Origin of the sequence: Clostridium saccharobutylicum DSM 13864, assembly GCF_000473995.1 — a bacterium.
GTDB lineage: Bacteria > Bacillota > Clostridia > Clostridiales > Clostridiaceae > Clostridium > Clostridium saccharobutylicum.
In genome coordinates this window covers 70,172-127,842 of sequence record NC_022571.1, presented here as the reverse complement: position 1 = coordinate 127,842, position 57,671 = coordinate 70,172, and the positions used below count along the sequence as shown (strand labels likewise).

General features: G+C 29.1%; 49 protein-coding genes, 1 riboswitch and 2 other annotated features (2 of these 52 running past the window's edge). Of the genes, 16 read left to right on the top strand and 33 right to left on the bottom strand.

Features of this window, described 5'->3' with window-relative positions:
- The 3 genes from glmU to purR all read right to left on the bottom strand — a co-directional run.
- Positions 1-438, bottom strand: partial view of a bifunctional UDP-N-acetylglucosamine diphosphorylase/glucosamine-1-phosphate N-acetyltransferase GlmU gene (gene glmU / locus CLSA_RS00530; RefSeq protein ID WP_022743478.1) — the start only. The gene continues 930 nt to the left of window position 1, outside the view; the window shows 438 of its 1,368 coding nt (coding positions 1-438); the start codon lies at positions 436-438; its stop codon lies off the left edge, out of view.
- A 200-nt stretch (positions 439-638) separates the two neighbouring features.
- Positions 639-914 carry a septation regulator SpoVG gene (gene spoVG / locus CLSA_RS00525; RefSeq protein WP_022743477.1) on the bottom strand — a complete coding sequence of 92 codons (276 nt, stop codon included), beginning with the start codon at positions 912-914 and terminating at the stop codon, positions 639-641.
- 331 nt (positions 915-1,245) lie between these two features.
- Positions 1,246-2,061, bottom strand: coding sequence for a pur operon repressor (gene purR / locus CLSA_RS00520; protein WP_022743476.1), 816 nt, complete (start codon positions 2,059-2,061; stop codon positions 1,246-1,248).
- A 575-nt stretch (positions 2,062-2,636) separates the two neighbouring features.
- On the opposite strand from purR, the gene murC reads away from it, so the two are divergent.
- On the top strand, positions 2,637-4,016 hold the full coding sequence (gene murC, locus CLSA_RS00515) for a UDP-N-acetylmuramate--L-alanine ligase (protein ID WP_022743475.1): 1,380 nt from the start codon (positions 2,637-2,639) through the stop codon (positions 4,014-4,016).
- A gap of 399 nt (positions 4,017-4,415) precedes the next feature.
- Here murC and CLSA_RS00510 read toward each other — a convergent pair whose 3' ends face one another.
- On the bottom strand, positions 4,416-5,495 hold the full coding sequence (locus CLSA_RS00510) for a M24 family metallopeptidase (protein ID WP_022743474.1): 1,080 nt from the start codon (positions 5,493-5,495) through the stop codon (positions 4,416-4,418).
- Positions 5,496-5,638: 143 nt separating this feature from the next.
- On the opposite strand from CLSA_RS00510, the gene CLSA_RS00505 reads away from it, so the two are divergent.
- From CLSA_RS00505 to CLSA_RS00495, 3 genes are all read left to right on the top strand, one after another.
- The gene (locus CLSA_RS00505; RefSeq protein ID WP_022743473.1) at positions 5,639-6,337 is read left to right on the top strand and encodes a metallophosphoesterase family protein; all 699 of its coding nucleotides are present in this window, start codon (positions 5,639-5,641) and stop codon (positions 6,335-6,337) included.
- A 282-nt stretch (positions 6,338-6,619) separates the two neighbouring features.
- Positions 6,620-8,014: an asparagine--tRNA ligase gene (gene asnS / locus CLSA_RS00500; RefSeq protein ID WP_022743472.1), complete on the top strand. Its 1,395-nt coding sequence runs from the start codon at positions 6,620-6,622 to the stop codon at positions 8,012-8,014.
- 373 nt (positions 8,015-8,387) lie between these two features.
- Positions 8,388-9,626 carry an IS256 family transposase gene (locus CLSA_RS00495; protein ID WP_022743471.1) on the top strand — a complete coding sequence of 413 codons (1,239 nt, stop codon included), beginning with the start codon at positions 8,388-8,390 and terminating at the stop codon, positions 9,624-9,626.
- A 235-nt stretch (positions 9,627-9,861) separates the two neighbouring features.
- On the opposite strand, the gene CLSA_RS00490 is transcribed toward CLSA_RS00495, so the two are convergent.
- Positions 9,862-11,136 carry an L-cysteine desulfidase family protein gene (locus tag CLSA_RS00490; RefSeq protein WP_022743470.1) on the bottom strand — a complete coding sequence of 425 codons (1,275 nt, stop codon included), beginning with the start codon at positions 11,134-11,136 and terminating at the stop codon, positions 9,862-9,864.
- A 238-nt stretch (positions 11,137-11,374) separates the two neighbouring features.
- Here CLSA_RS00490 and CLSA_RS00485 point away from each other — a divergent pair, with 238 nt between their 5' ends.
- The 6 genes from CLSA_RS00485 to galE all read left to right on the top strand — a co-directional run bounded on the left by CLSA_RS00485 (position 11,375) and on the right by galE (position 18,374).
- Positions 11,375-12,244 carry a LysR family transcriptional regulator gene (locus CLSA_RS00485; RefSeq protein WP_022743469.1) on the top strand — a complete coding sequence of 290 codons (870 nt, stop codon included), beginning with the start codon at positions 11,375-11,377 and terminating at the stop codon, positions 12,242-12,244.
- A gap of 380 nt (positions 12,245-12,624) precedes the next feature.
- Positions 12,625-14,634: an ArnT family glycosyltransferase gene (locus CLSA_RS00480; protein ID WP_077393746.1), complete on the top strand. Its 2,010-nt coding sequence runs from the start codon at positions 12,625-12,627 to the stop codon at positions 14,632-14,634.
- A 217-nt stretch (positions 14,635-14,851) separates the two neighbouring features.
- Positions 14,852-15,826 (top strand): glycosyltransferase family 2 protein, encoded by a 975-nt coding sequence (locus CLSA_RS00475; RefSeq protein ID WP_022743467.1) that lies wholly within the window; start codon positions 14,852-14,854, stop codon positions 15,824-15,826.
- Between the two features lie 118 nt (positions 15,827-15,944).
- Positions 15,945-16,910, top strand: a complete 966-nt coding sequence (locus CLSA_RS00470; protein ID WP_022743466.1) for a glycosyltransferase family 2 protein — start codon at positions 15,945-15,947, stop codon at positions 16,908-16,910.
- 10 nt (positions 16,911-16,920) lie between these two features.
- Positions 16,921-17,325 (top strand): GtrA family protein, encoded by a 405-nt coding sequence (locus tag CLSA_RS00465; RefSeq protein WP_022743465.1) that lies wholly within the window; start codon positions 16,921-16,923, stop codon positions 17,323-17,325.
- Between the two features lie 59 nt (positions 17,326-17,384).
- Complete coding sequence (gene galE, locus CLSA_RS00460; RefSeq protein WP_022743464.1) at positions 17,385-18,374, top strand: UDP-glucose 4-epimerase GalE; 990 nt, start codon at positions 17,385-17,387, stop codon at positions 18,372-18,374.
- 476 nt (positions 18,375-18,850) lie between these two features.
- Here the strand turns inward: galE and CLSA_RS00455 are convergent, their stop codons facing one another.
- The 6 genes from CLSA_RS00455 to CLSA_RS00430 all read right to left on the bottom strand — a co-directional run bounded on the left by CLSA_RS00455 (position 18,851) and on the right by CLSA_RS00430 (position 26,990).
- Positions 18,851-19,501, bottom strand: coding sequence for a DNA-3-methyladenine glycosylase (locus CLSA_RS00455; protein WP_022743463.1), 651 nt, complete (start codon positions 19,499-19,501; stop codon positions 18,851-18,853).
- Between the two features lie 182 nt (positions 19,502-19,683).
- Positions 19,684-20,559 carry an aldose 1-epimerase family protein gene (locus tag CLSA_RS00450; protein ID WP_022743462.1) on the bottom strand — a complete coding sequence of 292 codons (876 nt, stop codon included), beginning with the start codon at positions 20,557-20,559 and terminating at the stop codon, positions 19,684-19,686.
- A 53-nt stretch (positions 20,560-20,612) separates the two neighbouring features.
- Complete coding sequence (gene nrdG, locus CLSA_RS00445) at positions 20,613-21,122, bottom strand: anaerobic ribonucleoside-triphosphate reductase activating protein (protein WP_022743461.1); 510 nt, start codon at positions 21,120-21,122, stop codon at positions 20,613-20,615.
- A 175-nt stretch (positions 21,123-21,297) separates the two neighbouring features.
- Positions 21,298-23,220 (bottom strand): aconitate hydratase, encoded by a 1,923-nt coding sequence (locus tag CLSA_RS00440; RefSeq protein WP_022743460.1) that lies wholly within the window; start codon positions 23,218-23,220, stop codon positions 21,298-21,300.
- Positions 23,221-23,305: 85 nt separating this feature from the next.
- Complete coding sequence (gene nifV, locus CLSA_RS00435) at positions 23,306-24,466, bottom strand: homocitrate synthase (RefSeq protein ID WP_022743459.1); 1,161 nt, start codon at positions 24,464-24,466, stop codon at positions 23,306-23,308.
- A gap of 415 nt (positions 24,467-24,881) precedes the next feature.
- Entirely contained in the window at positions 24,882-26,990 is a 2,109-nt protein-coding gene (locus tag CLSA_RS00430; protein WP_022743458.1) for an anaerobic ribonucleoside triphosphate reductase, read from the bottom strand.
- Positions 26,991-27,451: 461 nt separating this feature from the next.
- On the opposite strand from CLSA_RS00430, the gene CLSA_RS00425 reads away from it, so the two are divergent.
- The 3 genes from CLSA_RS00425 to thiT all read left to right on the top strand — a co-directional run bounded on the left by CLSA_RS00425 (position 27,452) and on the right by thiT (position 29,611).
- Entirely contained in the window at positions 27,452-28,300 is an 849-nt protein-coding gene (locus CLSA_RS00425) for a DegV family protein (protein ID WP_022743457.1), read from the top strand.
- 172 nt (positions 28,301-28,472) lie between these two features.
- Positions 28,473-28,679: a hypothetical protein gene (locus tag CLSA_RS00420; protein WP_041715976.1), complete on the top strand. Its 207-nt coding sequence runs from the start codon at positions 28,473-28,475 to the stop codon at positions 28,677-28,679.
- 21 nt (positions 28,680-28,700) lie between these two features.
- Positions 28,701-28,801: riboswitch (TPP riboswitch) on the top strand.
- Between the two features lie 135 nt (positions 28,802-28,936).
- On the top strand, positions 28,937-29,611 hold the full coding sequence (gene thiT / locus CLSA_RS00415) for an energy-coupled thiamine transporter ThiT (RefSeq protein WP_022743456.1): 675 nt from the start codon (positions 28,937-28,939) through the stop codon (positions 29,609-29,611).
- Positions 29,612-29,716: 105 nt separating this feature from the next.
- Here the strand turns inward: thiT and CLSA_RS00410 are convergent, their stop codons facing one another.
- The 17 genes from CLSA_RS00410 to CLSA_RS00330 all read right to left on the bottom strand — a co-directional run bounded on the left by CLSA_RS00410 (position 29,717) and on the right by CLSA_RS00330 (position 48,671).
- Positions 29,717-29,908, bottom strand: coding sequence for a ferredoxin (locus CLSA_RS00410; protein WP_022743455.1), 192 nt, complete (start codon positions 29,906-29,908; stop codon positions 29,717-29,719).
- Between the two features lie 311 nt (positions 29,909-30,219).
- Positions 30,220-31,062: an Mrp/NBP35 family ATP-binding protein gene (locus CLSA_RS00405; RefSeq protein WP_022743454.1), complete on the bottom strand. Its 843-nt coding sequence runs from the start codon at positions 31,060-31,062 to the stop codon at positions 30,220-30,222.
- Between the two features lie 20 nt (positions 31,063-31,082).
- Positions 31,083-31,913 (bottom strand): YhfM domain-containing protein, encoded by an 831-nt coding sequence (locus tag CLSA_RS00400; protein ID WP_022743453.1) that lies wholly within the window; start codon positions 31,911-31,913, stop codon positions 31,083-31,085.
- Positions 31,900-32,673: a prolipoprotein diacylglyceryl transferase gene (locus CLSA_RS00395; protein ID WP_022743452.1), complete on the bottom strand. Its 774-nt coding sequence runs from the start codon at positions 32,671-32,673 to the stop codon at positions 31,900-31,902. Before CLSA_RS00395 ends, CLSA_RS00400 begins: the two co-directional genes overlap by 14 nt.
- A 106-nt stretch (positions 32,674-32,779) precedes the next feature.
- A complete protein-coding gene (locus tag CLSA_RS00390) occupies positions 32,780-33,340 on the bottom strand; it encodes a hypothetical protein (RefSeq protein WP_022743451.1) in 561 nt (186 codons plus the stop codon).
- 12 nt (positions 33,341-33,352) lie between these two features.
- Complete coding sequence (locus CLSA_RS00385) at positions 33,353-35,254, bottom strand: hypothetical protein (RefSeq protein ID WP_022743450.1); 1,902 nt, start codon at positions 35,252-35,254, stop codon at positions 33,353-33,355.
- Between the two features lie 306 nt (positions 35,255-35,560).
- Positions 35,561-36,412: a 16S rRNA (adenine(1518)-N(6)/adenine(1519)-N(6))-dimethyltransferase RsmA gene (gene rsmA, locus CLSA_RS00380; RefSeq protein ID WP_022743449.1), complete on the bottom strand. Its 852-nt coding sequence runs from the start codon at positions 36,410-36,412 to the stop codon at positions 35,561-35,563.
- A complete protein-coding gene (gene rnmV / locus CLSA_RS00375; protein WP_022743448.1) occupies positions 36,413-36,970 on the bottom strand; it encodes a ribonuclease M5 in 558 nt (185 codons plus the stop codon).
- A 198-nt stretch (positions 36,971-37,168) separates the two neighbouring features.
- Positions 37,169-38,221: a 3D domain-containing protein gene (locus CLSA_RS00370; protein ID WP_022743447.1), complete on the bottom strand. Its 1,053-nt coding sequence runs from the start codon at positions 38,219-38,221 to the stop codon at positions 37,169-37,171.
- Between the two features lie 264 nt (positions 38,222-38,485).
- The gene (locus CLSA_RS00365) at positions 38,486-39,271 is read right to left on the bottom strand and encodes a TatD family hydrolase (RefSeq protein ID WP_022743446.1); all 786 of its coding nucleotides are present in this window, start codon (positions 39,269-39,271) and stop codon (positions 38,486-38,488) included.
- A 186-nt stretch (positions 39,272-39,457) separates the two neighbouring features.
- Entirely contained in the window at positions 39,458-41,086 is a 1,629-nt protein-coding gene (metG, locus tag CLSA_RS00360) for a methionine--tRNA ligase (RefSeq protein WP_041715973.1), read from the bottom strand.
- Positions 41,087-41,239: 153 nt separating this feature from the next.
- Positions 41,240-43,177 (bottom strand): methionine--tRNA ligase, encoded by a 1,938-nt coding sequence (gene metG, locus CLSA_RS00355; RefSeq protein ID WP_022743444.1) that lies wholly within the window; start codon positions 43,175-43,177, stop codon positions 41,240-41,242.
- A 246-nt stretch (positions 43,178-43,423) separates the two neighbouring features.
- Positions 43,424-43,669: a binding site (T-box leader), on the bottom strand.
- 138 nt (positions 43,670-43,807) lie between these two features.
- Positions 43,808-45,427, bottom strand: a complete 1,620-nt coding sequence (locus tag CLSA_RS00350) for an ABC1 kinase family protein (protein WP_022743443.1) — start codon at positions 45,425-45,427, stop codon at positions 43,808-43,810.
- An 88-nt stretch (positions 45,428-45,515) separates the two neighbouring features.
- Positions 45,516-45,851 (bottom strand): phasin family protein, encoded by a 336-nt coding sequence (locus CLSA_RS00345; RefSeq protein WP_041716417.1) that lies wholly within the window; start codon positions 45,849-45,851, stop codon positions 45,516-45,518.
- 165 nt (positions 45,852-46,016) lie between these two features.
- On the bottom strand, positions 46,017-47,261 hold the full coding sequence (locus tag CLSA_RS00340; protein WP_022743441.1) for an aminopeptidase P family protein: 1,245 nt from the start codon (positions 47,259-47,261) through the stop codon (positions 46,017-46,019).
- A gap of 96 nt (positions 47,262-47,357) precedes the next feature.
- On the bottom strand, positions 47,358-47,885 hold the full coding sequence (locus CLSA_RS00335) for a spore maturation protein (protein WP_022743440.1): 528 nt from the start codon (positions 47,883-47,885) through the stop codon (positions 47,358-47,360).
- 210 nt (positions 47,886-48,095) lie between these two features.
- Positions 48,096-48,671, bottom strand: a complete 576-nt coding sequence (locus tag CLSA_RS00330) for a nucleoside recognition domain-containing protein (RefSeq protein WP_022743439.1) — start codon at positions 48,669-48,671, stop codon at positions 48,096-48,098.
- Between the two features lie 252 nt (positions 48,672-48,923).
- Here CLSA_RS00330 and CLSA_RS00325 point away from each other — a divergent pair, with 252 nt between their 5' ends.
- Positions 48,924-49,109, top strand: a complete 186-nt coding sequence (locus CLSA_RS00325) for a hypothetical protein (protein WP_022743438.1) — start codon at positions 48,924-48,926, stop codon at positions 49,107-49,109.
- A gap of 86 nt (positions 49,110-49,195) precedes the next feature.
- Here the strand turns inward: CLSA_RS00325 and CLSA_RS00320 are convergent, their stop codons facing one another.
- From CLSA_RS00320 to ileS, 4 genes are all read right to left on the bottom strand, one after another.
- A complete protein-coding gene (locus CLSA_RS00320; protein WP_022743437.1) occupies positions 49,196-50,581 on the bottom strand; it encodes an MATE family efflux transporter in 1,386 nt (461 codons plus the stop codon).
- Positions 50,574-51,017 carry a MarR family winged helix-turn-helix transcriptional regulator gene (locus CLSA_RS00315; RefSeq protein WP_022743436.1) on the bottom strand — a complete coding sequence of 148 codons (444 nt, stop codon included), beginning with the start codon at positions 51,015-51,017 and terminating at the stop codon, positions 50,574-50,576. The genes CLSA_RS00320 and CLSA_RS00315 overlap by 8 nt, the downstream gene beginning before the upstream one ends.
- 223 nt (positions 51,018-51,240) lie before the next feature.
- Positions 51,241-52,239, bottom strand: a complete 999-nt coding sequence (locus tag CLSA_RS00310; protein WP_022743435.1) for a LacI family DNA-binding transcriptional regulator — start codon at positions 52,237-52,239, stop codon at positions 51,241-51,243.
- 266 nt (positions 52,240-52,505) lie between these two features.
- Positions 52,506-55,619 (bottom strand): isoleucine--tRNA ligase, encoded by a 3,114-nt coding sequence (gene ileS, locus CLSA_RS00305; protein ID WP_022743434.1) that lies wholly within the window; start codon positions 55,617-55,619, stop codon positions 52,506-52,508.
- Between the two features lie 70 nt (positions 55,620-55,689).
- Positions 55,690-55,938, bottom strand: a binding site (T-box leader).
- Positions 55,939-56,185: 247 nt separating this feature from the next.
- Between ileS and CLSA_RS00300 the strand changes: the two genes are divergently transcribed.
- Entirely contained in the window at positions 56,186-56,464 is a 279-nt protein-coding gene (locus CLSA_RS00300; protein ID WP_022743433.1) for a zinc-ribbon domain-containing protein, read from the top strand.
- 5 nt (positions 56,465-56,469) lie between these two features.
- Positions 56,470-56,838, top strand: a complete 369-nt coding sequence (locus CLSA_RS00295; RefSeq protein ID WP_041715970.1) for a DUF2085 domain-containing protein — start codon at positions 56,470-56,472, stop codon at positions 56,836-56,838.
- Positions 56,839-56,935: 97 nt separating this feature from the next.
- On the opposite strand, the gene CLSA_RS00290 is transcribed toward CLSA_RS00295, so the two are convergent.
- Positions 56,936-57,671, bottom strand: the 3' portion of a protein-coding gene (locus CLSA_RS00290; protein WP_022743431.1) for a sensor histidine kinase. The gene runs 563 nt beyond the window's last position; 736 of the gene's 1,299 nt are visible here — the last part of the coding sequence; its start codon lies off the right edge, out of view; the stop codon is at positions 56,936-56,938.

Genomic DNA, 57,671 nt, shown 5'->3' with positions numbered 1-57,671 from the left:
ATCTTTTCTTACAATTCTTCCATAACCAGTTGGATCATCAACGATTGCAGTTAAAATTGTTGCTGCATTTTTATTATTTATATGATCTTCAACTAATCTTTCAACTGTAGATTGTTTAATTAAAGGAGTATCTCCTGTAAAAATTGCAACTACACCTTTTTTTCCTTGTAAAAATTCTTTAGAACATTGGACTGCATGTCCTGTTCCTAATTGCTCAGCTTGAAGAGAATAAGATACGTTTCTATCTTGAGTTCTTTCCTTTACAAGCTCTGCGCCTTTTCCTATTATTACATTTATATCATCTATTCCTGAATTTCTTATTGAATCTATAACATGCTTTAACATTTCTTTTCCACATACTTTATGTAGTACCTTAGGTAAATCAGATTTTATTCTTTTACCTTGACCTGCTGCCAAAACTAGTGCACATTTATACATTATATATCACACCTCATTCATAGGTTTACTAAGCGATTTTATAAGCTTAATAATACATTTAATATTCATACTTATTAATTATATTTGAAAGCAATATTTATTTCAACCCATATAACCCCTTAATATTTTTTCGAATATTACTTATTATTTAATTAATGAAATAAGAGGAAGCTATATACTTCCTCTTATCTTTAAAATTATTAGTTGTCTGCAACTTCTTCTGAAATAGCCTTTTCGTAAGCTTCTAAAATTGCAGTTTGAATTTTTTCTCTTGCTTCTGTATTTATTGGGTGAGCTATATCCTTAAATTCTCCATCTGGTGTCTTTCTACTTGGCATAGCAATAAATAAACCCGCTTGACCTTCTATGACTTTGATATCGTGAACTACGAATTCATTATCAAATGTTACAGAAACGATTCCTTTCATTTTACCTTCTGATGCGATTTTTCTAATTCTAACGTCTGTAATTTGCATCTTACTCCACCCCTCCCAGTTGCTTATAAAAATATTTGATATTTATATAATATATAATTTCTCCATAAATTTCTAAATTCCTTTTATATTTGTTAAATTATTAGAAAATTTATTTTATTATGTAAAAATATATAAATTACTACACATTTTAATAATAAACTAATTCTAGGGCATATAAACTAAACATTAATTTAGTCCTTATACAATAATAAAAGCTATATTTATTATTATGATGATGATTTATTTATTAAAAAAATAACAAGTCCAAAATAATCTTGACAGATGGACTTGTTATTTTTTTGAAGATACCTTAAACGTTAATTATAATTAATTAAGAAAATATTTTTGAAGGTTGTATTCCTACAATTGATGATTCATCTACTTCTTTTAATTCTACAATTGAAACATATTCATCAATTAATTTCTTTTCGCTTTGTTTATTATCAACCAATACTCCAATTCCAACTAATTCACTATCAAATTCCTTTAATAAATCTTTGATTCCAACTGCAGTTCCTCCGCCCTTCATAAAATCGTCAATAAATATACATTTACTGCAATTTTTCATTGATTTCTTAGACAATGACATTTGTTGCAATCTTCCATTACTTCCTGAAACATAATTTATAGTAACTGTTGGTCCTTCCGTAACTTGGCTATCTCTTCTTGCAATGACCAATTGTACTCCTAAATTTCTAGCTACTTCATAAGCAAGGGGAATTCCCTTAGTTTCAACTGTTATTACATAATCTATATCTTTTCCTTGGAAACAAGATGAAAGCATAACCCCTGCCTTACTTATTATTTCTGGATTATACATTAAGTCTGTCATATATATTATATTTCCTGGTATTACTCTTCCCCCATCTTCTAATAAATTACATAATTCTAATGAAAATTCTTTTTTCTTATCATATCCAATTGAAGGAATGTACTTAATACCACCAGCTACCCCTGCTATAGTTTCTATTTTTCCCATACTAAGTCTTTCTAAAACTTCTCTAACAACTACTATATCTTCGCTTATAGTAGATTTAGCTGCATTTAATAATTCTGAAAATTTATTTAATCCTATTATCTTATTTGGACTTTCCAATAGTATCTTAGTTATAATCACTACTCGTTTATTTCTCGTAAACTTTTCCATTTAATCACCTACACGAATTTATTTTTATTAAATCCCTTTAATATTCATATTTTATGTCAAATCCAAATTAATATCAATGTTTTTAACTTTTTATCTATAAGTTTATGGAAAATAAACATTTTCCAATAAAATAGCATGTATTTATTTTTTTCTGTGGTTGATTCACAAAAAAATGTATATAATTATAATTACAGTGTACTACTAAAACTTTCATAAATTTAACTTTGAACTATAAATATACATTTATAGTATGAATTTATAAACATATTCCCTGATAACTTTAAATATTATTATATTATAATGCTATTTTGTTATTAGGCATAATCGTGAAAATAATTAACAAATATAATTGCATAGCTCTCGTCATACTGTGTCAGCAAATTCTACTAAATAAATACACTATTATTAAGAACCTGCTTTCCTCTCTGACAAGAACTATGTGTAGTCTTTGTTCTATTATTTTCTTTCATATGCTTATTTATTCAAATGCTGACTTTGAATTTTAGTTTTACAATTGTATAAGAATTATATAAAATTTTAATATAATTCTACTAATTAAAAAGGGGTTGATCCATTTGTCTTTCGATTTTATAAAAGATAAAGATAAAAAAGTTCATTTCATTGGTATTGGTGGTATCAGCATGAGCGGACTTGCTGCTGTTTTATTAAATAGTGGCTTTAAAGTTTCTGGTTCAGATTTTAAAGATTCTCCTATTGTTGAAAAATTAAGATCTGAAGGTGCTGAAATTTACATAGGGCACAATAAAGATAATATTAAGGATGTAGATTTAGTAGTATATACTGCTGCTATCCCTTCTGATAATCCTGAACTTTTATATGCTAAAGAAAATAATATAACATTAATGGACAGAGCTGAATTTTTAGGTCAAATTATGAAAGGTCATAAATATAATGTAGCCATTTCTGGTACTCATGGAAAAACTACATGTACATCCATGTTATCTCATATTACACTTGCTGGTAATTTAGATCCAACTATTCTAGTTGGTGGAGAATTAGATGCTATTGGTGGTAACTTTAGAATTGGTAACAGCGAATATTTCTTAACTGAAGCTTGTGAATATAAGCGTTCATTCTTAAAATTCTTCCCTTATGTCGGAATAATTTTAAATATTGATGCTGATCACTTAGATTGCTATAAAGATATCGATGAAATTGCAGATACATTTTCAAAATTCTCTAATCTCATTCCAAAAGACGGATATCTTGTAGGATATGGTGATGACGTTAGAGTAAAAAAAGTTTTATCAAATGCTGATTGTAACACTTTAAGCTACGGCTTAGGAGAAAATGTTGATGTAACTGCCAAAAACATAGTGTTCAACAAAAATGGTTGCGCTACTTTCGATGTATATAAACATGATAAAAAGTTATTTAACCTTACTCTAAATGTACCAGGTGAGCATAACATATTAAATGCTCTAGCTTCAGTATGTGTTTCACTTATATTTAATATTTCTTCTGAAGATATAATTGAGGGATTATCAAAATGCAAGGGTGCACACAAAAGATTTGAGTATAAGGGAGAAAAGAACGGTGTTACAGTAATAGATGACTATGCTCATCATCCAACTGAAATTAAAGCTACTTTAAGTACTGCAAAAAAAATACACCATAATAAAACATACTGCATCTTCCAACCACACACTTATACTAGAACTAAATCATTATTTGATGAATTTACTCATTGTTTCACAGAGACTGATGAACTTATCTTAATGGATATTTATGCTGCTCGTGAAAAAGATACTGGTTTAGTTTCATCTGACGAACTTGGCGATGCAATAAGAGCTACAGGTGTTAAATGTACTAATGTTCATTCACACGATGAAGCGCTAGAATACGTTAAATCAAAACTTCAAGACGGCGACTTACTATTAACTGTAGGTGCTGGTGATGTAGTTATTGTTGGTGAAAAATATTTAAATGAATAATTTAAAATTTAGATGCATTGCGAAGTATTAAAGTTTCGTGATGCATAATCGAAATTAGACACATATTTGTTCCATAGGACTAAGAAAATTTCGCTGGGAACATCTAAATGGAAAGTTACACCTGCTTTAGTTTGCTCCAAATATAAAGTTTGGACAGGCTAAAGTAGAACAACCTTCCATTAAGATATTTAAACAGTTTATTTTCAATGCCTATTTCACAAATATGTGTCTAATTTCTTTATTTTGATATGCTCCTTAGTATAATTAATTATTGAATGTGATTTTAATATATACATACTCTTTTAATCTTAGACTATATTCTAAATATAGTGTTGAACTGTAATAAAAAATTATAGTTATATCATGTAATTATAATTCTCAATATAAGAACTTTATTATTTATTTAATTATAGTAACCTCTTTGGATACTGAATTTAAAATTTCAGCTCCATCTTTTGTTACAAGGACTAAATCTTCTATTCTAACACCAATCTTACCTGGAAGATATATTCCTGGTTCTATTGAGAATATCATCCCTTCTTTTACCTCTTCGTGATTAATAGAACTTACATCACCTTTATCATGTATTTCCAATCCTACACTATGTCCTGTTCTATGAGTGAAATACTTTCCATATCCCTTATCATCTATATAATTTCTAGCTGCTGCATCAATTTCTGAAAATTTAACACCATCTTTCACTTTTGCGATAGCATTTAAATTTGCAGTCTTTACTATCTCATATACTTCTCTATCTTCTTTACTTGGCTCTTCTCCAAAAAACACTGTTCTTGTCATATCGGAACAATAATGATTATACACGCCCCCAATGTCAATAACTATGCTATCACCTTTTTTAAGCTTTGTATCATCATTTTCATGATGTGGATCTGCTGCATTTGCACCATATCCTATTATAGGATCAAATGAAAATCCTTGAGCTCCTTCATTTTCGTATATCTCCTGCAATAGTCTAGCATAATATTTTTCAGTACATCCTTCCTTCAACTCTCTTAAAAATATTTGCATAACTCTATCATTTATTTGAGAAGACTTTCTCATAAGTTCTTTTTCTTCTTCATCCTTAATCATTCTTAATTCATCAATTATACTAGATGAATTAACAAAACCTTTTACTGCATTAAACTCCATTAATCCTATTAAATATTGTGCAGGCCAAAATTTGTCTACACCTAAAACTTTATCTTTTTTAACTACTTTACTTAATATTTCAATTGCATTGTCATTATCTGTAAACCAAATCACTTCTATTCCTAAATCTTCTTGAAGTGGAAATAGCTTATTTATTATAAACTTGTGATTACCATCTGCATTTATATAAAGAGCTATCATTCTCTCTCCAGTTGATATCCATTTACCTGTTAAATAATAAATCGCTGCTGGTGATGTAACCACCATCTGTGATAAATTCATAGTTTGCATTTTTTCTAATACATTTGCTAATCTTTGATCTTTCATGTATGTAACCTCCATATCTGATTACTTGTTATTTATTCGAATGTTCCTAAAGAATATTATATAACTTTTCCACTTAAAATAATATTCTTAATTATATATTGGAGGTATAATATACTATGATAAATATCTGAGGAGGAATACTTATGAAAATAGCAGTAATTTCAGACATTCATGCTAATATATATGCTCTTATCAATCTTTTAGAAGATATTGATAATGAAAAAGTTGATACAATAATTTGCTTAGGAGATTTAGTTGGATATGGTCCTCATCCTAATGAAGTAATTTCAATGATTAGAAGAAGACATATTCTATGCATAAAAGGCAATTATGACAGCTCAGTTGTTGACAATGAGTACTCTTACATAAGAGAAACACCTATTAATAGTTTTTCTCTTCCTTGGACAGTCAATGAACTAAGGGAAGAAAATAGAATCTACCTTCAAAATTTACCTTCAACCTTATCTTTAAAGATATGTAATAGAAATTTTCTATTCGTGCATGGAAGTCCAAATAAAATTAATGAATATCTTTTTGAAAATGGAGATAACACTAATGAAATAATGAAATCCCTTAATGAAGATGTTCTTATTTGTGCTCACACTCATCTACCATCAACAAAAGACTTTAACGGTAAGATATATATAAATTGCGGAAGTGTAGGTAAGCCTAAAATAGGTAGACCAAATAGCACATATTGTATTTTAAATATTAATAATAAAGATGGTATGAAGGTGCAAATAAAGGAAATTCCTTATTCGTTTAACAGAATTATTAAGGATATGACTATGTTAAATTTCCCCAGCCCACTTATTGACAGTTTTCAAACAGGCTCAGAGTAGACAAGATATATAAAATATTATCAAATTAGCTACACTATTAGTCCTGCACAATATATATCTATAAACGATTGCATTGTACATGACTAAGTTGCATTCACTAAAAAAGTATTGTAAAATCTATTTAGCATTAATCGTAATAGTATACATTACAATATTACAAATTAAAAGACATATTAATATTATTTAGTTTATATATTAAATTTCAATATTTGATAATTTTGTATGTTATTCTAAATTTTTCATGCTTTATATGATTAATTATAAAAACGGAGGTCATGTACAATGGCAAAATCAAACTTAATTAGAACCCTTTACAGAAATACTGATGATTTCTTATCAAAGGAAGTAACAATATCTGGTTGGATTAGAACACTAAGAGCTTCTAATGCTTTTGGATTTATAGAAGTTAATGATGGCTCTTTCTTTAAAAATATTCAAGTAGTTATTGATGAAAAATTAGAAAATTTCAAGGAAGTAGCAAAATTACCTATAAGTTCTTCAATTTCAGTTATAGGTACACTAGTTGCTACTCCAGACTCAAAGCAACCATTTGAAATTCAAGCAAAAGAAGTTATAATTGAAGGAATGTCAAATTCTGATTATCCTCTTCAAAAGAAAAGACATACATTTGAATATTTAAGAACAATAGCTCACTTAAGACCTAGAAGTAATGCTTTCTCAGCAACTTTTAGAGTTCGTTCAGTTGCAGCTTATGCAATTCACAAATTTTTCCAAGATCAAGACTTCGTATACACACATACTCCAATAATAACTGGTAGTGACTGTGAAGGTGCTGGAGAAATGTTTAGATTAACAACTCTTGATCCTAAAACTCCTGAGTTAACTAAAGATGGCGACGTAGATTTTACTAAAGACTTCTTTGGAAAAGAAACTAATCTTACTGTTTCTGGACAATTAAATGCTGAATGCTTTGCATTGGCTTTCAGAAATATATATACATTTGGACCAACATTCAGAGCTGAAAATTCTAATACTACTAGACATGCAGCTGAATTCTGGATGATAGAACCTGAAATTGCTTTTGCAGATTTACAAGATGATATGGAACTTGCTGAAAGCATGCTTAAATATGTTATCAATTATGTTATAGAACATTGTCCTGAAGAATTAGAATTCTTTAATCAATTTGTTGATAAAGGATTATTAGAAAGATTAAATCATGTAATTTCATCAGATTTTGCTAGAGTTACTTACACAGAAGCTGTTGAAATACTACAAAAATGTGGAAAAGAATTTGATTATCCTGTATCTTGGGGCATTGATCTACAAACAGAACATGAAAGATATCTTACTGAAGAACACTTTAATAAACCTCTTTTTGTAACAGATTATCCTAAAGATATCAAAGCATTCTATATGAGAATGAACGATGATAACAAGACTGTTGCAGCTACTGACCTTTTAGTACCAGGAATAGGCGAAATAATTGGTGGTAGTCAAAGAGAAGAAAGAATTGATGTATTAAAAAATAGAATGAATGAATTAGGTCTTAATGAAGAAGATTACTGGTGGTACTTAGAATTAAGAAAATATGGAGAAACTAAACATGCAGGTTTTGGTTTAGGTTTTGAAAGATTAATCATGTACATTACTGGTATGACAAACATCAGAGACGTAATACCATTCCCTAGAACTCCAGGAACAAGCGAATTCTAAACATTAAATATTAATGTTTAATATACATTAAACCGTGTTATAGTATTATTTTCATGTTATTAATTTTTTATGATATTATTCTATAATGGGTAAAAAGAGAAGTAAAATTATTTTACTTCTCTTTTTTATGTTAAGAAAATTAATAAAAATAATAAATTAACTATATGCATTTATCTATATAAAATTATATATGTAAAAAAGCATTCACTTTAAAAGTGAATACTTAATATTTTTATAACTTATATTTAGACATATGAAAGAAAATAGGGACAGTAGATAGTTTTGTGTAAAAAACAAAACTATCTACTGTTTTTTTACATAATCAGTTGGTAGTTTTGGAATAATATACATAAAGAATAAAGGAGGAATATGTATGTCAAAACCAATTGATGATGACTTTGATTACAAAGCTGAGGTAAAGAAATGTAAGACTATCGATGATGTCATGGGTAAAAATGGTTTAATTCAAAGATTAGTTAAAGATGTGTTAGAAAATATTTTAGAAGGTGAAATGGAAGAACACCTTGGAAGAAATAAATATCAAAGAGCAGAAACTAATGATTCTACAAAAAAGAATTATCGAAATGGATATAGTACCAAAAATCTTAGAAGTTCCTTCGGTGACGTCGATTTAGACGTACCAAGAGATAGGAATGCTGAATTTGAGCCACAAATTATAAAGAAATACGAAACTGTGTGTACAGAATTAGATAAAAAGGTGATTTCTCTTTACGCAAAAGGAATGACCACAAGTGATATTCAAGCAGAAATAGAGGACTTATATGGAATAACAATATCACCTTCTATGGTATCTAGAATTACAGATAAAGTTATGGAAAGTGCTGTTGAGTGGCAAAATAGATCACTAGATAAAGTTTATCCAATAGTGTATTTGGATGCTATGTATTTCAAGGTGCGAAGCAATGGAAAGATTATGAATAAAGCTGTTTATATATGCTTAGGATACAACATGCAAGGATACAAAGAAATTTTAGGAAGTTGGGTAGATGAAGCTGAGGGTGCTAAGTTTTGGTTAAAGATATGCACTGATCTTAAAAATAGAGGCGTACGAGAAATCCTTATAGCATGTATGGACGGATTAAAGGGGTTACCAGAAGCCATTAAAACTGTATTTCCATCAGTTAACATTCAAACATGTATTGTTCACCAAATAAGAAACTCAGTTAAGTATATAGCATCAAAAGATAAGAAAGAATTTATTAAAGATTTAAAATGTGTTTATAAGGCTTCAACTGAGGAACTTGCGCTAGCGCAGCTCGATAATTTAAAGGATAAGTGGGGAGATAAATATGCTATTGTAATAGATTCGTGGTATAACAATTGGAGTCACCTATCAACATTCTTCACTTTCTCTCCTGAAATAAGAAAAATGATATATACAACTAATACGCTTGAAGGATTTAACAGACAAATACGTAAGTATACTAAATCAAGAACTGTATTTCCAACCGATGAATCTTTAAGTAAATGTGTTTATCTAGCTACTATGGAAATTATAGAAAAGTGGACTCAACCAACACCAAATTGGGGTCGTACTTTAGCAGAATTATCAATAGTATTTGAAGAACAATTAAATGATGAATTAGCTTAATAGCTTGTACTTTTTGCTAAACTTTATGTATAATATCTGATTTTTCACTAATACTATAAATGGATATAAAACATATTTTTAACATTTACTAAAAATAAAAAAATATTACTGGACCATAAAATTTCCAGTAATATTTAAATAACAAATATACTAATAACACAAAATTATCTAGAGTCCCAGAAAATAACATATCTATCCATCATGATTATTTTCTTTTATGTGCCTTATCCTTTTATTAGTCTATCATAATTTTTATAATTTCCTTATCAGTTTCCCTCATTCCTTCTCTTGCAAGTTTCCCTACATTGCATATAGTAGCTTCAACACCTTTTTTGACAATACCATCACCATCTTTAAATTGTTGCCCGTTTTTATACATGTTATATCCTAAAATTCCTGCATCTACTCCTGCTGCAATTTTAGCTGCACAAGATGCTTTTGCTCCATCGCAAACAATTCCTGAAACTATAGATAATGCATTAACAATTGTATGTGAAATCTCTTTGTATCCTCCACCATGAAGATACGCTATTCCAGCTCCACTTCCAGCACCTGCACTAATAGCACCACAATATGCAGAAAGTCTTCCTATTCCAGTCTTTTGATGTATTGTAACTAAATCTGAAAGAGCTACAGCTCTATAAAGCTTCTCTTTTGATACATTTAATTCTTTAGCATATTCAATAACCGGAAGCGAAGCTGTCATTCCTTGATTTCCACTACCAGAAAGAATAATAACTGGTAATTCACATCCATTCATTCTAGCGTCTGATCCTGCTGCTGCTTTAGCTTTTGCTCTTGTTTTAATATCTTCACCATATGTTGAAATTAAAACGCTTCCTATATTAGCACCATAATTATTTTTCAATCCCTCTTCTGCAATTCTTGAGTTATATTCAATTTGTTTTCCTATAACATCTTTTATATCTTCAATATCTACAGAATTTGCAAAATCAATAATATCTTCTATATTTAATAATTTTTTATCGCTAAGTCCTTCTTCCTTACATACTTCTGCTTCTTTTTGATAAAGTATTTCTCCATCCTTTTCAATAAGAACAATATTAGTATGATAATTTGCAATTCTTACTTTTACAACTGATTCTTTATAAAATAGATTTATCTGTATGTAAAATATAAAATTTGTATCTGCTGGAACAACTTTTATTGGACAATTAACCATTAATTCTTTCATCTTTTGCTTTTCTTCTTCCGTTACTTCTGATATAGCCTCTAATTTCTTTTCTGATTTCCCTGCTACAATACCAGCTGCAGCTGCTGCTTCTATTCCTTTTAAATTATTTGTATTTGGAACTATTACACTTTTAACATTCTTAATAATATTTCCACTGACTTCTACAACGACTTTTTCAGGCATCTTACCTAATACTTCTCTCGCTTTTGCTGACGCATATGCAACTGCAATTGGTTCTGTACATCCCATAGCTGGAACTAATTCTTCTTTTAAAATCTGAACATAATTCTTATACCTTAAATCACTTTTTTCCACTTTCTAACCCCCATCTAAGGCACAATCAAAAAATAACAAGTTCATGTGCCTAAAATATTTTTAAATATTGCTTTTATTAACTGAACAAAATAAACTTAATTATTATCAAAATCATAACGTAAATCAAATTTTTATATCTCTTGCAAAACTTTGTTTATATTCTATCATTTACATTTACATTAATAAAACAAATAATTATAATGTTTATATTAGATTTACTAATGTAAAGGAGTATTTAATGAATCAGTATTATGCATTTATTAAAATAATTGAAATTGGTAGCTTTACAAAAGCAGCAGAAGAACTTGGATATACTCAATCAGCAATAAGCCAGATGGTACGCTCATTAGAAGAAGAACTTTCTACTACACTTATTCTCCGCTCTCGAAAAGGAATCACCCTTACCCCTGATGGAGAAGAATTTCTACCTTATATTAGAAAACTATATAATTCATATAGAGAACTTATGGAAAAAAGTAAAGAAATGCAAGGGCTTCAAGGTGGTATTGTACGTATTGGAACTTTTTCAAGTGTTTCTTCAAGCTGGCTTCCTGACTTAATAAAAAACTTTAAAGAATTATATCCATCAGTAAAATTTGAACTTCAGCAAGGACAATATACAAGCATTGCCAAGTTAATTAAAGAAGGTAGTGTCGATTTCGGCTTTGTTAATCCTGATGCAGTTACTAATCTACACATAATTCCTTTAAAACGAGATGAAATGCTAGCTGTTTTACCTTATAATCATGAACTGACTAATCATAAAAAATTAACTTTAACGGAACTGTCACAGGAACCTTTTATTCTTTTAGATGAGGGACAGTTAAGTGTACCATTAAAATTTTTTGGACAAAATGATCTACATCCAAATATACAATATACTGTTTATGATGATTATACAATTATGTCCATGGTAGAAAAGGGCTTGGGAATTGCTATTTTACCAGAATCGATATTAAATAAAATGAATTATAACATTGTAAAGAAAAAAATATACCCACCTATTGTTCGTACCATCGGTATAGCCTTTAAAGATAAAAAGACATTACCAATTGCAAGCAGATATTTTATTGATTTTATTTTAAAACAATTTAATGACATTATTTAATATTTTGTTTTATCTAATCACCTTAATTAAGTTTGTTATTTCGCACCCATAAAGAGTATCTTTTATAGATGCTCTTTTTTTAATTCTTTAGTAAATTATACGGCAGTTAAATCTGTAGCTAACTTTTGAAAGTAGTAGAAACACATAATCTGCGAAGTAGATTTTCTTGTCAAGCACATGAAAAAATAGCAATTCCAAAATGCCAAGATTACTTTTTGATTGTTCCTTGCTTAAAGATTAATTAATAATCTTAAAATTCATTAAGCTTATATTCAGATTTCTGAAATAAAATAGTTTTTAAAGAACAGGGAATAATAATTAAGTTTCTCTTTTCTATTAACTACTTTAACAAGAAAGGAAAAGTATAATGACTTTGCTATATGAACATTATACATGGTGATTTTATGAAACATGAAATTTCGAATAATGATAATAAATTCTTATTATTCATCAACAAAAACTGGCATATAATAACTTTAACTTTTATAGCTATGCTATCATTTTTCTTCAATTTTTACGCTATATCTAAATACGGATACGGTAATGAATATTATGCTGCCGCTATAAAAAGTATGACTCAAAGCTTTAAGAATTTCTTCTTTTTATCTTTTGATCCATCTGGTATGGTATCTATAGATAAACCTCCTGTTGGATTTTGGATGCAGGCTATATCTGTTTTAATATTTGGTTATCACGGTTGGGCGATGTTACTGCCTCAAGCATTAGCAGGAACTGGTTCTTGCATTATGGTATACATATTGGTATCAAAATACTTCGGACGTCCATCTGGATTAATTTCTGCATTTATATTCTCATTTACTCCTTCTGTTGTAGTTGCTTCTCGTAATAATACAATTGACATGCAATTAATATTTGTACTTTTAATTGCTGCATGGTTTTTATTTAAATCTATCGAGAATGGTAAAAAACGTGACTTATTTATTGCAGGAGCACTTATTGGTTTAGGTTTTAACATAAAAATGCTTCAAGCTTATACAGTACTTCCTGCATTTGCTCTTGTATATTTGATGTTTGCAAAAGAAAAGCTAGTAAAAAAATTTATTAATGGAATAATTACTATGGTTATAGTATTAGTTATTTCCTTTGCATGGGTATTTGCTGTTGATTTATATCCTTCTGATAGCAGACCTTATGTAGATAGCTCAACTAACAATACTGTAATGGAACTTATAGTAGGGCACAATGGTCTAGAAAGAATTTATGGACAAAGTCAAGGCGGAGGTCAACAAGGTGGACATCAAGGTGATGGTCAACAAGGCAGACCTCAAGATGACGTCCAACAAGATGGACCTCAAGGCGATGGTCAACAAGGCAGGCCTCAAGGTGGCGGAATGGGAAGTGGTGAAATTGGTACTGCTTCAATTGTAAGACTTTGGACTAGTAACCTTTACGGCCAAGCTTCATGGTTATTAACTTTTGCTGCATTTTCTATCTTAATATTTATACGTAAGTTTAACATGCGTGACCTTACAGTAAAACAAAGCATGCTTACATTCTGGACTTTATGGCTTGGAACAATGTTTACATTCTTTAGCTTTGCTGGATTCTATCACAGATACTACTTATGTATGTTTGGACCTGCAATTGCTGCACTATGTGGTATTGGACTTGTAAAAATGTTTGAAGAATTCAAAAATAAAAATGGTATAAAACAATTTATACTTCCTATATCTCTTATAACAACTATTGGAATTGAAATTAAATATGTATGGACTTACTCTCAATTAAAATCATGGCTTGTTCCTATTATTGCAGTAGCAGGTGTTATATCACTTGCATTAATGATTTTAAATTATATAAGACCAAAGAAATTAATAACACTTATAATTGGAGCCTTTATGTTAATTTCAATGGGTGCTGCACCATTTTATTGGGCATTAACGCCTGTTATGTATGTGCCAAATTCAACAATGCCATATGCTGGGCCAGAACTTGCTTCTCAATCTGGTAAAGGTATGCCTCAAAGCGGTAGTTTATCAGAAAATAATAAATCTTCTAATCTTGAGCAATACCTTGTAAACAACTATAAAGAAGGTAGTTTCTTAGTTGTTTCATCAAGAGCCGATGATGTAGCTCAATTTATTATGGATACTGGTTTACCTGCTTACGCATATGGTGGATTTCTAGGTTCTGATAATTCTCTTACTGTCGACAAGCTTAAAGAGTATGTAAGTGAAGGCAAAATAACATATTTCCTTGTTTCTGGTGATGGTGGTATGGGTGGAAACTCTGAGTTAACATCTTACGTAAAAGAAAATGCCACACTTATAGCCCCATCAGAATATGGCGGAAGCTCTAGTAATCAAAATCAAAAAGGTGGTCCAGGAAGTCAAAGTGGTTCTTTATACTGCTTTAATAAAGTTTCTTAAATATAAATTAGTTTTAGAATTTTAAGTATGTAAAAAAATAACAAATTAATATAAGCTAACTATCTTGTTTTCGATGATAATTAATATTTACATCATAATGGTCATTAGTGGCCATTATGATAAATTAAAATATACAATAGACTAATATACTTATTAGATATATTTTTTAAATATCTTATTAACAAACTTGATATAGGAATCAATTGGAGGCGATTTTATGAATGATACATTATATCTTGTTATCCCTTGTTACAATGAAGAGGCAGTTTTACATGAAACTGCAAAAAGGTTAACGAAAAAAATTACCACTATGATGGAAAATGAAATTATTTCTACAGATAGTAAAATACTTTTTGTTAATGATGGTTCTAAGGATAAAACCTGGAACATAATAGAAGAACTACACAATCAAAATAATATATTTTCTGGTATTAATCTTTCAAGAAATAGAGGACATCAAAATGCACTACTTGCCGGACTTATGACTGCTAAGGATTTAGCAGATGTTGTTATATCACTAGATGCTGACTTACAAGATGATGTAGATGTTATAGATAAATTTGTAGAGAAATATTATGAAGGTAGTGATATTGTTTATGGTGTAAGATCATCAAGACAAACAGATACATTTTTTAAGAGAACAACTGCATTAGCTTTCTATAAATTAATGAATACTCTTGGAGTTGATATGGTTTATAATCATGCTGACTATCGTCTTATGAGCAAACAGGCTTTGGAAAGTTTAAGTCAATTTAAAGAAGTTAATTTATTTCTTAGAGGTATGGTTCCTTTAATTGGCTATAAACACTCAATTGTTGAATACGAACGTCATGAAAGATTTGCTGGTGAATCTAAATATCCATTAAAGAAAATGCTGGCTTTTGCTTTAGATGGTATTACATCTCTTAGTATAAAGCCTATAAGAATTATTACCGGACTTGGATTTTTCATATTTGTCTTTAGTCTTATAGCTTTGCTGTATAGCATAATAGTAAAATTATTTGGTGAAACTGTAACTGGTTGGACATCATTAACACTTTCAATTTGGATGATTGGTGGAATTCAACTTTTATCTCTTGGAGTAATAGGCGAATATATTGGAAAAATGTATAATGAAACTAAACGTAGACCAAGATTTATTATTTCTGAAAAATTGATTGATGTTATGCATCTTCAAAACAATCGCATTTAACAAACTAATACATTTATTCATTAGTATATGTAAAAAGCATAAAAAATTCTTAATGAAAAATAATATTAGTACTCTTTGTCAAAAATTTGATATAATAATCAATTGGAGGTGATTTCTTATGAAAGATACACTATACCTTGTAATTCCTTGCTATAATGAGGAAGAAGTTTTACACGAAACTGCTAAAAGATTATTAGAAAAAATCACTAATATGATTGAAAATGAGTTTATTTCTGATAACAGCAAAATACTTTTCGTTAATGATGGTTCTAAGGATAAAACTTGGAGCATTATAGAGGAACTTCACCAAGAAAATTCTATATTTTCTGGAGTTAACTTATCACGAAATAGAGGACATCAAAATGCATTATTAGCTGGACTTATGACAGCTAAAGATTTTGCAGATATGACCATTTCCTTAGATGCTGATTTACAAGATGATGTAGATGTTATAGATAAATTTGTAGAACAATACTACAATGGAAGTGATATTGTCTATGGAGTAAGATCTTCAAGAGAAACTGATACATTCTTTAAGCGAACAACTGCATTAGCTTTTTACAACTTAATGAGTAAACTTGGAGTTGACATGATTTATAATCATGCTGATTATCGTCTTATGAGTAAACGTGCTTTAGAAGGCCTAAGTCAATTTAGAGAGGTTAACCTATTTCTTAGAGGAATGGTTCCTTTAATAGGTTATAAATACTCAATTGTTGAATATGAACGTCATGAAAGATTTGCTGGTGAATCAAAGTATCCGCTAAAGAAGATGATAGCTTTCGCTTTAGATGGGATTACTTCATTAAGTATAAAACCAATAAGAATAATTACAGGTGTTGGATTTACTATATCTTTCATCAGTATTATAGCACTAATATATTCCCTTATAGTTAAATTCTTTGGGAACACAGTCACTGGTTGGACTTCTTTAACACTTTCAATTTGGATGCTTGGTGGAATTCAACTTTTATGTCTTGGTGTTATTGGCGAATACATTGGTAAGATGTATAATGAAACTAAACAAAGACCAAGATTTATTATTTCCGATAAATTAATCGATATTGATAAAAAGGATATATAGGTGCTTGTATATGAGTGATTTTATTGAAAAATTTAAAAATATATTTTTTTCAAAGCAATTTATTATCTTTATTATAATCGGAATTATAAATACTTTCACTGGAACTATATTTTCGTATATATATTCAAGTTTTTTAAGTGCAACATTAGCATTTTTTCCAGGTTATATTTCAGGATTATTTGTATCATACATACTAAATAGCTTTATAACATTTAAGGAAAAGCTCTCTTTTCATAAGCTTATAAAATTTTCAATATCAACTATTCCAAATTTTATTATTCAGTATGTAGTTGTAATAGTCTGTAATATAATTGGCTTAGATAAACTTATTGCTTATGTTTTTGCTGCAGTTATTGGAGTTCCAGTAACATTTATATTGCTTAAATTTTTTGCTTTTAATAAAAAAGATAATTAAGAATATAACTTTGTTCATTATCTTAATATAATAATATAAATTGGAGATGGGGTTTTTTTATGAGTATTTTAGTTTTAGGTGGAGCTGGATATATAGGCTCTCATGCTGTCAATCAATTGGTTGACAATGATTATGATGTAGTTGTTGTTGATAACTTACAAACTGGTCACGAAGATGCAATTAACAAAAAGGCTAAGTTTTACAAAGGTGATATTAGAGACAAAGAATTCTTAACTGATGTATTTAAAAAAGAAAACTTTGATGGTGTTATACACTTTGCAGCTAATTCAATAGTTGGCGAATCTATGCAAAAACCACTTATGTATTTCAATAATAATGTTTATGGGATGCAAGTATTATTAGAAGTTATGAACGAAAATAATGTTAAACATATTGTTTTCTCATCAACAGCTGCAACTTATGGTGAACCAAAGCAGATTCCAATAACAGAAGATATGGATACTTGTCCTACAAATACTTATGGTGAAACAAAACTTGCTATGGAAAAAATGATGAAGTGGTGCGATAAAGCTTATGGTATGAAATATGTAGCTCTTCGCTATTTCAATGTTGCTGGTGCAAAAGATGATGGCTCTATAGGTGAAGATCATAATCCAGAAACACATCTTATCCCTATAGTACTTCAAGTAGCATTAGGCAAAAGAGAGTTTATAACTATATACGGTGATGATTATGATACTGAAGATGGTACATGTATACGCGACTATGTTCATGTAGAAGATTTAATTGAAGCTCATATTTTAGCTCTTAAATACCTAATGAATGGTGGAGAAAGTAATGTCTTTAATTTAGGAAGCAGTCAAGGATTTTCAGTAAAAGAAATAGTTGAAGCTGTAAGAAATGTTACTAAACTTCCAATTCCAGAAAAAATCGGTGAAAGAAGAGCTGGTGACCCTAGTACTTTAATTGCCTCTTCTGAAAAATCCAGAAAAATATTAGGCTGGAATCCAACTAGAACAAACATTGATAGAATCATCAGTGATGCTTGGAAATGGCATCAAAGTCATAAAAACGGATATGAAAAATAATTTATAGGATTAAAAATACAGTAAGTAATTTCTTGTAGGAAATTACTTACTGTATTTTTCAATTTATTTTTTTGAATGTGATTTAATAGCTTGGTCAATTTTGATATTAATATTGTCAATTGTTATAATACCATCATCTTTAAGTTTCTCTATATCATTAAGAATATCTACAAATAATGAACTTTTCTTTTTATACGTTTAAAATTATTATATGGTTTTCTTTTCCTATATTGATACCTATAAGTATCAACATTAATTATTTTTATCACCATGAAACTTCTCCTAAATATTCACTATCATGGTAATTTATCGTTATGAATTTAATATTCTTTATTAAGATTCGTACTTTTTTCTAACTATGCACCAAAAAGAAAATACTACCCCAAAGATATGAAGATTATTTTATACGAGACAAATATGCAATACTCCTAACAAACCTATTAGCTTAAATTGATGATATAATCGCACTTGTTCTATTATTTTTTTACTTCTGTCTCATTAACTATTAGAGATTGTTTATTTACAGAAACATATTTATTGCCCTTTATATAAAATCTCCATGGAAAATCTATAGCTTCTTCTGCATAATCAATTCCAATTCTCTTTGCTTCAACTATTTCAAATTTTTCTTCTTCTCCATCCTCTATATAAAAATCACCTTTTTCATATAATTTTATATAATTCTCCGATTTATCTATAGAAAATGCCATACATAATTTTGAAGGACCATTTGTAATTGCTTTTTTCTTAGCTTCTGATAATTCATTATAACTTTGATTAAATCTCTTTCCAGCAAGATAATCAAATTCATTTAAAGGCTCTAGTGCCCGTATTAAAACTCCCTCACCTTTATCTTCAAGACCACTTATAACGTTAAAGCAATAGTATTTTCCATAAATGAAATATACATATGCAATACCACCTTCTCTAAATAAAGGTTCTGTTCTTTCTGTTCTTCGCCCATTATAAGCGTGAGATGCCTTATCAATTTCACCAATGTAAGCTTCTGTTTCAACAATCTTTCCTCTTAAAATCACATCATCAATTCTTCTCACAACAACTTTACCTAGAAGTTCCTTAGCTAAAGTTAATGCCCCTTGCTTATAAAATTTCTTATCTAAAGTCAAATTTCAACATCTCCATATTCTAATATATTAAGAATTATATTTTATCCACATTCTACTGTAAACAATCCACATGTTTATGAAATTAATTTATATTTTTGTGGATAAATCTATAAACTTATTATTTCAAATATAATAAAAATTATAATTATATTTATTAGAAATCATATTTAAATTTGATTTTTTTAAAATGTAGTAACTTTGTACGTGCAGCTAAACTCTTTTCCTATATCTAATGAAATTATGCCTTCTTTTTCACTGAACTCCCCATTATAATTTTCATAATCTGCGTGTCCAAACCAAGGTTCTATACATACAAATGGTGCTCCATCCTTTGGTGCCCAAATTCCCATATAAGGAAAACCATCAAATTCAACTGCTAATGACTTATCGCTCTTCTCTGATTTTATTGTTATTTTATTAGATTTTAAATTATCAAATACCAATGCATCATCTATAAATAACTCTTTTGATAGCATAAGTGTATTTGTAGACTTTAAGCATTCTTTTTCGTTATAAGATAGATATCCTTCCTTCGTAAGAACCTTCCTATTACTACTCTCTTTTTCATTAAACTCAAGATAATAATCTTCTAATTTTTCAGTCGAATTAATAGGATACATAAATGCCGGGTGCGTTCCTATTGAAAAATATATTGTTTTATTATCTAAATTTTTAACACTATATGTCACCTTAACAGTATTATTTTCCAACTTATAAATTGATCTTAATGAAAACTTATATGGATACACTTTTAGAGATTCTTCCGAAAAATTCAGTTCAAAAATTATTTCATTATCTGTTTTCGAGATAAATTTAAATTCAGAAGTTCTAGCTAATCCATGCTGTGGTAATTCATATGTTTTTCCTTCAACTTTATATTTTGAGTCTATAACCTTTCCTACTATAGGAAACAATATAGGCGCATGATATTTCCAATACTCAGGATTTCCATCCCATAAATATTCAGTCCCATCAATTTTATTAGTTATTGAATGTATTTCTCCTCCATGAGTACTTGCTGTAATTTTAATAATTGAATTTTCTAAAGAATAAATCATAAAATTCCTCCTGACATTATTAAATCCATTTATAATAAACTTTTTATATACATTTAATATTCTATTGTAATTATACTGCTTAATTTTAAACTTTCTTTAACATCTATTATTCTTTGATTTTCTGATCCTTTAAATTTAAGTCCATCTTTCTTTTTTTCTTCTTCAAATCTACCATCTACCAATACATCTATATTATTTAGTAAATCTGTCCAACCCTTATATTCATTTTGATGTTTAATAATATATTCAAATGTGTATCCTGTATAGCTCCAAATACTTAATCCATTTTCTTTAAATGTCTTTGCCATATATGCAAATTTATCAGCCTGTTCCCATGGATCTCCTCCACTAAATGTAACTCCTCTTAAAATTTGATTATCTAACGTATCCTTTATTAATTCATCCATGTTTCTTTCTTCTCCACCATTAAAATCATGAGTATCCGGATTGAAACAGCCTTTACAATTATGTTTACATCCTTGAGCAAAAAATACTCTTCTCATTCCTGGTCCATTAACTAAACTTTCATAAGCTATTCCAGATAGTCTTATAGTCTTTTCCATAATAATACACTTCTTTCTGACTAATTTATCTTTTAAATTTGACAAATTCCTTTACTTATTAATTATAACTTAACTATAAATATATTTACAAATTACATACACACAAATAAACAGAGCTCCTACATCTCATAATAATGTAGGAACTCTATTCTAATAAGCATAATTTACTTTTAATTTAACTATTTACTTTTACATAATTTAATCTTCCACCAGCTCTAATAACAGCAATTTCTTTTTCTGTTAAATCAGCTACTGCTTCAAATTCAGTGTTCTTAATTAAGTTCTTAACTGTTACAACACCTGCTTCTAAAGCACTTTGAATGTTTTCTATTTTTAAATCATCTACTAATTCAATATTATCATAATCAGCTTCATTCTTAAATTCCATTGGAATTATTCCATTATTTATTAAGTTAGCCTTATGAATTCTAGCAAATGATTTAGCTATAACAGCTTTAACTCCTAAGTATAGTGGTGCTAAAGCCGCATGTTCTCTACTTGAACCCTGTCCGTAGTTTCCTCCAGCAATTATAAATCCACCATTACATTCTTTTGCTCTCTTAGGGAATTCTGTATCAACTGTATTAAAACAGAACTCTGCAAGATAAGGAATATTTGATCTAAATGGTAATAGTTTTGAATTTGAAGGCATAATGTGGTCAGTTGTAATATTATCTTCAACCTTTATTAACACTTTACCATCAACTTCTTCACCTAATGGCTTACTTACTGGGAATGGCTTAATATTAGGGCCTCTAACAACTTCAACTTCAGCATTAGTTGGTGCTGGTTCTAAAATCATAGAATCATCAATTAAGAATTCTTTAGGCATTTCTACAGTTATATCTACATCCATTTCTGTTGGATCAGTTAAAACTCCATTTATTGCCGAAACTGCTGCTGTTTCTGGACTTACAATATATATTTGTCCTGATAAAGTTCCACTTCTTCCATAAAAATTTCTATTTACAGTTCTAAGAGAAATTCCATTAGTTCCAGGTGCTTGCCCCATGCCAATACAAGGTCCACAAGAATTTTCAAGTATTCTTGCTCCCGCACTAATTATATCTGCTAATGCACCGTTTCTAGCAATCATCTCCATAACTTGTCTTGAGCCAGGTCCGATTACTAAACTAACATCTGGATGTACTTTATTACCCTTTAATATCTTAGCAACCTTCATTAAGTCTTCATAAGAAGAATTAGTGCAGCTTCCTATAAATACTTGATCAACTTTAATCTTACCAACTTCACTAACCTTAGCTACATTATCTGGGCTGTGTGGTTTAGCTGTAAGTGGAGTTAACTCATTTAAATTAATTGTTACTACTTCATCATATACAGCATCTGCATCTGGTTTAAATTCCATCCAGTCTTCTTCTCTTCCTTGCGCTTTGAAGAACTCTAATGTTCTCTCATCACTTGGGAAAATTGAAGTTGTAGCTCCAAGTTCTGCTCCCATATTAGTTATAGTTGCTCTTTCTGGTACTGAAAGAGTCTTAACACCTTCACCACCATACTCAAATACTTTGCCTACTCCGCCTTTAACAGTTAATACTCTTAAAACCTCAAGAATAATATCTTTAGCCGCCACCATCTTATTTAATTTACCTTTAAGTTCAATTTTAACTACCTTTGGAGTATTTATATTATATGCTCCGCCACCCATAGCTAGAGCAACATCTAATCCACCTGCACCCATAGCAAGCATACCAACACCACCTGCTGTTGGCGTATGACTATCAGATCCTATTAATGTATCTCCTGGTGTTGAAAATCTTTCTAAAAAGATTTGATGGCATATTCCGTTGCCTGGCTTTGAAAAATACACTCCGTATTTAGATGCCACAGTTTGAATAAACTTATGATCATCTGCATTTTCAAAACCTTGTTGTAACATATTATGATCTATAAACGCTACAGATTTCTTTGTCTTTACTCTATCTATTCCCATAGCTTCTAATTGAAGATATGCCATTGTTCCTGTTGAATCTTGAGTTAAAGTTTTATCAATTTTTAAAGCAATTGGTTCTCCTGCCTTTAATTCACCTTCAACAATGTGACTCTTCAAAATTTTATAAACTAAATTATCTCCCATTTTTGTTCCCCCTACTTACTGCTTATTTTTGCTATTTGTAACTTATTATATCTAAATTTTATAATTACTTTTCTCTAATATTTTTTTAGTTTTCCTTTAATCTTCTTTTATATTCCTTATATAATTGAACTACTTCTTTATCAAATAAAGTTCTTTTTAATCTAACTGATGTAGATCTTACAAGTTCCAATATTCCCTTTGCTTCATCATCTGTAAGTTCCATATTATATTCTCTAAATTTATTTATTATTGCTGCTCTTCCGGAATGCTTTCCTATAACTATTTGTCTTTCAAGTCCAACTATTGCTGGATCAAAAGCCTCATAATTTTTAGGATCTTTAATTGCTCCATCAGCATGAATTCCAGATTCATGTGCAAACATATTAGTTCCAACTATTGCTTTCCATATTGGAAGTTCTCTACCTGATGCTCTTGAAACATATTCTGATACTTCTCTAAACATTTGAGTATTTATATTTTCACCTTTATATCCATAAACAAGCATTAGAGCCATTACAACTTCTTCTAAAGCTGCATTACCAGCTCTTTCTCCAAGACCATTTACAGTTACTCCAACATGTGATGCTCCACCCTTAATTCCTGCTACAGCATTAGCTGTTGCCATACCAAAATCATTATGTGTATGCATTTCTATATCAAATCCAGTACTATCATAAAGGTATTTAATATCATCTCTTAACTTAAATGGCTCCATAATTCCTACTGTATCACAATATCTAAATCTATTTGCTCCTGCTTTTTTAGCCTCATTTATAAACTTAACTAAAAATTCTTTATCTGCTCTAGATGCATCCTCACCATTAACTGATACATAAAGACCATTTTTCTTAGCAAATTCCACAGACTTAATCATATTTTCTAGCACCCATTCTCTAGAAGTTTTTAGCTTGTGTTGAATGTGTATATCTGATACTGATATTGAAATAGCTACTGCATCAACTCCACAATCTATTGATTGTTCTATGTCTCCAATTACAGCTCTATTCCATGCCATTATACTAGACTTTAAATTTCTCTTTACAATTTCTTTTATTGCAGCTTTTTCGTCTCCGCCCATTGTAGGAATTCCTACTTCCAACTGGTCAACGCCTAACTCACTTAACATTTCTGCTATTACAATCTTTTCTTCATTAGCAAAAACTACTCCTGCTGTTTGCTCCCCATCTCTAAGAGTAGTATCTACAATTGTAACTTTCTTACCACTTTCTAAATTATTAACTGCCATTGCAATCCCCCCACTTAATTTTTATTAACTTATTGCTTTTAAAATATTTATTTGAATGTGCCTTACAATTTTTCTAAACTTTAATCTTATAATATCATATTGGCACCTTCATAGACAAGTATTATTATATATTTTTTGCAACAAAAACATACTTCTCTTTCACCCTTTCTTTATTTTATAGGCTTTCAGGGTTATTTTTGCATGATTATTGCAAGTTTTTTTTAAATTATTGCAATAATTAAATCATTTAGTTTTTGTGGAATTTATTATTTTCCCAATATTTATAGATGTCTTTGTCATTAATTTAAAATATAATAACAGCATTATTATTATATTTAATAGAAAAAATTAAAGTACTATGAAACTCGCTAAATTCATTAACAAATTTCATAGTACTTTAATTATATACTTTATTTTAATAATGATGTTTATGTCCTTCAGTATGAGATATTCTATCTTCTCTTTCATGATATTTACCTGGACCAAATCTTTCATCCAAGCTTAAATATCCTGTAACCCTTGATACACCTTGTATATCAGTGCTTCCGCAACTTGGGCACTTAGCTTCATTATCATGTAAATATGTTCCACATTCTCTACAATATCTTATGTGGAAATTAATACCCATATAGCTTATATTAGTATTTCTATATGCATAATTAATTATATCCATTACTGTTTGTTCATCTGGTGAATCATCTACTTCAATATAGCTTATATGTCCACCATTGCAAAGTTTGTGATATGGTGCTTCAATATCTATTTTATCTTTAATTGATATTGCATATCCTACTGGAACATGATAACTATTTGTATAATAATCTTTATCTGTTACACCTTTAATTATTCCAAATATCTTTTTATCTTGCTTTATAAACTTTCCTGAAAGACCTTCTGCTGGAGTGGCATAACAACTCCAATTTAACCTAGTTTCTTCTGTTAATCTATCACAATATTGTCTTATATGCTCAATTACTTTTATTCCTAATTCTCTAGCATTATCATCTTCACCTTGATGTTTACCTACTAGAGCTACTAAAGTTTCTGCAAGTCCTATAAATCCAATTCCCCATGTACCTTGTTTCAATATTGGTTCAATAGAATCATCTGGGCCTAATCCTTCTGATCCCTTCATTAATCCTTGACCAGCTACAAATGGTAAATCCTTAACCTTTAGATTCTTTAATACTCCATATCTATGCATTAATGATTCCTTTGATAAATTTAATCTTGCATCTAATATTTCAAAGAATTTATCTATACTTCCTTTTGCTTGTAACCCTATTCTTGGAAGATTTATAGTAGTTGGCGCTATATTCCCCCTACCTTTACATCCTGGCTCTCCATTTATATTCTTCATAAGGTAAGTTCTACAACCCATAGTTGCTGGAACATATCCTTTATCATAATATTCTTTATTAAAATCTGCATCTATATTCATAAATGTTGGATTCATTCTCTTAGCAGCAACTCTACATGCTAATTTATATAAATAGAAATACGGATCATCCTCTTCTCTATTAACTCCACTCTTAACTCTGAAAATTATGTTTGGGAAAATTGGTTGTTCTCCCTTTCCTAATCCCTTTTCATATTCTATTAAAAATACTTCACATACCAATGCTGCATCTGCACTAGTAGGTAAACCTATATTAATTGAACTAAATGGTACTTGAGAACCAGCTCTAGAATGCATTGTGTTAAGATTATATACAACGCCTTGCATTGCTTGTCGAACTTTGTCTCTTACTTTTCTTTCAAGTATAGATTCTATTTTTTCTCTTGGAATATCTAACTCTTCTAATTCTCTTCTGATTTCTTCTCTTGTAGGTTCTACAAATATACCCATGTCATTATCAAAATCAGGATGTGATTGACCACCAAACATATCATTTTGAGTTGATTGTAATAAAATACATGATAACTCAGCAGCTGTTTCTATTCTCTTAGGAGCATTAATTGTTCCATATCCAGTGTTAAATCCACCTTCTAGCATTTCTCTAGTTGGAATATGAAGACAATTTACAGTTAAATTATAACTGTCCAAATCATGATAATATAAATCTCCTGTTTCATGAGCTTTAGCTAAATTTTTAGGCATTATAGCTAATGTATTCCACTTATTTGATTCCGAAGCTATTCTTAGTAACTTTGAACTAAAATTGTTACCTACATTTGCATTATCTCTATCTGTTTCAACACCAATTTGGCGAATTGCTCTCATTAAATCTGATTTTATCTCTCTAACTTTTGTTCTTTCTTTTCTATATGAAGAATAAGCTATTGCTATATCTTTATACCCTTCTTCTCTTAATGCTTTTTCAACAAAATTTTGTATTTGTTCTACAGTTATAGTCTTTTTATATTCTGATTCAATATAAGTAATTACAGTTTGAACCGTATCTAGAACTTCGCTTTCTTTTAAAATCAAACCGATTTCATTCCCTGAGCCCTTAATAGCTTGAGTTATTTTATCGGCATTAAATTCGACCTCTCTGCCGTCCCTTTTTACAACATATAGCATAATTATTCCCTCCATGGCACAATATATAGTATCCTTAGTACTGTACTATTATACTGTATAAGGTATTCATTAGCAATGTCTTTTATTTTTTATTTTTTAGGCATTATATTTTAATTCTTATCAATTATATCTATCTAGCTTTCGATTTGATTATTTTTTGCAGTTATTACATAGTTGACTTATTACAAACTATTCTTATTATTGTCTTTTCCTACACTTATAGCACCTAATGGTACCATAATCCAAATTAATTTTTTATAATTATATATAATAATTAACAAAAACTAATTTAAAATTGTGTCATACACAATATATAGGTTTTATCTTCCAATCAAATTTACTATATATTGTGTTTCTTAATTTATTACAATAATTAATGCTAATTTAATTATATCACCATTGATAACAATATCAGTAGTGATATAATTAAAATATGTTAATGTGCTTTAGGAGGAATTAAGATGGAGAAAATTGCATTAATAACAGATAGTGCTTGTGATATAAGTGCTGATATTGCAAAGGAAAATAATATTAAAATACTACCTTTCAAAATTATTTTTTCCAATAAAGAATATGACGATGGTATTGATATAACTCCAAATATGCTTTATGAGTTACTAAAAAAAGAAATTCCTACAACATCGTTACCTAGTGTTGATAGATTTACTAATGCATTAAATGAAGCAAAAAATGTTGGATATACTCATGCAATTATAATAACTATATCAAGTGGTCTTTCAGGAGCTTATAACGCAGCAAGATTAGCAGCTGAAAATGTTTCTGGAATACAAACTTTCGTGTTTGATTCTATGACATTAACTATGTCTCAGGGTGCAATAGTACTTGAAACTGCAAATTTAATTAAAGAAGGTAAACCTTTTAAAGAAATTATAGATATATTACCTACGCTCAAAAATAAAATAGATGTATTTTTCACAATAGATACATTAGAATATCTAAAAAAAGGCGGTAGAATAGGTAAAGTTGCTGGAACTATAGCTGATGCACTCAATCTTAAACCTATTATAACTGTAGGTAATGATGGAATATATCACACAGTTTGCAAAATAAGAGGAATTAAACAATCAATATCTAGATTAGCTACTTTGTTAAAACCTTATTTAGAAAATAACAAATGTAAAGTCTGGGTATTAGATGGCAATGCTCCTGATAAAGCTGAAATGTTATATGATTCAATTAAAGACCTTCCTAATTTAGTGGAATGTACCCTTGGAGGAATGATTGGCCCTGCACTTGGTGTTCATACCGGCCCTGGTCTTGTTGGATTCATTGTAGAAAATATAGATTAATTTATTAAAAACACATAAAAATCACCTAACTAAAAAATTATATTTTTAGTTAGGTGATTTTTATGTATATTTTTTTTATTTTGGTTAATCATATATTTAAGAAAGTTTTAGTTTTTTAATGCAATAAACAAAGTAAAACCTCATTTTGTTTGATTTAAGGAGGCTTAATTTTATGAAAGGTTTTGTTTTAGATTCAACGTACAAAGAAAGTATTATTATTGATATGAATGATACTATTTCTATCACTTCTTCTCACAATTTGCCCAATAATCCAGTTTCTCATTATTCAACAGATTTAAATCAAATTACTTCTAATTATATAGCCCATCATAATAAAAACGACAAGTTTAACACATATAACATAATTGACTATTTATAGTAAAATGTATAAAATTATTTTGTAACGTGCTGGGGGAGCTATATGCTGAGATTTGATAATTCATAAACCCTTTAAACCTGATCTAGTTAATTCTAGCGTAGGGAAAGCAACCTTATAAGAATTTACATTTCTATTTATATAGGTTGGTAGTCTCTAAACCAAAGTATAAAACTAATATTTAAATTTATTATATGAAGATTAGTTATAATGACTTTGTTAATTCCTCTTCCATAAGCGTCACGAAGGAGGTTTTTTTTATGCAAATTTTTAATGATTGGTACAAACAATTTTCTACTCTTTTCCAAAACTTTTCACAAAACATTCAAGCTATAATTGCAAGTCCATTATCCATTACAACTTTAATTGGTTGTGTAATATTACTCATAATATTAGTTAAAGTTAAAAAAATCAACTTTACTCCTCAACTTATTGCTAGAATTGGCATAGCTTTGGCTTTAGCTACAATACTGAAAATGCTCAGATTATATCATTTTCCACAAGGTGGTAGTATTACATTAGGTAGCATGGTTCCAATATTACTTATAGCATTTATGTACGGACCAAGAGTAGGATTTCTAACAGGATTTCTTTACGGAATAATAACACTTATTATGGATCCATACATTCTGCATCCAGTTCAAGTTTTATTTGATTATCCATTACCCTTTATGGCATTAGGTATAGCAGGATGCTTTAATAATAAAAAATGGCTTGGGGTTACCTTAGCTGTTTTTGTTAGATTTTTGTGTCATTTTATTTCTGGAGTTGCTTTCTTTGGTTCACTTGCACCCGCTGGAATGTCTCCTGCTTTATATTCATTAATAATTAATGGACCTATGCTAGGAATAGAATACATTATATGCTTAGTAATCATATCTATTCTTCCTATTGAAAGAATAATACACGCATCTTCACTTAATACCATGAGTTAGTGTACAAATTTATTTAATATAACAATATTATATAAAAATAATAAAGAGAAAATATACATAATAAAAAATCATATATTAATGTATATTTTCTCTTATTCTTATGTTTTATTTCTCGACAGATATTGCATCTACTGGACAGCTTTCTGCTGCTTCTTGCACTTCACCTTCTACATTTTCTGGTGCTTCATCAACTATAAAGCCAGCCTTTCCGTCATCCTCCATATCAAAGCATTCTGGACATATAGATGGACATAGTCCACATGCTATACAAGTATCTTTATCTACTTTTGCTTTCATTAATCTCTACATCCTTTCAAATCAAAATTACATAGTGTATTATTTCCTAAATAATCCGAAAGTATGTATACTCTAATACTATAAAGAACTCGAAATTTAAATTTAGGTGGTTTCTCCCCGAAAGTAAGGATATTCTTTTGCTTGTGGTTACTACAAAATATATACATGAAAAAGAGTGCAATATCAACATTAAGAACTTTTATATATAAACTTCGTAAAAATAAAAAAGCTTCATTATTTAATTTCTGTAACTTTAAATAATGAAACCTTTTATATTATATGATGCTTTTTATTTACTTGGTAATTAAGCTTTAATACAATCCTTCAAATATTAATGAATATAACGCATTTTCTCTAACATATTCCTCAGCCTTACCATCTTCTAAAGCTTCTGTAAGTTCAATATTAATTGGTAACTCACCTATTAAAGGCAATCCTAAATATTCTGCATTTTCTTCTGAAGATTTTCTGCTAAATACTCTTATTTTCTTATCACAATCCGGACAATTTATATAAGCCATATTTTCTACTACACCTTTAATTTTTATTCCTATCTTTTGAGCCATAATAACAACTTTTTTAACAATCATTGATACCATATCTTGTGGTGTAGAAACTATTACAATCTCATCAATTGGGAACTCCTGCATTACAGTTAAGGCAATATCTCCTGTACCTGGTGGCATATCTATAAGTAAATAGTCAAGCTCGCCCCAATTTGTTTCAACAAATAATTGCTTCAACACTCCATTGATTACTGCACCTCTCCAAATAAGAGGTTCTTCCTCTACTGGAGTTACAAGATTCATAGAAATTACTTTTATTCCTCCATCTGTCTCTACAGGATCAAATCTTACCATCTCGTTATCTAATGGATGTATAAGTGCTCTCTTCTTGTTTATCCCAAAGAATCTTGGCATAGATGGTCCTGTTATATCTGCATCTAATACTCCTACTTTATAGCCTTTTTTAGCTAACATAGTTGCCATAATACCAGTAACAGTTGACTTACCAACGCCTCCTTTTCCACTTATAACTCCTATAACATTTTTTATTTTTCCGTATCTTGGTGATACCTTTAAGCTTTCTGATGGACAACTTTCTCCTTTAGTTTTACATGTATCCTTACTTGGACATCCTTCGCAACTTCCCATTATTTTATCCTCCTTTTATTTTACCAATCTTGTGGCATTTGATTTGGTTCACTTACAGTAATATCCCAATCTTTATAATTATACTCTGCGGATATATAATAATTTTCCAAAGATTTATCTGATTTATTCTCTACAGTTATTAATGTCTTAAAAGTTGTGGTATTAAACCCTCTATTTTTAACTTTAATTACTGTATCAAATTGTTCACTATTATTTTTTACTAAATCTACATTTGGTAAAATTTTATTTAAGTTTTTCTTAAATTCTTGCAAATCTATAGAAAACATATACTTTAAGCAATCTGTATCATTAGATATATCTACTCCTACTTTACCACTAGATATAGAATCCTTTTTATTATTTATAACTTTTAATATAGATTGATAATATACATACTCAAAGTCTCTAGGTTTTCTTATAACTGAAAGATTCTGCATTATAGTATTTTCTAAATTCTTTGATACTGAAAATGCCTTATCATCATCATAAAAATTACCTGTCCCACTCTCATTAGCTCCAACTACATACTGATATTTTTTAACTTCATCTCCAATCCAAACTTCAAATATATAATCTGGGTCAAGACTACTTTTTTTAGATACTTCACTTCCCTTTGACAAAAGTTTATAAACATCATCTATAGCTTTACTATCATTAATTATAAATCTAAATCCACTATCTCTAACATTTTGTATTATTATTTTATCTACCTTATTCTGGCTCATGTAATCGAAATATTGGTTTTTTATATTTAATTTAACTTCTGCACTATCAAGTAAAGTGCATCCTGATAATGTTGTTATTATTAATAACACAGATAAAATCATAATAAAAAATCTACTTTTCTTCAATGCTTTTCTTCGCTCCTTTAAATAACATTTTAGTATTAAGAATAACAATTCCAAGCATCAAAGTAAATATTGCAATAAACTGTGATGTAGAAAGAATTCCAACATTCCCCCTTGGATCATTCCTTAAAAATTCTACTAAAAATCTTCCTATACTATATATAACTAAATAAAATCCTATTACTTTCCCATTTGTTCTCTTCTTTCTTGAATAATATAAAAGGAAAATTCCTAATGCAAAATCAAAAATAGACGAATAAATTTGAGTTGGATGTAAAAGCACTCCCGCTGGTGCAAGAGATCCTGTTGGAAATTTGACACCTATAGGCAAATTAGTTTCCGCCCCATAGCAACATCCTGCTAAAAAACATCCAATCCGACCAAAACCTTGTGCTATTGCTAGTACTGGAACTGTCATATCTAATATTTCAATCACATTCCATTTTTTATGATTACAATATAGATATATGGATAAAGCTCCACCACATATAGCGCCATAAATTACAAAGCCATATCCAAAATTCAACAATATGCTCGGATCTTTTATAATACTTTTAATTTCAGTAATTATGAATAACAGTTTTCCACCAATTACTCCACCTATCACAGCTAAAATAATTAAATTTAATAATGAGTCCTCATCAAATCCTCTTTTCTTAGCCTTATTTATAAGTAAAGTTGCTGCTACTATTATTCCTATAGCAATCATTAATCCATAACTCTTTATTTGTATCCCAAATATCTCAAATAGTATTATCCGCATCAATTTCCTCCTTACGCTAAATAAGTATCAAGGAGAAGCAATTTAGGCTTCTCCTTGATACTTAAATTATAATACTTCTACTCATCATTAGCAAATCTTATTTAGTCTACTTAATACTTGATACAATAACATCAAAGATAGTTTTTATATTCTCCTTATAATCCTTTTGTTTAATATTAAATAGTACTTTAACTATTTTTCCATCTTCTAAATTCAAGTAGTAACATTCATTTTTAAAATAATATCCATTTCTCACAGTTGTATCATATTGAACTAATACTCCAGAGTTATTAGAATTCTTAAATGGCATTACTTCTGAATTAGAGTATTTTAAAGTCTGATTTTCTAAATCACTTTCTGAAAATACATTTAAATCTTCTTTCGTATTTATTACTTCTACTGAACCTGTAAATTTATTATTTCCATCTTTAAAATTTAATTTACTACTAACATATTGCCCTTTGCTTTCTTTTTCATCTACCGTCCATTCATCTGGCAAAGAAATAACATACTTACCGTCATCAAAGTTATATTCTTTAAACTGACTTATTCCTTGATCTAAAAGAACTACCTGTTGGAAATTGTCGCGAAAAAACCCTTGAGTTATAGCTAGTACTAACATTAGTAATACTAATATGGACGTAACAATTAATTGCTTTTTATTCATAGCAGTTTTTCTCTATTTCATTGGAACTACAATTGAAGAACTCTTATAATCATAGAACATTAGCCAATATCCTTTATCCATCGAATCATTACTAGTCCATGTTACAAATCCTGTTTTTCCGCCATATGGTTGATCACATTTATCTTTACTACCTGGTATAGCATATACTATATATTTCAATTCTCCATTTTTATCGCATTTATATCCTAACAAAAAGTGTTTATCTTTGCTGATATAAGGATAATAATTTAACATTGGATAGTATGCTAATGTATACTTATTATAATCTGATTCATCAAATAAGTCTTCCATTTTATTAACAATAACTTTATACCACTTACAATAGTTTATATCATTTAACTTATTTTTTAATAGTTCAAATCCTTCTGCAAGCTTCTCAAAGTATTGCCCCACTTTTCCCTTAATTTCAAAGTTGTATTCTGGTGTTGATTCCTTAACTTCACCAGTCATTTGTGGTGTTGATTCTTTAACTTCAGTAGTCATTTGTGGTGTTGATTCCTTAACTTCAGTAGTGGTTTCTGGTGTCGACTCCTTAACTTCGGTAGTAGTTTGTGGGGTTATTTTTTCAACTTCAGTATTGATTTCTGGAGTTGTTGTTTTAACTTCCGTATTACTTTGTGGAGTTATTTTTTTAAAGTAATTATTGTTTGCTTGATTTGATTTTTTAATCTCATTTTCGTATTCTTCAAAATCTATTTTATCTAATCTAATATTTTCTTCTATTCTCTTACTATTTTGCTCAATAAATATATCCTCATCATCAAGTCTACATTTTTTCTCTATCTTGAATTTCTTCCAACCACATTCACTACTCTTTTTATCTTTTATAAATCCATATATAACAACCTCTTTATCATGTCCCTTTATTTCTAAGTTTATAGATCCATCGTAAGTTTCTAATTTGTCAGCTATTGCCTCTATAACTTCTCCAACACACATCTTCTTATTTTCTTTTTCACCATAAGTCTTATGGCACTTTTCATCATAAGCTTTGTGCTCTTTTTCACTATGCATCTTATGTTCTTTGTCATGCTCCTTTTTCTCCTCTAGACATGCCTTATTATCTTTATCATAAACCTTATGATCCTTTTCTTTTTCTCCGCATTTATTGCATTTGCTTCTATCTTCATCCAATTCTATTATATTTTCTTTTATCTTATCTCTTTCTTCTGTTATTACAGTTGGCTCTTCTCCTCTTTTTACTATAACATTTTCTAAATTATTATTATCTTTTGAATTAGAAATGCTTTCATTTAAGCATTCTGTTTTTATGTTCACTTTAGATTCTATTTTAGTCTCAACTTTATCAATTACATTATTTTCTGCTTTAATTATTTTTTCTGGCGCTGCTAACTCTTTACTAGGTTCCACTGTTATAACCTTATCATTTGTATCAAGGCTAGTACTAACTTTTTCCTTAGGTTTAAGATTTGGTTCTAATTTATTATTATATTTTTTATAATCTACGCCAACTATTTTATATTTTGTCCAATTATCAGCAGACTCCTCACCATTCATGAAACCATGCATTATGAATTTATTTTCTCCACCTTTAGTCTTACAAATAGCAGCTCCAGATATTTTTTCGTAAGATATTCCTAGCCCAGCTATGTTATTAATATAGTATTCTTTACTCGTATCTCCTTTCCCCACTTCATTTACTGTTAAAGGGCCCAAATCAACTAATTGTTTAAAATCTCTTTTACAGCAGATAAGTACCATGGAATAATCATCTTCGTGTCTAAGGTTTTGGGCATAAAAAGATACCTTACATTTATCTCCTTTTACTTCTATCTTTGCATATCCAGATAAAGCTTTATCTTTAGAAGATGAGTATCCTCTTTCATCTTCTTGTAATATTATAAAATTTCTATATAACTTATTATGTGCCACCCCTACGTTACCTCCACATATATTTATTCCATATATTATATGCCTCTCAAACCAAATTATGATTTAAAGGAAAATCTACACGACTTAGTAACGCCTTTACTATTTGTAAAATCAATTAAAAAAATGGACATTATTTTTTAATAATAAAAATTACTTATATTTATTTAAGCTACCTTGATATATTTATAGGGAGAGTAAACTTAAAGCGTAATATTTAACATCATATTCCATCTAAACTATTACAATAAAAAAATGAGTACATTACCGTCTAAGTATGTACTCACCTTAATATAATCTCTAATCATTTTAGCAATTTGTTTTCATATCATATATGCAATCTGATAGTGTTGCAAATTCCTCCAATGTTAATGTTTCTGCTCTTCTTTTAGGATCTATTCCTGATCTTTCAAAAGCTTCTTCTAATTTTTCTTTTTCAAGCTTAAGTGTCTTTGCAGCATTCCATAAAGTTTTTCTTCTCATATTAAATCCAGCTCTTACTAATTCAAACATAAGTTTTGTATCTTTAGCTTTTACCCTTGGTTCTTCTAATCTATCTAATCTTATTACTATAGATTCAACCTTTGGTCTTGGCATAAAACAAGTTGGTGCAACTCTTCTTACTATACTTGTATTACAATAATATTGTACTAAAACAGATAATGCTCCATATTCTTTACAATCTGGTTCAGCATTAATTCTTTCTGCAACTTCCTTTTGTATCATTATAGTCAAAGATTTAAAGTTATATCCATCTTTTAAAAGCTTAACTATTATTGGTGTAGTAACATAGTAAGGAAGATTTGCTACAAGCTTCACACTCTTTTCATCACCAATAAGTTCATTAAAATCTACTTTCAATGCATCCTTATGTATTAGACTAAAGTTTTGATTCTCGCCTAGCTCTTGTTCAAGGATTGGAATTAAGTCATTATCTAATTCTATAGCTGTTACCTTTTTAGCCTTCATTAAAAGCTGAGCAGTTAACGTTCCTACTCCTGGTCCAATTTCTATAATAAAATCTTCATTATTAACGTCTGCTCCATCAACTATATCACTAAGTACTGAATCATCAACCAAAAAATTTTGCCCAAGGCTTTTTGAAAACTTAAAATTATACTTTTTAACAAGTTCTTGAGTTTTAATATCTTTTAAATCCATCTATTTATTACCTGCTTCCAATTGTTTTTCTATTTCTTTTATAGCATTACTGAATTCTTCTTTTGTTATTCCATAATTATTTAATCTAGAAATCATTTGACCTGCATTTCCATATCCTATACCTAATATTTTACCAAGCATACCTCTTCTGATCTTAGATGTATTATCTCCTGTAAGCTTAAAATAAAACATATCCTGCATATTAAAAAATTCTTGTTTTTCTACTTGAGTAATTTTAGCCATCTCAAGTGCTCTTAAAATAACTTCAGGACAAGCATTTTCAACTCCTATATCGCCATTTTTAAGCCCATCTTCCTTTGAAATGTATGCATGCTTTATACCTTTAACCCTTTTAGAAATTATTCTCCTTATCTTTTCACCTGCAAAATCCGGATCAGTTAATATAATTACACCCTTTCTTTTTTGAGCTTCCTGTATTCTTTCAATTACTTTTGCATTTATTCCGAAACCACCAACAGCTATTATTTCTGCATCTAAAGCTTTTTTTACTGCATCAACGTCATCTCTACCTTCAACGACTATTACTTCTTTTATCAATATTATCTTCCTTTCATCAATAGTTTTAATACTTCTTACGTAATCTATATTATATAGCTTTCAAATTACTCTGTAATTTTTTGACTGTGTCTTATATGTATTCTATTGTTAATTTTATCCCTCTATTAATAATATTCCAAAACAACTATAATTTAAAGAAAAAAAATAGAGATAACATCTGTTATCTCCTAAGATAAGTTACCATTCTCCTGGATAAGCAACTATTAATACATTAACCTGTCTTCTTCCCCAACTATCACATTCACTTGCCGAGTTAAGATATAAATCTATTATGTTACCTTTTATAGCACTACCTGTATCTGCTGCAATTGCGTATCCATATCCATCTACATACACTTTACTTCCTAATGGAATCACTGATGGATCAACTGCAATTGTACTCATGCCGCCTGAAATTCTAACAGGTGTTCTACCTGTAGCAGTAGTAGAATGACCACTATATGCGGTTGCTTCACAACTTAACTTCTTCTTGTAATTTACACTATCTCCACTTCTACTTGCATACACTTGACCAGTTCCTTTTATCATAACTTTGTTTTGTGGTTCAGAAATAGTTTTAGTGCTCTTTACATTACGAGAAATTTCTTTCCCATCTTTATATACTACTTGATAAGTAATTTCCTTTTCGCCATTAACTCCATCACTCTTAACCTTTTGAACACTGCTGTCAAGATTTGGATCTTTCTCGACTATTGTATCAAAGTTAATTGCTTCTTTCTCAACAACACTTTTTGTTTGAACTTTGACAAGTTGTACACTTTCATCACCTTGTATTTGTGAATCTAATGCTGGTGATGCTTCATCTACATGTTGGTCAAATTCAATTCCTTGTTCCTTTAATGCATTTTTTTCTGCCTCTAACATATCTCCAATAGTATTTTCTGCTGTTTTTACTTCTACTTTTTTACCATTTGCATTGATTTCTATTGGGACAGCTGTTTTTAATTTAATAGTTTCTTTCTCAGATACTTTGGATTCCAATGATGGTTGCACTTTATCTTTAGAAGATATTTCTACTCCCTTTTCTTGCAACACATCCTTAACAGTCCCCTTGTACGTGACAAAAGTCTCTTCTTTACCGTCTATACTTATTACGAGCGTTTTTCTTAAGCTCATTACTGTCACCGCAGTAACAATTACAACTGCCATTGCAACTGTTCCAATTATAATTTTTGCCTTCGGACTGTTAGAAAAACTTTGCCTAGTAAAATTTTTCAATTTTTCTATCATTGATTTCCCTCCTTTGGCAAGAGTGTCTTTTGAATTATATCTTAATATTCCAGACTTGTCAAATTATCAACCTCTTGCATTATAATGAAGCATAGCAATAATGCACTCTCGTGCATAAAATTATAATATATAAAAATGATAGCAGTTTTATCTATACCTCATTGCATAAAGTAATTTTCAACGATATTAAATTGTGAATTCTAATTAACTAATTATAAATTAAGTACAATATTAAACATTGTAGTGTACAAGCTATATTTTACCTTATTTTTCCTTTTGAGTCAATCTAAAAAAGTTTTCATTAAACTTCAAATTTGCTTCATATGCATCGATTTGCTTTATTTCTGCAATTTTTCTGATTATATATTCAATATAATGTGATTTGTTTCTTTTTCCTCTGTTTGGCTCAGGCGCCATATATGGACAATCTGTTTCAACTAAAATTCTATCTAAAGGTGCCTCTTTAGCAACTTCTACAAGTTTTTTAGCATTTTTAAAAGTTATCACACCTGTAAAACCTATATAATATCCTAGTTTTATACATTCTTTAGCAAACTCTACGCTACCTGAAAAACAGTGCACTACTCCAATAACTTCTGGAAATTCTCTCATTATCTCTAATGTATCTTGATGTGCATCTCTATCGTGAATAACAACAGGTAAAGATAATTCCTCTGCTAATTTCATTTGTTTTCTAAATACATCTTTCTGAACATCCCTTGATGGATTTTCATCCCAATAATAATCTAATCCAATTTCTCCAATTGCAACTATTTTATCATTTTTCTTAATATAACTTTTTATTTCATCTAAAGTGTCTTCTTTCATTTCATCAGCATTTTCAGGATGTATCCCCAATGCACCAACTATAAAATCATACTCTTCAGTTAATTTGTTTGTTGTTTTTAAGCTCTCGTAAGATGCTGCACAATTTAATACTCCAACTACCCCATTTTCTCTAATTTCATTTAATACTTGTTCTCTATCTTCATCAAACTTTTCATCATCATAATGAGCATGGCTATCTATTATTTTAAATTTCTTTTCCATATAATATCCTCCCTTTAGCATATTTCTAATATTTATTAAATTATGAATTTTGACACGTAATTGACATATTTCTAGGGTAATATTTAAATTGTAAAGTAGTTAAAGCATTATTATTTACCCCTTTTAACCATTATTTCATATGGTTAAAGAACGTCTCGCCCCCCTAAGCGAGACGTTCATTTATTTTTAATATTTTTTATGTAATAAACGATCTTTTTCTTCATCTATCCTTTTTTTATCTATTCTTTCAAATAAAATTTCAACATTATTAATTTTACCACTTTTAATTTCTATAGGCATCCATACTGCATTCTTTATATCTAAAAAGTTCCTGATTTTTTGTGCTGCGAATGGCATAAATGGCTCTATTAAATTAGATAAATTAGCTATAAACTGAATACATGTATATATGCTCTGCGTACACTTTTCCCTATTATCCTTAACAGTTATCCATGGTTTTTCATCATCAAAAAACTTGTTTGTCATTCTTACCATGTTAAATACACTTTCTAGTGCACTTTTAAATCTGCCTTCTTCTATTTTATCTCCAACCTCACAGTATAAATTAAATATCTTATTCCTAATCTCTGTATCCATTTTACCACTAGGTATTTCTCCATTAAAATTATTATTCACAAAAGTTAATATCCTATTAATAAGATTTCCAAAAAGGCCAACTAAATCAACATTATTTGTTGTTATAAATCCCTTCCATGTAAAATCTGAATCCTTAACTTCTGGGCCATTTAATATTAAATAATATCTTATTAAATCTACATTATAATTATCTAAAATGTAGTCTGCCCATACAGCCCAGTTTTTAACTGCTGAGAAGTTTTTACCTTCTAATTTTAAATATTCACTTGATATTTCTCTTATATTCGGATTCTTTATACCTAAACCAGACAATATAGCCGGAAATATTACTGTGTGAAATGGAATATTATCTTTTCCATGTACAAAATAAATTCTACTATCATTACCATTCCAATATTCCATATAATCTTCTTCACGTTCATTTATACATTTCATACTAGCTGTTAAGTAACCCATTACGGCTTCTATCCAAACGTATATCTTTTTATCCTCATACCCCTCTAAAGGAACATCAATTCCCCAATTGAAATCTCGAGTTACTCCTCTGTCTCTTAATCCTTCGTCAAGATATCTCTTTGTTATTTTTTGAGCATTCTCTCTCCAACCATTTTGACGTATATAAATTCTTTTTACATCATTTTCAAACTTAGATAATGCAAAAAATAAGTGCTTTGTTTCTTTTATTATAGGTTCTGATTTACAAAATACACATTTCTTATGTAATAACTCTTCACTTTCAAATATTTCTGAACAATCATCACATTGATCTCCAATTGCATGCCCTCCGCAAGCTGGACAAGCACCCTCAATATATCTATCTAAAAGATATTGTTTGCAATGTTCACAATACATTTGTTCTACATTTTTTTCATAAATATATCCTTTATTATATAACTCTTTTATAAACTCTTTAACTTTATTTGAATGATATTCCGTATGAGTTTTAGTAAATATATCAAAGGAAAAGCCTAATTTTTCAAAACATGCCTTAATTTTTTCATGATACTTTATACTTGCTTCCTCTGGAGTAATTCCGTCTTCTTTTGCTTTAATTGTTACTGGTGTTCCATGAGAGTCACTACCTGAAACAAAAACCACATCATCTCCCATTAATCTATGGTATCTAGCTAATACATCCCCTGGAAGCAATACTGCTATCCTTCCCAAATGAAGTTCTCCATTAGCATATGGCCAGGCATTACCTATTATTACATTCACAAAATCAACTCCTTTTCTCAATTAAAGCTCACAGTTAACAATAAACATCTATAGGATAAAACGTCTAAAGGACATTTCTAAAAAATAAATACTCTTAAAAAATCCCATAGACGTTTTATCTAACACTGTTAACTGTTGTTTGTCACCTATTAACTATCTTACTATGCTGCCAGTTGGAAGTTCACCTGGATCTACAGCTTTTAATATACTGTCATCATCTGTTGCAGCACATAAAATCATTCCTTGTGATAATTCCCCTCTTAATTTTACTGGCTTTAAGTTAGCAACTAAAACTACATTTTTACCTACTATTTCTTCTGGTTTATAGAACTTAGATATTCCAGAAACCACTTGTCTTTCTTCTCCACCTAAATCAACTTTTAATTTTAATAATTTCTTAGCTCCCTTTATTGATTCACATGCTAATACTTTTACTACTCTTAAATCAACCTTTTCAAAATCGTCTATTGTTATTTCTTCTTTTATAGGTGTAATTTCTCTCTTAGCTGGTGCTTGAGCTGCTTTTAAAGCTTCTAATTCTTCTAACTTCTTATCTACATCTATTCTTGGAAATAAGTTATCAGCTTTTACTACCTTAGTTCCTGCCTTAGTTCCATCAAATGACTTTAATGATTCCCATGAAATTTCTGTAGTATTAATTTGTTCATTAATCTTGTTAGCTGTTTCTGGTAAGAATGCAGAAATCATTATTGATGCAAATCTTAAGCTTTCAGCTAAATTATAAAGAACTGTTCCAAGTCTAGCCTTTTTACTTTCATCTTTAGCTAATATCCATGGAGTTGTCTCATCTATATACTTATTGGCTCTTCCTATTACTTCAAAAACATATTCTATAGCCTTTGGTATATTTAATTCATTAATTGCTTCTTCAATTTTTCCTGGTGCTGCTAATGCTAAGTTAATTAATTCATCATCAATAGCTTCTTTTTCAGCTTGTGCTGGCATTTCTCCACCAAAATACTTTTCAACCATTGCAACTGTTCTTGATAAAAGGTTCCCTAAATCATTACAAAGATCTGAATTTATCTTCTTTATAAATATTTCATTATTAAATAGTCCATCTGCTCCAAATGGAATTTCTTTCAATAAATAATATCTTACTGCATCCACTCCAAATTCATTTACAAGAACAACAGGATCTACTACATTTCCTTTAGATTTTGACATTTTTCCACCGTCAACAAGTAACCATCCATGACCAAATACTTGTTTTGGAAGTGGCATATCTAAAGCCATTAACATTATTGGCCAATAAATTGTATGGAATCTTAAAATATCTTTTCCTATTAAATGTACATCTGCTGGCCAGAACTTATCATATAATTCAGTATTTTCTTGACCGTATCCAAGTGCAGTTACATAGTTTGACAATGCATCAATCCATACATATACAACATGCTTTGGATCAAAAGTTACTGGAATTCCCCAGTCAAAGCTAGTTCTTGAAATACAAAGATCTTGAAGACCTGGTCTTAAGAAGTTGTTTAACATTTCATTTTTTCTTGATTCTGGTTGAATGAATTCAGGATTTTCTTCAATGTACTTTATTAATCTATCTGCATATTTGCTCATCTTAAAGAAATAAGCTTCTTCTTTAGATTTTTCAACTGGTCTTCCACAATCAGGACAGTTTCCATTTTCTAATTGAGTATCAGTCCAGAATGATTCACAAGGTGTACAATACCAGCCTTCATAAGAATCCTTATAAATATCTCCTTGTTCATATAACTTTTCAACTATCTTTTGAACTGATTTAACATGATAATCATCAGTTGTTCTGATAAATTTATCATAGCTAATATTCATCATTTCCCAAAGATCTTTAATTCCTGCAACCACTTCGTCTACATGTTCTTTTGGTGTGATTCCTTTTTCTTCAGCGATTCTTTGAATCTTTTGACCATGTTCATCTGTTCCAGTTAAGAACATTACATCATAACCTGTTAATCTCTTAAATCTAGCTAAAGCATCAGCTGCTACAGTAGTATATGTATTTCCTATATGTAGCTTTGTTGATGGATAATAAATTGGTGTTGTTATATAATATGGTTTCTTACAATCTTTACACATTATTTGTGTTCCTCCTTATTTTAAACAATGATGATTAATAATTTTAAAACATTCATTGTAATTTAAATCATTACATTTTCTAAATCAAATTGCTAACTGTAATATCTACTCTTCAATTAATAAAATTCATAATTAGAAGCGATAAATTGAGTGCATTATTACCACTAAGCATCAGCTTTAGATAAATAAACTTTTTTACATATATATACTAATAAAAAAATCTCTATATAGGTATATTAAAACCTATATAGAGACGTATTATACGCGTTACCACTCTACTTCTTATTTACTTCACAATAAATAACTCACTAGGTGACTATCATCACCTCACAATATAACGGTTGCTCCCGTACTTTCCTAACTAATTTATATTATAGCTCAGAAAATATACTCTAAGACCATCTTCATAAAATTCACAAACGCTAATTTTCAGCATACATCAGCTCTCTTATGGAATGTTTATTTTACTACTCTTCTTTTCATTGCATTTACTTTGTATCTATTATTTCCTAATATACATATTGTATCTAATTTTATTAATATAATCAATAAATATATTATAAATTATATAACATATTTCTCGTATGAACGCTAATTACATGATACAATCTATAATTTTAATATATCTTTTTATTTCTTATTATTCTTTTTATACTCACAAGCTTTTGCCATTGATATTAAAAGCTTAATAGCAAAAATAAAAGCTATTATATATCCTATTATACCTATTAAAGATATGTCATTATATGTTGGTTTAACATTATTGCTTATTATTAAAGAAGAAGATAATATTAGTGCAGATATTAAAATTCCTTGCGTTATTCTATTAACCATCTTATTTATTTGAATTATAATATTACTTATGTCTTTAACTTTCAACTCAACTTTTGATTCACCTGCAGATAATTTGTTTAGCACCTCTAACGTTTTACTTGGAATCTTAATCGAATCTCTAACAAATGAATACATAGATATTACTAATTCTTCTTTTTCTAAACAATTAAGAATTACAAATCTATTTTTTGACCTTATAAAAGAAACTATAACATTTACAATTTCTAATTCCGGATCTAACTCTGATACAACACCTTCCAATATTATAAGACTTCGTATAAGTGATACTAGCTCTTTGGGTAATTGTATGTTATTTTTTATAGTTATATGCCATATTTCTTGCATTAATACAGATATCTTTATATTCTTTATTGAAGTTTCCAAATATGTGTCAAACATATATGAAATTGCATCATATAGATCTAACTTATTTACTTTTCCCTTTTTTATACCTATAGATAATATACAGTTTACTAATCTCTCTTTATCTTTAGTTGCTATTGAAATTATAGCTAAATTAAGCCACTTTTTCATCGAATGATTTATATGCCCCATTATTCCAAAATCCAAAAAACATAATTTTCCCCTAGATATAAGTATATTTCCCGGATGAGGATCACCATGAAAAAATCCATCTTCAAATACTTGCTTGCAATAAGATAATGCCAGCTTATTTGCAATATCATTAGTATCATATCCATTTTCTCTAAGTGCTTGCGTTGAATTTATTTTAAACCCATTTATTTTTTCAAGCACTAAAACCCTATCACTTAATAATTCCTCTATAACATATGGCGCATATACTGGAGCTACATTCTTATTATATTCCCTAAATCTTTTAATATTATCTGCCTCTAATACAAAATTTAACTCTTCCCTCGTTGATGATTCTATTTCTTCTAATACCTCTATAGGATCAATTATAGACATTTTTATTTTTGCTTTGGTAAATCTAAGTATTCTAATTAATATTGCTATATCAAGCTGTATGTTTTTATAAATGTCTGGACGTTGTATCTTAATGACTACTTCTCTATCATCATTTAGTATTCCCTCATAAACTTGTGCTATAGATGCAGATGCTATCGGTATAAAATTGATTTCTTTAAATGCTTCGTTCATTTTAATACCTAATGAATTTTCAAAAACTGTCTTCATATTTTCAAACTTTTCCTCTTGCACTGAGTCTTGAAGTTTTACTAATTCCTCAATATATTCCCTGGGTAATAAATCTGGACGTGTACTTAATACTTGGCCTATTTTTATAAAAGTTGGTCCTAATTCTTCAAATGCTTTTCTTAAATTTTCAGGTGATTTTTTATCTTGTGGATTTTTACTATCAAAAATATATCCCAAGCCATATCTTGCAAAAACCTTTATTATTTCCTTAAACCTATTTGAAGATTTCTTATTCATAAAAATAGACCTCCTTAATAAATCTATAACTCCATACTTATAATAAAACCTCCAACAAATATTAATTGGAGGCTTTATATTTTATATTCTATTGTTTATCTGTTATTTTTTTCTCTAATTCTGAAATTTTGTTTTTTATATCAGCTATATCTTCTTTAGTTGCAAAATTAAACTCTTTAATTATCTTTATTACATCATCCTTAGTCCTAGGTTTTATTTCTTCAATCTTCTCATTTGCTTTAACTTTAACTGTCTCAGCCTTTCCCTTAACTTCACGCTTTAACTCTTCTGATAATTCTCTTCCTTCGTCAACTGTGAGTTTACCTTTCTTAACCAATTGATCTACTGCCTCTATTGCTTTATCATATGTCATTGCCGCAGCACCAATCCCGGTTAAAAATAACTTTTTTGCTTCTTCTAATATATATATCATCTCCTAATGTTATTTTTTGAATATACCTAAATGTTCTTAAGTAAGAATTCTAATTTTAAAAATCCTCCCTTCAGTAACAATTAATCTTTTTAACATATCTATAATATATATATTTACCCTTATATCTAAATTATTCATTTAAATATAAATATAGAGCTAATTCATAAATTCTTCAATTTCCTTAACTTCTTTAATCATATTTTTAGTTAAAACTTCACATCCATTTTGAGTAACTAAAACATCATCTTCTATTCTTACTCCAATGCTTTCTTCCCCTATATAAATTCCTGGTTCTACAGTAAATACCATACCTTCTTCAAACACAAAATCTCTGCCTTGTGGCTCTACATCATGAGTATCTAACCCCAAGTTATGACCTATACTATGCCAATAATATTTGCTTACTTCTTGTTTTTCTTTTATAATCCCTAGTTTAATACATTCTTCAGCAATTAAATCTCTAGACCATGTATTAAGTTCTTTATAAACAACTCCAGGTTTTATTTTTTCAATAACTGCCTTATTTACTCTAAGCACAGCTTCATAAACTGCTTTTTGCCTTTCAGTAAATTTTCCGTTAACAGGAAAAGTTCTTGTTATATCTCCATTATAGCAATTCCATTGTGCTCCCAGATCAAATAATATTAAATCTCCATCTTTCAATTCACTATCATTGTCAACATAATGAAGAGTAGTTGCGTTCTTTCCTGTAGCTGCTATTGTTCTAAATGCAAAATCCTTAACGCCTCTAGTCCTACATTCAAAATTAAAATACGCTTCAAGTTGATACTCTTTCATTCCTGCTTTAGAATTACGCATTAAGGACTCAACTCCACTGATTGTTATATCTATTGCTTTTTGCATCTCAGCTATTTCCTCTTTAGATTTAATCATCCTTAATTCTGTAATTTTATTTATAAGGTTTTTTACTACTAATTGAGGATATTTATTTTTAATCTTTCCTGCAAAACTAATTCCATTAGAATCTGCTTCTTCAATACTCTCTCTATCTAAATCTAAATATAAATTAACTTTTTCTGTTCCTTGAATCAATTTATTAACATAAGGATAAAACTCATTCATATATACTGAATCTTCTATTCCCGAAATCTCTTTTCCCTCATAATCTCTTAAAGTTTTCCCAGTCCACATTTCTTTTGCTAAATCTAATTCCTTTAAAAATAATTTTTCACTTACTTTTCCCTTAAATTTAGTTAATACAACAATATGATTTTCTTCTTGAATTCCTGTTAAATAATAAAAGTTTCTATTTGGCGTAAACTGATATAATTCATCCCCTGTTTTTTTAGGCGCATTTCCAGCAAATAATATAACTATCGAATTATCTTCTATCTTGTCCATAAATCTATTTCTATTTTGTTTGTAAACATCTTTATCCATGAATTAACTTCTCCTTTTCTAATATAAAATATACTTACTAATTCTATGATACTCTCAAAATTAACAATAATAAAGATTTTAGATCTCAAATGTAAATTATTTCATTATAAATAAATTTACTACTAAAACAGCCATTATTATCGCAGTAATATCAGCCATTATCGCAGCCCATAATGTATGTCTTATTTTTTTCACCTTAACTGCCCCAAAATAAACTGTAATTGTATAAAATATAGTTTCAGTAGTTCCCATTACAACTGATGCTATAAGTCCTATCTTTGTATCTGGACCAAAGTTTTTTATTATATCTGTAAATACTCCAATAGCTCCACTTCCTGATAAAGGCTTAATAATTATCAAAGGTATAAGTTCTTTAGGTAAGCCTATCATATTTCCAAGTGGTGCTATTAAATTATTTAATAAATCCATTAATTTTGCTTCTCTAAATATCTGTACCGCTATTATCATTGCCAAAAGATAAGGAAATATTCTAAGACATACTTTCAATCCATCCTTAGCCCCTTCTATAAACCATTCATATACCTTTCTCCCTTTAAACATTCCATAGGTTATAATAAGTAAAAATATTATTGGTATTATGCTCTTACTTAAATAATTTAACATATCTATCGCTATTAACTCTCACAAAACTTTAATATTCTTATGTGATGAATTTCACAGCTACCTCCCAACTTTAATAACATTATATAAATTACTATTACGCAAATTAAATGAATCAATATTACTTTTGATAATTATAAATTTAGGCACATGAAAAAGAATTATGAAATATATGCTGCCACATGGACTTATTATTTTTTTGATTGTGCCTTATTAAAAATATCTCTGCAAAATTTTGCAACATATTACTCCAACGGTAGCTGCAGTTGCTGTAGATACTATTGCCGGCAATATTATTATCCCTGGATTTGATGAATTACAAGCTGCTCTTATGGATATTATTGTAGATGGTACTAGTTGAATACACGCTGCATTCAAAACTAAAAAAAGTGCCATATCATTTGATGCAGTTCCCTTTTCATGATTAAGTCTATCCATTTCTTCCATTGCCTTAATTCCAAATGGTGTTGCTGCATTTGATAATCCCATCATATTAGCTGTAAGATTCATCACTATAGCACCTAGAGCCTTTTCATCTTTAGCTGCTTCTTTAAAAATAATTTGCAAGATAGGTCTTAATATTTTAGACAATTTTTCTGTAAATCCACTTTTCTCCGCAACTTTCATAACACCACACCAAAAACACATAATGCCTGTGAGTTCAATTATAAATGTTACAGTACTTCCTGAAGAATTAACTATAGCCTTTGAAATCCCTTCTCCATTTCCACTCAATACTCCTACTAATATTCCAAGAAACACCAATGCAAACCAAATGTAATTTATCATAATTATTTGTTGCTAAATATCATAGATTTCATAAACACATATTTATGATTCTTATAAATTCGGCAACAGTTCACCCCCTTATAATCTCTAACTATTCTTTATATTTATATTCCTTGCACTTATTTTTTAGTAGTGATAGGATATAATTACGCACACAAAATAAAATAACAAGTTAAAAACATATTCCAAACTTATTATTTTTTGAACGTGCCTTGTTAAACATAATTAATATTAAAAGGAGAATAACTTTTTATGAAAGATTCAAACTTAAAAATAGCTCAACAAGATGTAGAAGAAGCTTTAAAAGCTGTAGAAGACATGGAGAAATTTATAAGCGATAATGAACCTTCAAAAGAACAATTAAAAGAAAAATTCATGTGCCTAACAAACAAAGTTCAAAAATTAGAAAACATATTAAAAAGCGAAGGAATCCTTTAAAGTACATAATAAGTATAATAAAAAAACACAGCAACTCTTAGGTTTCTGTGTTTTTTATTTATTATATTAAAGTACGTAAAAATAATTTATTTGAATGTGCCCAAAGCAACATCTTTTTCAACCTTTTCATTTTTTCTCAAAGATCCTTTTGTTGTTTTAGCAAATATTATAAAAGTAATAATAACAGATATAGCATCTGATACAGGACCTGCTATCCAAATTCCTGTTAATCCTTTAAACATCGGGATTATTATCAAACATGGAATTAAAACTATAACTTGCCTCAACAAACTTAAAAACATTGATATTTTAACTCTTCCAATTGATTGAAAATAATTTGTTATTATTATTTGTGCTCCTAAAAATGGTAATATACATAAATATATTCTCATTCCATATGAAGTCATTTTAATTAAATCAGGATCACTATTAAACATAAGCACTAATTTTTCAGCAAATCCTTCAACCACTATAAATCCACAAGTTACTATTATTGTTGCAATCATAATTCCACGATTAACTGTCTCTTTAACTCTCTTACCTTTTTTAGCCCCATAATTATATCCGATTATAGGCTGAAGTCCTTGATTTAACCCAAATATAGGCATTAAAAATATCATAGATAAGCTATTTGCTATTGTCATCGCACTTATTGCTAAATCTCCACCATATGTCTGCAATGAATTATTTGCAACTGCTTGAACTGCACAATTAGCAATCTGCATACTAAATGGACTTATTCCTATAGCAAAAATACTTACTACCATTTTCTTATCAAGTTTTAAATTTTTAAGTCTAAGTTTCAATATACTTGATCCTTTAGTAAAATAATATAAAATCCAGCAACTACTCACAGCCTGTGCAACAACAGTACCTAAAGCACCACCTCTAACACCAAGCCCTAAACCAAATATAAATATTGGATCTAAAATAGTATTTATAATTGCACTTATAAGCATAGATAGCATTGCTATTTTAGGACTTCCATCACTTCTTATAGAATGATTTAATCCAAAACTTATCATATTAAATATGCATCCAGCTAAAATAACTTGAATAAATTCTCTACCATATATTAAAATATTGTCACTTGCACCAAACATTATTAAAAGACGATCTGTAAATATAAATCCTAATATTGTTAAACAAATACTTATTATTATTAATAAAACAAATGCATTTCCTAAAAGTTTTTCTGCTCCTTCTTTATCATTTTCTCCAAGTTTTATGGATACTTTAGTTGCAGTTCCTATACCAACCAGCATACCAAAAGCTAAAATTATTAACATTAATGGCATTGCAATTCCAACACCGCCCATAGCCAATGCACCAATATCTGGTATGTGACCAATAAATACTCTATCTATTATATTATATAAAGTATTAACAAGCATTCCTATAATTGCTGGTATGGAAAATTCTAATATTAATTTTCCTACTTTCATTTCACCTAATCTTTTCTGACTACTCATTTTTAACCTCCTTACGTATAAGAGAGCTATTAGATAGTTTTTCTAATAACTCTACCAATTTATCAGATTCTTCTTCATTAAGACAACTTTTAATTCTAGATTCCCATTGGTTCATTATTGAATATACATCTTCTCTTATTCCATTAGCTTTTTCTGTAAGTTTTAAATTGTAGGCTCGTCTATCTGTTTCTTTTTTTACACGTTCCACATATCCCTCATCCTCTAATTTTTTTATTGCTCTCGCGGTTGTTGCTTTATCTAATTTTAACCTTTCTGTTAACTCTTCCTGAGTTAATCCTTCATTTTTATAGAGGTTTAATAAAAAAAGATATTGACCTGAGCCTATTCCAAATTTATTAAATTGTTTGCTAAAATATATACAACTTGCTCTATGAATTTCACCTATATATCTTCCTACAGATTCACATTCCTTCATTTTTTCGCTTCACCTGCTTCTGTAAATAAAATTAGTTGCTTTAACAACTATTTATATTACCACTAAATAGTTGTTAAAGCAACCAATTTTATAAGAAAACTCTATCATATGATTCCAAAAAAAATTTAGTCATACTAATCTACTTTTTTTACACATAAAATTTTATAAAAAAAGAATTACTCTAAAATAAGTTAATATTTTGAGTAATTCTTTTTATATAAATTTAGATTGTACTTTCTCTCTCGATTAATTCATGTTCTAAAACATAGTTAGGCTCATCTAATTCCTTTTTATTTAATAATTTAATGAGCATTCTCATAGCAACAGATCCCATATCATATGTTGGTTGAGAAACTGTTGTAATCTTTGGATAGAATATTGAAGCCGCAAAATTATCATTGAATCCTACAACGCTTACATCTTTTGGAACTTCCATATTATTGTCTCTTAATGCATTTATTGCTCCCATTGCAATATCATCAGATGCACAAACAACACCTTTAAATTTTTTATTTAATCCTAAGAAATGTTGAATCCCTTCATATCCACTCTTAACTTTTATTGAATCAAGATATAATAATTCTGGATCTATCTTAATTCCAGCTTCGTTCATAGCCTTCTCGTATCCTACGTATCTATCGCCCCAAGCATTCATGTTATCTTTTTTAGTTCCTATGAATGCAATATCTTTTATTCCCTTTTGGATTAAAAGATTTGTGCTATCATAACTACCTTTAATATTATCAATTGTTACACTTGGTAATACTCCATCTTTGTCTCTTGTTTCAACTAATACAGTCTTTAGGTCTAATTCATTAATTAATTCTAAGATTTCATCTCTAAGAGAACTACTCATATAAATTACACCATCAACCATCTTTTCTTTAAGAACCCTTAAATATTCTTTTTCTTTTTCAATGTCTAAGTCTGAATTACATAAAATTATATTATAATCATATATGTTTGAAACGTCCTCAGCACCTCTTACAATTTCTGGATAAAACTGATTAGATATATCTGGAAGTAAAATTCCTATTGTTTTTGTTCTTTGAGTTTTTAAGCTTCTCGCAACTATATTAGGTCTATAGCCTAACTCTTTTATTGCATCTAAAACCTTTTTTTTAGTATCTTCATTTACCACATCGATATCATTTAAAACTCTAGAAACAGTTGCAATTGATACTCCTGCCTCTCTTGCAACATCTTTAATAGAAGTAGCCATTCCTTATTCCTCCTTTGAAATTTTCTAGATATTCTCATTATACTAATATATTATATTATAAATCAACAATACTCGGGATAAATAATAATTTTTCTTTTTAATTTCAATATAATTATTACATTTAGTTCCAATTATCTCGCTTTTTATATTTTGAAATCGTTCTACTTATCTTAGTGTATTATAAAAAATTTTATATTATTCAAAAAAATTACTAGAAATCCAAAGAATTTCTTTGAATTCCTAGTAATTGTTTATCTAATTAATTCTTACTTTACAACTTCAACTGTCATATTAAGTGTTTCACCATTTATACTTGTTTCTGTGTAGTCATTTTCTTTATTATAAATAACTTCACAAGTTAAAGTTTCTTTCTTTATTGTTTCTTCAAACTTCTTGACAACATCTAATAACATGTCATTGTTTGCTACATAAAGATTTATCTTATCAGCAACTTCAAATCCTTTATCTTTTCTCATGTTTTGGATCTTAGAAATAATTTCTCTAACATGACCTTCTTCTTGAAGTTCTGGAGTAATTGTTGTATCTAAAACAACTCCAAGTTCACCTTCACCAGCAAATGCATATCCTTCTAATCCTTGCATTGTAACTAAAAGATTTTCATTTGTAAGAACTATTTCTGTTCCATTTACATCTATAGTTTCAGCTCCACCATTCTTAACCTTTTGAGCTAATTCCATTTGATTCTTTTCTGAAATTGCTTTTCTTATTTGTGGAATTAACTTACCATATTGTTTACCTATAACAGGTAAGTTTGGTTTTATTTCAAAGTTAACATATTGTGAAAGGTCTGCTCCAAGTTCAACCTTTTTGATATTTAATTCTTCTCTAACAATATGTCCATAGTATTCTGGAAGAGATTTTGTTGAAATTAATATTTCTGAAAGTGGCTGTCTGTTCTTAACATTAGCAGCATTTCTAGCACTTCTTCCTAACTTAACAAGTGTATAAGCTAAATCCATTTCCTTTTCTAAATCTTTGTTTATAGCATTCTTATCAACTTCTGGCCATTTACATAAATGAATACTTTCTGGTGCATTCTTATCAAGATTTACAACTAAATTTTGATAAATTTCTTCAGTCATAAATGGAACAAATGGTGATGCTACTTTAACTAAGTTTGTTAATACTTTGTGTAAAGTTACATAAGCACCAATCTTATCATTAGTTAGTTCTTGTGACCAATATCTTGCTCTGTTTCTTCTTACATACCAGTTTGATAATTCATCAGTAAAGTCTTCAATAGCTAAAGCTGCTTGAGTTATCTTATACGTATTTAATCCATCATCAACAGTTTCTATTAATGTATTTAATTTAGATATTATCCATTTATCCATTACATTATCTGAAACAAAACCTGCATATTTTGTAGGATCAAAGTTATCTATTTCAGCATATAATACGTAGAATGAATATACATTCCATAATGTTCCTAAGAACTTTCTTTGAGCTTCACCAACATCATCAACTGAGAATCTTGTTGGAAGCCATGGTGCACTTGCAGTATAGAAATGCCATCTTGTAGCATCTGCTCCTTGGCTATTTAATACTTCAAATGGGTCTACAACATTTCCCTTATGTTTAGACATCTTAAGTCCCTTTTTATCTAAAACGTGACCTAATACTATACAGTTTTCAAATGAATTTGTATCAAACAAACATGTTGAAATAGCAAGTAATGTATAGAACCATCCTCTTGTTTGGTCAACAGCTTCTGAAATAAATTGTGCTGGGAAATTCTTTTCAAAAGTTTCCTTATTTTCAAACGGATAGTGCCATTGTGCAAAAGGCATTGATCCTGAATCAAACCAACAGTCAATTACTTCATGAGTTCTCTTCATTTCCTTACCACAGTGTGGACATTTTAATTTGATTGCATCTACATAAGGTTTATGCAATTCTATTCCCTTACAATCTGTAGTTGATTTTTCTTCTAATTCAGCTCTGCTACCAATACATTCTTGGTGACCACATTCACATTGCCATATTGGAAGTGGTGTACCCCAGTATCTATCTCTTGAAATACCCCAGTCAATAACATTTTCAAGGAATTTACCAAATCTTCCTGTTCTGATGTTATCAGGATACCAGTTTATCTTATTATTATTTTCAAGTAATTTATCCCTCATTTGAGTCATAGCAACAAACCAGCTATCTTTTGGATAATATAAAAGTGGTGTGTCACATCTCCAACAATGTGGATATGAATGCATATGCTTTTGTGCTGAGAATAACTTGTTATTTTCTTCTAAGTACTTAACTATGCTTTCATCACATTTCTTAACAAACTTTCCTGCCCATGGTGTAACTTCATCTACAAAGTTACCATTTGTATCTACTAAATTTATAAATGCGATTCCATTTTTCTTTGCAACTAAACTATCGTCTTCACCATAAGCTGGTGCAATGTGTACTATTCCAGTACCATCTGTAAGTGTTACATAATCTCCATGAATTACTTCAAATGCTTTTCCTTCAACCTTAGCAAAAGGTAATAATTGTTCATATTTAACACCTAGTAATTCTTCACCTTTAAATTCCTTAACTAATTCATATTCTCTTTCGCCTAAAACTTTTTCTACTAAGTCTTTAGCTAAAACATATATTTCATCTTCAACTTTAACTTCACAATATGTATATGATTTATTAATACATAATGCTAAGTTAGATGGTAATGTCCAAGGAGTTGTTGTCCAAGCTAATATATACTTGTTATCTTCTCCCTTAACTTTAAATTTAACTGTTGCAGTTAAATCCTTAACATCTTTATATCCTTGAGCAACTTCATGAGATGAAAGAGCAGTTCCACATCTTGGACAGTAAGGCATTACCTTGTGACCTTTATATAATAACTTCTTATCCCACATTTGTTTTAAAGCCCACCATTCAGACTCAATATAATTATCATGGTAAGTTACATATGGATCATCCATATCAACCCAGTAAGCTAATTGTTCAGACATTTCCTTCCACAAGCTTACATATGAAAATACACTTTCCTTACACTCTTTAACAAAATTTTCTACACCAAAATCTTCGATTTGTTCTTTTCCTGAGATTCCAAGTTTCTTTTCTATTTCTAATTCTACAGGAAGACCATGAGTATCCCATCCTGCTTTTCTTAAAACTTTGTATCCCTTCATAACTTTATATCTTGGAATAATATCTTTCATAACTCTTGTTAATATATGACCTACATGTGGTCTTCCGTTAGCTGTTGGAGGGCCATCATAGAAAGTAAAATACTCTCCATCCTGATTTGAATCAAAACTCTTTTGTATAACATCTCTTTCTTGCCAAAGCTTTGCAATATCCTTTTCCATATTGACGGCACTTCTTGAAGAATCTACTTTATTGTACATTGTTTTTCCCCTTTCATTCAGTACATTTCAAGGATATTTCCTTGATATTTTTATAAAAAAAAACCTCATCCCACAGGACGAAGTTGAATTCGCAAACCACCTAAGGTTAAACATTTAATTGTAAAATTAAATGTTCTAATTCAAGTACATACATACTCTATCCTTTAACGCAGGCTCTTACGTGATAACTTATTCAGTAGCTTTACCTTTCAGTCTCCAACTCCTAGGTGATTTTCTCTAAGACTCATTATAGCTTCGCACCAACCAACTACTCTCTAAAAATAATATCAAAGATACTTTTCCTAATCATCGTTTTTTTTTAATGTAATAATTATATATTAATGATTTTTAAATGTCAATTGATGGTTGTTTATTTTACTTATAAAATTACAATAATCATATAATACATTCCATCAATAAAATCATATAATCTCAAAAAATTCTATAAGTTATAATTTTCATGTTTTTCTTAGACAAAAAACCTTTAATGTTTACTATTTTGACAATATAATGGTATAATATCATCTTAATGTAATAATTTCTATTTTTTATTAGGGGGAAATATAATGTTTTGTAAAAATTGTGGAAAAGAAATAGACAATAATGCCGATGTATGTATACATTGTGGTGTAGCTACTGAAAAAAAATCTTTAGATAATCCATCTCATTTAACTGGTGCTGTATCTTGCTGCTTTCCAGTAGTTGGATTAATACTGTATTTTTTATGGAAAGATGAAAAACCTCAAAGTGCTAGTTTAATATGTAAATGGATGATAGGTGGAACAGTTGCTTGGGTTATACTTTATGTACTATGTTTTGTAGTAGGATTTATTGGTAACTTATAAGACCCATGTTTAATTATGAGATAATTTTAAAGTACATGTTCTTTTGCCATCGCTTACCTGAAAGATCATTTTTCTTTAAAGGAAAGCAATTTCCAATATGTGCAAGATGCACTGGTATATTGATAGGATATATCATTGGTATTTTATACATATTTTTTAATAAAAACTTACATATAATAATTGAATTATCATTTATGATACCACTTTTAATTGATGGAACAGGGCAATATATTGGGTATTTTAAAAGTACAAATATTAGGAGATTAATTACGGGAATTTTAGCTGGAATATCAACTATATGTCTATTTAGATTAGCTTGTATTTGGGGATTACAATCCGGATATTGGCTTCATAGTTATATAACAATTAAATAATTTATTGATTCTATTATTTTTATATTAAAATCTGTAATAAATAGAGCTATCTAAACCTTATGTCGTAGATAGCTCTATTTCTATATTCCAAATTATATTATTTTATTACCTTAGGAATTAATAATATGAACTCTGATCCAACTCCATACTCCGAGTTTACCTTTAATTTAATACCAAAATTCTTTGAAATAGATTTTAATAAACTTAATCCAATTCCAGTTCCACTAATATTTTGTCCTCTTACTAATTCGCTTCTATAAAATCTATCAAATATACGTTTCTTATCTTCTTCCTTAATACCGATTCCATTATCCTTAACCTTTATTTGTACAAATTTATTTAAATCTTCCACTATTAAATTTATTTGCCCATGTTCATTTGTATATTTAAATGCATTCTCTATTAATATTATTATTGCTCTCTTTAGTTTAGTATAATCCCACTCTACGTTTATTTTATCCTTCGGCTTAGTTACAGTAAAGGTTTTTTCTTTAATTTCAGCCAAATCTATATAAAATTCACTTATATCATTAACAAAATCATCCAAGCTGAAATTAGTTATATTAACTGCTAAATCTAAATCCTCTTTTGATAGCAATAATAAGTCACTATTTAATTTCTCTAATCCTCTTATTTCACTCATCATTTTAGAAATATGTTCAAAATGATCATCTATTTTATCTCCCCATGAGTGAGCTAATAATTCTAACTTACCTTTTATTACAGCTAATGGTGTTCTCATTTCATGAGATGCATCCTGTACAAAATAAACCTGCTTTTCATAAGCTTCCCTAACTGGCTTTATTACTTTGGCTGCAAGATATGCTGAAAGG

Coding starts and splice junctions, on each gene's coding strand:
- spoVG (WP_022743477.1), bottom strand. CDS start 914: ATGCAAATTACAGACGTTAGAATTAGAAAAATCGCATCAGAAGGTAAA.
- purR (WP_022743476.1), bottom strand. CDS start 2,061: ATGGAAAAGTTTACGAGAAATAAACGAGTAGTGATTATAACTAAGATA.
- CLSA_RS00510 (WP_022743474.1), bottom strand. CDS start 5,495: ATGAAAGATCAAAGATTAGCAAATGTATTAGAAAAAATGCAAACTATG.
- CLSA_RS00505 (WP_022743473.1), top strand. CDS start 5,639: ATGAAAATAGCAGTAATTTCAGACATTCATGCTAATATATATGCTCTT.
- asnS (WP_022743472.1), top strand. CDS start 6,620: ATGGCAAAATCAAACTTAATTAGAACCCTTTACAGAAATACTGATGAT.
- CLSA_RS00495 (WP_022743471.1), top strand. CDS start 8,388: ATGTCAAAACCAATTGATGATGACTTTGATTACAAAGCTGAGGTAAAG.
- CLSA_RS00485 (WP_022743469.1), top strand. CDS start 11,375: ATGAATCAGTATTATGCATTTATTAAAATAATTGAAATTGGTAGCTTT.
- CLSA_RS00480 (WP_077393746.1), top strand. CDS start 12,625: ATGAACATTATACATGGTGATTTTATGAAACATGAAATTTCGAATAAT.
- CLSA_RS00475 (WP_022743467.1), top strand. CDS start 14,852: ATGAATGATACATTATATCTTGTTATCCCTTGTTACAATGAAGAGGCA.
- CLSA_RS00470 (WP_022743466.1), top strand. CDS start 15,945: ATGAAAGATACACTATACCTTGTAATTCCTTGCTATAATGAGGAAGAA.
- CLSA_RS00465 (WP_022743465.1), top strand. CDS start 16,921: ATGAGTGATTTTATTGAAAAATTTAAAAATATATTTTTTTCAAAGCAA.
- galE (WP_022743464.1), top strand. CDS start 17,385: ATGAGTATTTTAGTTTTAGGTGGAGCTGGATATATAGGCTCTCATGCT.
- CLSA_RS00450 (WP_022743462.1), bottom strand. CDS start 20,559: ATGATTTATTCTTTAGAAAATTCAATTATTAAAATTACAGCAAGTACT.
- nrdG (WP_022743461.1), bottom strand. CDS start 21,122: ATGGAAAAGACTATAAGACTATCTGGAATAGCTTATGAAAGTTTAGTT.
- CLSA_RS00440 (WP_022743460.1), bottom strand. CDS start 23,220: ATGGGAGATAATTTAGTTTATAAAATTTTGAAGAGTCACATTGTTGAA.
- nifV (WP_022743459.1), bottom strand. CDS start 24,466: ATGGCAGTTAATAATTTAGAAAGTGGTAAGAAAGTTACAATTGTAGAT.
- CLSA_RS00430 (WP_022743458.1), bottom strand. CDS start 26,990: ATGCTATATGTTGTAAAAAGGGACGGCAGAGAGGTCGAATTTAATGCC.
- CLSA_RS00425 (WP_022743457.1), top strand. CDS start 27,452: ATGGAGAAAATTGCATTAATAACAGATAGTGCTTGTGATATAAGTGCT.
- CLSA_RS00420 (WP_041715976.1), top strand. CDS start 28,473: ATGAAAGGTTTTGTTTTAGATTCAACGTACAAAGAAAGTATTATTATT.
- thiT (WP_022743456.1), top strand. CDS start 28,937: ATGCAAATTTTTAATGATTGGTACAAACAATTTTCTACTCTTTTCCAA.
- CLSA_RS00410 (WP_022743455.1), bottom strand. CDS start 29,908: ATGAAAGCAAAAGTAGATAAAGATACTTGTATAGCATGTGGACTATGT.
- CLSA_RS00405 (WP_022743454.1), bottom strand. CDS start 31,062: ATGGGAAGTTGCGAAGGATGTCCAAGTAAGGATACATGTAAAACTAAA.
- CLSA_RS00395 (WP_022743452.1), bottom strand. CDS start 32,673: ATGCGGATAATACTATTTGAGATATTTGGGATACAAATAAAGAGTTAT.
- CLSA_RS00390 (WP_022743451.1), bottom strand. CDS start 33,340: ATGAATAAAAAGCAATTAATTGTTACGTCCATATTAGTATTACTAATG.
- rsmA (WP_022743449.1), bottom strand. CDS start 36,412: ATGGATTTAAAAGATATTAAAACTCAAGAACTTGTTAAAAAGTATAAT.
- CLSA_RS00370 (WP_022743447.1), bottom strand. CDS start 38,221: ATGATAGAAAAATTGAAAAATTTTACTAGGCAAAGTTTTTCTAACAGT.
- CLSA_RS00365 (WP_022743446.1), bottom strand. CDS start 39,271: ATGGAAAAGAAATTTAAAATAATAGATAGCCATGCTCATTATGATGAT.
- metG (WP_022743444.1), bottom strand. CDS start 43,177: ATGTGTAAAGATTGTAAGAAACCATATTATATAACAACACCAATTTAT.
- CLSA_RS00350 (WP_022743443.1), bottom strand. CDS start 45,427: ATGAATAAGAAATCTTCAAATAGGTTTAAGGAAATAATAAAGGTTTTT.
- CLSA_RS00340 (WP_022743441.1), bottom strand. CDS start 47,261: ATGGATAAAGATGTTTACAAACAAAATAGAAATAGATTTATGGACAAG.
- CLSA_RS00335 (WP_022743440.1), bottom strand. CDS start 47,885: ATGTTAAATTATTTAAGTAAGAGCATAATACCAATAATATTTTTACTT.
- CLSA_RS00330 (WP_022743439.1), bottom strand. CDS start 48,671: ATGATAAATTACATTTGGTTTGCATTGGTGTTTCTTGGAATATTAGTA.
- CLSA_RS00325 (WP_022743438.1), top strand. CDS start 48,924: ATGAAAGATTCAAACTTAAAAATAGCTCAACAAGATGTAGAAGAAGCT.
- CLSA_RS00320 (WP_022743437.1), bottom strand. CDS start 50,581: ATGAGTAGTCAGAAAAGATTAGGTGAAATGAAAGTAGGAAAATTAATA.
- CLSA_RS00315 (WP_022743436.1), bottom strand. CDS start 51,017: ATGAAGGAATGTGAATCTGTAGGAAGATATATAGGTGAAATTCATAGA.
- CLSA_RS00310 (WP_022743435.1), bottom strand. CDS start 52,239: ATGGCTACTTCTATTAAAGATGTTGCAAGAGAGGCAGGAGTATCAATT.
- ileS (WP_022743434.1), bottom strand. CDS start 55,619: ATGTACAATAAAGTAGATTCTTCAAGAAGTGCCGTCAATATGGAAAAG.
- CLSA_RS00300 (WP_022743433.1), top strand. CDS start 56,186: ATGTTTTGTAAAAATTGTGGAAAAGAAATAGACAATAATGCCGATGTA.
- CLSA_RS00295 (WP_041715970.1), top strand. CDS start 56,470: ATGTTTAATTATGAGATAATTTTAAAGTACATGTTCTTTTGCCATCGC.